Source organism: Caballeronia sp. LjRoot29 (assembly GCF_964252755.1).
In the GTDB taxonomy this organism is placed as follows: domain Bacteria; phylum Pseudomonadota; class Gammaproteobacteria; order Burkholderiales; family Burkholderiaceae; genus Caballeronia.
The window spans coordinates 56,630-112,282 of sequence record NZ_CAXUPU020000027.1 but is presented as its reverse complement, the minus strand read 5'-3'; the positions used below and the strand labels follow the sequence as shown (position 1 = coordinate 112,282).

General features: G+C 58.7%; 53 protein-coding genes and 2 pseudogenes (1 of these 55 running past the window's edge). 32 read left to right on the top strand and 23 right to left on the bottom strand.

Annotated elements, in window-relative coordinates; all coding sequences use genetic code 11:
- Window positions 1-160: 160 nt before the first annotated feature.
- Window positions 161-523: a helix-turn-helix domain-containing protein gene (locus tag ACSQ83_RS25485; RefSeq protein ID WP_436230042.1), complete on the bottom strand. Its 363-nt coding sequence runs from the start codon at window positions 521-523 to the stop codon at window positions 161-163.
- Window positions 524-660: 137 nt separating this feature from the next.
- Window positions 661-1,776 carry a hypothetical protein gene (locus ACSQ83_RS25480; RefSeq protein ID WP_436230041.1) on the bottom strand — a complete coding sequence of 372 codons (1,116 nt, stop codon included), beginning with the start codon at window positions 1,774-1,776 and terminating at the stop codon, window positions 661-663.
- A gap of 406 nt (window positions 1,777-2,182) precedes the next feature.
- On the opposite strand from ACSQ83_RS25480, the gene ACSQ83_RS25475 reads away from it, so the two are divergent.
- The 6 genes from ACSQ83_RS25475 (at window position 2,183) to ACSQ83_RS25450 (ending at window position 7,569) form a co-directional block, all read left to right on the top strand.
- The gene (locus ACSQ83_RS25475; RefSeq protein ID WP_436230040.1) at window positions 2,183-3,016 is read left to right on the top strand and encodes a type IV toxin-antitoxin system AbiEi family antitoxin domain-containing protein; all 834 of its coding nucleotides are present in this window, start codon (window positions 2,183-2,185) and stop codon (window positions 3,014-3,016) included.
- Window positions 3,013-3,747, top strand: coding sequence for a nucleotidyl transferase AbiEii/AbiGii toxin family protein (locus tag ACSQ83_RS25470; RefSeq protein WP_436230039.1), 735 nt, complete (start codon window positions 3,013-3,015; stop codon window positions 3,745-3,747). The genes ACSQ83_RS25475 and ACSQ83_RS25470 overlap by 4 nt, the downstream gene beginning before the upstream one ends.
- 142 nt (window positions 3,748-3,889) lie before the next feature.
- Window positions 3,890-4,384 carry a hypothetical protein gene (locus ACSQ83_RS25465; RefSeq protein WP_436230046.1) on the top strand — a complete coding sequence of 165 codons (495 nt, stop codon included), beginning with the start codon at window positions 3,890-3,892 and terminating at the stop codon, window positions 4,382-4,384.
- 106 nt (window positions 4,385-4,490) lie between these two features.
- Entirely contained in the window at window positions 4,491-5,351 is an 861-nt protein-coding gene (locus tag ACSQ83_RS25460; RefSeq protein WP_436230038.1) for a MurR/RpiR family transcriptional regulator, read from the top strand.
- Window positions 5,352-5,642: 291 nt separating this feature from the next.
- Window positions 5,643-6,989 (top strand): aspartate aminotransferase family protein, encoded by a 1,347-nt coding sequence (locus tag ACSQ83_RS25455; protein WP_436230037.1) that lies wholly within the window; start codon window positions 5,643-5,645, stop codon window positions 6,987-6,989.
- 25 nt (window positions 6,990-7,014) lie between these two features.
- Window positions 7,015-7,569: a carboxymuconolactone decarboxylase family protein gene (locus ACSQ83_RS25450; RefSeq protein WP_436230036.1), complete on the top strand. Its 555-nt coding sequence runs from the start codon at window positions 7,015-7,017 to the stop codon at window positions 7,567-7,569.
- A gap of 62 nt (window positions 7,570-7,631) precedes the next feature.
- Here ACSQ83_RS25450 and ACSQ83_RS25445 read toward each other — a convergent pair whose 3' ends face one another.
- On the bottom strand, window positions 7,632-8,525 hold the full coding sequence (locus ACSQ83_RS25445; RefSeq protein WP_436230035.1) for a glutamate/aspartate ABC transporter substrate-binding protein: 894 nt from the start codon (window positions 8,523-8,525) through the stop codon (window positions 7,632-7,634).
- A gap of 538 nt (window positions 8,526-9,063) precedes the next feature.
- Between ACSQ83_RS25445 and ACSQ83_RS25440 the strand changes: the two genes are divergently transcribed.
- Complete coding sequence (locus tag ACSQ83_RS25440; RefSeq protein ID WP_436230034.1) at window positions 9,064-9,963, top strand: NAD(P)-dependent oxidoreductase; 900 nt, start codon at window positions 9,064-9,066, stop codon at window positions 9,961-9,963.
- Window positions 9,964-9,978: 15 nt separating this feature from the next.
- Here ACSQ83_RS25440 and ACSQ83_RS25435 read toward each other — a convergent pair whose 3' ends face one another.
- From ACSQ83_RS25435 to ACSQ83_RS25425, 3 genes are all read right to left on the bottom strand, one after another.
- Complete coding sequence (locus ACSQ83_RS25435; protein WP_436230033.1) at window positions 9,979-10,770, bottom strand: SDR family NAD(P)-dependent oxidoreductase; 792 nt, start codon at window positions 10,768-10,770, stop codon at window positions 9,979-9,981.
- A gap of 26 nt (window positions 10,771-10,796) precedes the next feature.
- Window positions 10,797-12,512, bottom strand: coding sequence for a dihydroxyacetone kinase subunit DhaL (gene dhaL / locus ACSQ83_RS25430; protein ID WP_436230032.1), 1,716 nt, complete (start codon window positions 12,510-12,512; stop codon window positions 10,797-10,799).
- A gap of 100 nt (window positions 12,513-12,612) precedes the next feature.
- Window positions 12,613-13,506, bottom strand: coding sequence for a LysR family transcriptional regulator ArgP (locus ACSQ83_RS25425; protein ID WP_436230031.1), 894 nt, complete (start codon window positions 13,504-13,506; stop codon window positions 12,613-12,615).
- A gap of 173 nt (window positions 13,507-13,679) precedes the next feature.
- On the opposite strand from ACSQ83_RS25425, the gene ACSQ83_RS25420 reads away from it, so the two are divergent.
- Window positions 13,680-14,798, top strand: a complete 1,119-nt coding sequence (locus ACSQ83_RS25420) for an aminotransferase class I/II-fold pyridoxal phosphate-dependent enzyme (RefSeq protein ID WP_436230030.1) — start codon at window positions 13,680-13,682, stop codon at window positions 14,796-14,798.
- Between the two features lie 159 nt (window positions 14,799-14,957).
- Window positions 14,958-15,212, top strand: coding sequence for a DUF6440 family protein (locus ACSQ83_RS25415; protein WP_414947912.1), 255 nt, complete (start codon window positions 14,958-14,960; stop codon window positions 15,210-15,212).
- A 46-nt stretch (window positions 15,213-15,258) separates the two neighbouring features.
- Here the strand turns inward: ACSQ83_RS25415 and ACSQ83_RS25410 are convergent, their stop codons facing one another.
- Window positions 15,259-18,594 carry an autotransporter outer membrane beta-barrel domain-containing protein gene (locus tag ACSQ83_RS25410; protein ID WP_436230029.1) on the bottom strand — a complete coding sequence of 1,112 codons (3,336 nt, stop codon included), beginning with the start codon at window positions 18,592-18,594 and terminating at the stop codon, window positions 15,259-15,261.
- A gap of 353 nt (window positions 18,595-18,947) precedes the next feature.
- Here ACSQ83_RS25410 and ACSQ83_RS25405 point away from each other — a divergent pair, with 353 nt between their 5' ends.
- The gene (locus tag ACSQ83_RS25405) at window positions 18,948-19,151 is read left to right on the top strand and encodes a cold-shock protein (protein ID WP_031362205.1); all 204 of its coding nucleotides are present in this window, start codon (window positions 18,948-18,950) and stop codon (window positions 19,149-19,151) included.
- Between the two features lie 201 nt (window positions 19,152-19,352).
- On the opposite strand, the gene aqpZ is transcribed toward ACSQ83_RS25405, so the two are convergent.
- The 5 genes and pseudogenes from aqpZ to ACSQ83_RS25380 all read right to left on the bottom strand — a co-directional run.
- The gene (gene aqpZ, locus ACSQ83_RS25400) at window positions 19,353-20,024 is read right to left on the bottom strand and encodes an aquaporin Z (protein ID WP_436230028.1); all 672 of its coding nucleotides are present in this window, start codon (window positions 20,022-20,024) and stop codon (window positions 19,353-19,355) included.
- A gap of 381 nt (window positions 20,025-20,405) precedes the next feature.
- Window positions 20,406-20,813, bottom strand: a complete 408-nt coding sequence (locus ACSQ83_RS25395) for an RT0821/Lpp0805 family surface protein (RefSeq protein WP_436230027.1) — start codon at window positions 20,811-20,813, stop codon at window positions 20,406-20,408.
- A gap of 64 nt (window positions 20,814-20,877) precedes the next feature.
- Complete coding sequence (locus ACSQ83_RS25390; protein ID WP_436230026.1) at window positions 20,878-22,296, bottom strand: DUF2252 domain-containing protein; 1,419 nt, start codon at window positions 22,294-22,296, stop codon at window positions 20,878-20,880.
- A gap of 82 nt (window positions 22,297-22,378) precedes the next feature.
- On the bottom strand, window positions 22,379-22,933 hold the full coding sequence (locus ACSQ83_RS25385; protein WP_436230025.1) for a hypothetical protein: 555 nt from the start codon (window positions 22,931-22,933) through the stop codon (window positions 22,379-22,381).
- A gap of 130 nt (window positions 22,934-23,063) precedes the next feature.
- Window positions 23,064-23,432: pseudogene (locus ACSQ83_RS25380) on the bottom strand (helix-turn-helix domain-containing protein); the annotation flags it as partial.
- A gap of 742 nt (window positions 23,433-24,174) precedes the next feature.
- On the opposite strand from ACSQ83_RS25380, the gene ACSQ83_RS25375 reads away from it, so the two are divergent.
- From ACSQ83_RS25375 to ACSQ83_RS25350, 6 genes are read left to right on the top strand one after another with little or no spacing between them, the layout of a single operon-like run.
- The gene (locus tag ACSQ83_RS25375) at window positions 24,175-24,393 is read left to right on the top strand and encodes a hypothetical protein (RefSeq protein WP_436230024.1); all 219 of its coding nucleotides are present in this window, start codon (window positions 24,175-24,177) and stop codon (window positions 24,391-24,393) included.
- 49 nt (window positions 24,394-24,442) lie between these two features.
- Complete coding sequence (locus ACSQ83_RS25370) at window positions 24,443-25,000, top strand: hypothetical protein (protein WP_436230023.1); 558 nt, start codon at window positions 24,443-24,445, stop codon at window positions 24,998-25,000.
- 50 nt (window positions 25,001-25,050) lie between these two features.
- Entirely contained in the window at window positions 25,051-26,421 is a 1,371-nt protein-coding gene (locus ACSQ83_RS25365) for a DUF1254 domain-containing protein (RefSeq protein ID WP_436230022.1), read from the top strand.
- A gap of 59 nt (window positions 26,422-26,480) precedes the next feature.
- Window positions 26,481-26,933: a glycine zipper domain-containing protein gene (locus ACSQ83_RS25360; protein ID WP_436230021.1), complete on the top strand. Its 453-nt coding sequence runs from the start codon at window positions 26,481-26,483 to the stop codon at window positions 26,931-26,933.
- A gap of 38 nt (window positions 26,934-26,971) precedes the next feature.
- On the top strand, window positions 26,972-27,946 hold the full coding sequence (locus ACSQ83_RS25355) for a SphA family protein (protein WP_436230020.1): 975 nt from the start codon (window positions 26,972-26,974) through the stop codon (window positions 27,944-27,946).
- Window positions 27,947-27,988: 42 nt separating this feature from the next.
- The gene (locus ACSQ83_RS25350; RefSeq protein ID WP_436230019.1) at window positions 27,989-28,786 is read left to right on the top strand and encodes a DUF2092 domain-containing protein; all 798 of its coding nucleotides are present in this window, start codon (window positions 27,989-27,991) and stop codon (window positions 28,784-28,786) included.
- Window positions 28,787-28,788: 2 nt separating this feature from the next.
- Here the strand turns inward: ACSQ83_RS25350 and ACSQ83_RS25345 are convergent, their stop codons facing one another.
- Window positions 28,789-29,535, bottom strand: coding sequence for a hypothetical protein (locus tag ACSQ83_RS25345; protein WP_436230018.1), 747 nt, complete (start codon window positions 29,533-29,535; stop codon window positions 28,789-28,791).
- A gap of 310 nt (window positions 29,536-29,845) precedes the next feature.
- Between ACSQ83_RS25345 and ACSQ83_RS25340 the strand changes: the two genes are divergently transcribed.
- A complete protein-coding gene (locus ACSQ83_RS25340) occupies window positions 29,846-30,244 on the top strand; it encodes a hypothetical protein (RefSeq protein ID WP_436230017.1) in 399 nt (132 codons plus the stop codon).
- A gap of 151 nt (window positions 30,245-30,395) precedes the next feature.
- Here ACSQ83_RS25340 and ACSQ83_RS25335 read toward each other — a convergent pair whose 3' ends face one another.
- The 5 genes and pseudogenes from ACSQ83_RS25335 to ACSQ83_RS25315 form a co-directional block, all read right to left on the bottom strand.
- The gene (locus ACSQ83_RS25335) at window positions 30,396-31,892 is read right to left on the bottom strand and encodes a spermidine synthase (protein WP_436230016.1); all 1,497 of its coding nucleotides are present in this window, start codon (window positions 31,890-31,892) and stop codon (window positions 30,396-30,398) included.
- Window positions 31,893-31,917: 25 nt separating this feature from the next.
- Window positions 31,918-32,043, bottom strand: a pseudogene (locus ACSQ83_RS25330) (vWA domain-containing protein); the annotation flags it as partial.
- A gap of 307 nt (window positions 32,044-32,350) precedes the next feature.
- Window positions 32,351-33,391, bottom strand: a complete 1,041-nt coding sequence (locus ACSQ83_RS25325) for a vWA domain-containing protein (RefSeq protein WP_436230015.1) — start codon at window positions 33,389-33,391, stop codon at window positions 32,351-32,353.
- On the bottom strand, window positions 33,378-33,905 hold the full coding sequence (locus ACSQ83_RS25320) for a DUF4381 domain-containing protein (protein ID WP_436230014.1): 528 nt from the start codon (window positions 33,903-33,905) through the stop codon (window positions 33,378-33,380). Before ACSQ83_RS25320 ends, ACSQ83_RS25325 begins: the two co-directional genes overlap by 14 nt.
- Complete coding sequence (locus tag ACSQ83_RS25315; protein ID WP_436230013.1) at window positions 33,902-34,855, bottom strand: DUF58 domain-containing protein; 954 nt, start codon at window positions 34,853-34,855, stop codon at window positions 33,902-33,904. The genes ACSQ83_RS25320 and ACSQ83_RS25315 overlap by 4 nt, the downstream gene beginning before the upstream one ends.
- A 33-nt stretch (window positions 34,856-34,888) precedes the next feature.
- Here ACSQ83_RS25315 and ACSQ83_RS25310 point away from each other — a divergent pair, with 33 nt between their 5' ends.
- The 4 genes from ACSQ83_RS25310 (at window position 34,889) to ACSQ83_RS25295 (ending at window position 37,576) form a co-directional block, all read left to right on the top strand.
- Window positions 34,889-35,254 carry a copper-binding protein gene (locus ACSQ83_RS25310; RefSeq protein WP_436230012.1) on the top strand — a complete coding sequence of 122 codons (366 nt, stop codon included), beginning with the start codon at window positions 34,889-34,891 and terminating at the stop codon, window positions 35,252-35,254.
- A 174-nt stretch (window positions 35,255-35,428) separates the two neighbouring features.
- Entirely contained in the window at window positions 35,429-36,490 is a 1,062-nt protein-coding gene (locus tag ACSQ83_RS25305; protein ID WP_436230011.1) for a DMT family transporter, read from the top strand.
- Window positions 36,491-36,597: 107 nt separating this feature from the next.
- Complete coding sequence (locus ACSQ83_RS25300) at window positions 36,598-36,888, top strand: hypothetical protein (RefSeq protein WP_414954063.1); 291 nt, start codon at window positions 36,598-36,600, stop codon at window positions 36,886-36,888.
- Between the two features lie 313 nt (window positions 36,889-37,201).
- The gene (locus ACSQ83_RS25295) at window positions 37,202-37,576 is read left to right on the top strand and encodes a hypothetical protein (protein ID WP_436230010.1); all 375 of its coding nucleotides are present in this window, start codon (window positions 37,202-37,204) and stop codon (window positions 37,574-37,576) included.
- Window positions 37,577-37,920: 344 nt separating this feature from the next.
- Here the strand turns inward: ACSQ83_RS25295 and ACSQ83_RS25290 are convergent, their stop codons facing one another.
- Window positions 37,921-38,574, bottom strand: coding sequence for an H-NS histone family protein (locus ACSQ83_RS25290; RefSeq protein WP_436230009.1), 654 nt, complete (start codon window positions 38,572-38,574; stop codon window positions 37,921-37,923).
- Between the two features lie 749 nt (window positions 38,575-39,323).
- The gene (locus ACSQ83_RS25285) at window positions 39,324-39,818 is read right to left on the bottom strand and encodes a DUF2934 domain-containing protein (protein WP_436230008.1); all 495 of its coding nucleotides are present in this window, start codon (window positions 39,816-39,818) and stop codon (window positions 39,324-39,326) included.
- 143 nt (window positions 39,819-39,961) lie between these two features.
- Between ACSQ83_RS25285 and ACSQ83_RS25280 the strand changes: the two genes are divergently transcribed.
- The 3 genes from ACSQ83_RS25280 (at window position 39,962) to ACSQ83_RS25270 (ending at window position 43,935) form a co-directional block, all read left to right on the top strand.
- Complete coding sequence (locus tag ACSQ83_RS25280; RefSeq protein ID WP_436230007.1) at window positions 39,962-40,573, top strand: J domain-containing protein; 612 nt, start codon at window positions 39,962-39,964, stop codon at window positions 40,571-40,573.
- Window positions 40,574-40,864: 291 nt separating this feature from the next.
- Window positions 40,865-42,874 (top strand): VTT domain-containing protein, encoded by a 2,010-nt coding sequence (locus tag ACSQ83_RS25275; protein ID WP_436230006.1) that lies wholly within the window; start codon window positions 40,865-40,867, stop codon window positions 42,872-42,874.
- A gap of 59 nt (window positions 42,875-42,933) precedes the next feature.
- A complete protein-coding gene (locus ACSQ83_RS25270) occupies window positions 42,934-43,935 on the top strand; it encodes a VTT domain-containing protein (RefSeq protein ID WP_436230005.1) in 1,002 nt (333 codons plus the stop codon).
- Window positions 43,936-44,432: 497 nt separating this feature from the next.
- Here the strand turns inward: ACSQ83_RS25270 and ACSQ83_RS25265 are convergent, their stop codons facing one another.
- A complete protein-coding gene (locus tag ACSQ83_RS25265; protein ID WP_436230004.1) occupies window positions 44,433-45,224 on the bottom strand; it encodes an IclR family transcriptional regulator in 792 nt (263 codons plus the stop codon).
- 303 nt (window positions 45,225-45,527) lie between these two features.
- Here ACSQ83_RS25265 and ACSQ83_RS25260 point away from each other — a divergent pair, with 303 nt between their 5' ends.
- The 6 genes from ACSQ83_RS25260 to ACSQ83_RS25235 all read left to right on the top strand — a co-directional run bounded on the left by ACSQ83_RS25260 (window position 45,528) and on the right by ACSQ83_RS25235 (window position 52,293).
- A complete protein-coding gene (locus ACSQ83_RS25260) occupies window positions 45,528-46,592 on the top strand; it encodes an ABC transporter ATP-binding protein (protein ID WP_436230003.1) in 1,065 nt (354 codons plus the stop codon).
- Window positions 46,593-46,660: 68 nt separating this feature from the next.
- The gene (locus ACSQ83_RS25255; RefSeq protein ID WP_436230002.1) at window positions 46,661-47,995 is read left to right on the top strand and encodes an ABC transporter substrate-binding protein; all 1,335 of its coding nucleotides are present in this window, start codon (window positions 46,661-46,663) and stop codon (window positions 47,993-47,995) included.
- A gap of 99 nt (window positions 47,996-48,094) precedes the next feature.
- Window positions 48,095-48,949, top strand: a complete 855-nt coding sequence (locus ACSQ83_RS25250; RefSeq protein ID WP_366144590.1) for a carbohydrate ABC transporter permease — start codon at window positions 48,095-48,097, stop codon at window positions 48,947-48,949.
- Between the two features lie 13 nt (window positions 48,950-48,962).
- Entirely contained in the window at window positions 48,963-49,814 is an 852-nt protein-coding gene (locus tag ACSQ83_RS25245; protein ID WP_414954070.1) for a carbohydrate ABC transporter permease, read from the top strand.
- A 997-nt stretch (window positions 49,815-50,811) separates the two neighbouring features.
- Entirely contained in the window at window positions 50,812-51,930 is a 1,119-nt protein-coding gene (locus ACSQ83_RS25240; protein WP_436230001.1) for a mandelate racemase/muconate lactonizing enzyme family protein, read from the top strand.
- Between the two features lie 3 nt (window positions 51,931-51,933).
- Entirely contained in the window at window positions 51,934-52,293 is a 360-nt protein-coding gene (locus tag ACSQ83_RS25235; protein WP_436230000.1) for an L-rhamnose mutarotase, read from the top strand.
- A gap of 374 nt (window positions 52,294-52,667) precedes the next feature.
- Here the strand turns inward: ACSQ83_RS25235 and ACSQ83_RS25230 are convergent, their stop codons facing one another.
- Both ACSQ83_RS25230 and ACSQ83_RS25225 read right to left on the bottom strand, forming a co-directional pair.
- Window positions 52,668-52,943 (bottom strand): hypothetical protein, encoded by a 276-nt coding sequence (locus tag ACSQ83_RS25230; protein WP_414954051.1) that lies wholly within the window; start codon window positions 52,941-52,943, stop codon window positions 52,668-52,670.
- 181 nt (window positions 52,944-53,124) lie between these two features.
- Window positions 53,125-53,988, bottom strand: a complete 864-nt coding sequence (locus ACSQ83_RS25225) for a LysR substrate-binding domain-containing protein (protein ID WP_436229999.1) — start codon at window positions 53,986-53,988, stop codon at window positions 53,125-53,127.
- Between the two features lie 171 nt (window positions 53,989-54,159).
- Between ACSQ83_RS25225 and ACSQ83_RS25220 the strand changes: the two genes are divergently transcribed.
- A complete protein-coding gene (locus ACSQ83_RS25220; protein WP_436230045.1) occupies window positions 54,160-55,209 on the top strand; it encodes an ABC transporter ATP-binding protein in 1,050 nt (349 codons plus the stop codon).
- Window positions 55,206-55,653 carry the start of an ABC transporter ATP-binding protein gene (locus tag ACSQ83_RS25215; RefSeq protein WP_414954049.1) on the top strand. 650 nt of this gene lie beyond the right edge of the window, so 448 of the gene's 1,098 nt are visible here — the first part of the coding sequence; the start codon lies at window positions 55,206-55,208; the stop codon falls past the right edge of the window. The genes ACSQ83_RS25220 and ACSQ83_RS25215 overlap by 4 nt, the downstream gene beginning before the upstream one ends.

Below are 55,653 nucleotides of genomic sequence, written 5' to 3'. Positions count from 1 at the left end.
GGACCGTGCACCTCGCGAATTCTATTGCGTGCTTCAACGGCTTCGGTATAAGCCTACAAGTTGACGAGGTTGCGTCCGGTGGTCAATCGTCTACCTGGGTGGCAACCACTTCGGCATGATTTGGGTCATGAACCTGCCGATGCTGAACCGACGGGCATAGCTAGAAAGTCAGCATCAATTGCCGGTAGGAGTTATCGAGAGAGGTCGCGGGCTGCTTTGCCAGCATGACGCCCTCGATATTAGCCCCAAAGGTGTACATACCAACGCAGTGCATCCGACCGCACTCAGACGGCTGGCGCACCCACGATGTTTTAATCGTGTATCCCTCTTTGCGGATTTCAACAATTCGGGCGCGAGGGTCGACGATGTCGAGAAACCGCATCGCCTCCAGCGTAGTGACACTGCCGTGCACCTTCAACACTTCAAACAAGCGTGCGCGCTGATGCGCAGCGGTGTTTTCAGGCCAGCTCGAGATAATGCGGGTGAAGGACGCGAGCTCTTTGAGTCCGATGTGCTTGTACATTCGATGCGAGAGTAGTGGCGACAGAGCGTATTCTTCGCTACCTACCTCGAAACGTTGCTACGGAAATTCCGAGCAAATCGGACCGAAAATCGCCCGGCCAAAATTAGGCTAATTTTGAGGCCAATTTCGCCCGCCTTTTATTCCGGGGGGAAGTCGGGCACTACCCCGATGTCTCGGCAGAGCGTTTCCATGCAGTCAACAGCCAAGATTACGGCAGTCTCATCGGGAAGGCGCTTCGCGAGCGCCAGCATCGCTTTGAGAATCTCGTTAATCGTCTGCGGCTCTTGAGGCGATACGAGTATCTTCGGCGGGACACTCGTCCGCTTCAAAAGCAAGTGTGCGGCGTTCTCGCTCTCGGCAGTTTGACGGCGGATTTCCTTTGTCAGCCTGATGATGTCGCTTCGCTCTTTGTCCGTCAGGATTTTCCGAATAGTTCTGTCGTCGGTGTCCTCCCAAACGCGAGCAGCAACCGCGGCAATGAACTTGCCAGGGAACTCGCCGCACATTCCGTAAAGCGCACGAGCCAGATGCGAGACGAAGACGCGCCGTTCGCTAATGGCCGGACGCCCGGCCGAACGAGTCTCGACAGACGATGCCGTTGCTTGGAGATTTCTCAACGGACCGTGAAAGCTTGTCTTCACATCCGACGGCAGCCACGAAGCACTTTCGGCGTTCAACTCAGACTCAAACGCCTTCGCGCTTTTCATCAAACCCCGTACTTCCGAAGAGGTTGGAGCGACGTTGGACGGCTCGTCGTCGACGCAGGCAACATATGCCATTGCAATCTGAGTCACCGCGGTCACTCTTAAGACAGTCCCCTTGGCAAAAATTGACTGGCTGAAGAAGTTGCGAACGGCGGGATAGAGCAAGAAGCTCCTGTACCAGTCGGACTCGGCCCGCTCGGCCACGGTCAATTTCAAGAAATGTCGCGCCTCGCTACGGGTCGAGGCCAGATAATTGTTCTTTTCTAAGACCCTCATATACTTTTTCACCCGTTCGGCGCGTGCGATTTGCTTATTGTAACCGCCTGCCGTAGGGCGATTCTCGCCAAGAACGCAACATACGCAGGCAACACGAGACAGCGCGCCGTGTGAAACCCTGCGCAAATCGCGATTGGGCGGAACGTCGCCCCCACGCCATCGATGCGCTCGCGCCAAGCCACCGTTCACGAGCACGGTCTCGTCTTCTTCGCCAGGGAGCACTGCCACCTCGCGTTCTTGCCCTGTCAGGCCAACCCCGGTCTCAATCGACACGGCGAGCTGCAGTGCCCACTGCGAACTGTCACGGCTACCAGGACGCACTATTGCGCCGACACTGCCGCGGCGATGGCCCGGAAGGGCGTAATTGATGGGTGGGACGCGCGTGCAAGCAATGTGCCGAAGTAGGCAGCCGCCGGCAGCATCGGCTCCGTCAGACGGTAGGCAGGTCATCTCCTGATACGTCGATACCGGGCAGGAGAATCGGACCTCGGTATGGCGCTGACGCAGATGCGTCCTACACTCTCTCTCGTCGAAACTTTTTTCCTTGCAAAATATCTCGAAACATTAGTTAATGTAGACAAATATGTTTACTGGTCCAGTTTAAAGCCTTTCGCGACTATAGACTGGTTATCCTTTTTCTATATTAACTAAATAAAATACATACTTTTGGAAGAAAAAAGTGTCAGAAACCACCCCTTCGAAGACCGCTGAAGAAGCGCTGGCAGAACTACAGGGTCGCGCTAGGTATGTCTTTGACGTGGAAACGTTCGCGAGCATGACAGGGCGTAAGGACAATGCTCACGGAATTCGCATCACCTTGAAAAGACTCGAGACTCGGGGCGTTGTCACATCGGTTCACAAGCGGCCGATGGTTTATCTCATCGTCCCCGCGGAGTACCGTGCGTACGGCGCGCCGCCGCTCTCCTGGTGGTTGCACGATGCGATGCAGTTCCTCGAGCCGCAGTACTACGTCTGCCTACACTCCGCGGCGCGCTACTGGGGCTCGTCGCATTACGCCCTGCAGGCAGACCAGGTGATGGTGAGCGGCTACCGGACGCCCCTGAGGGCCGGCAAGCGTCAGGTCGTGTTCACCGCCCGCACAGACATCTCGGATGCACCCATTGTAAGAACGCGGGGCGAAAAAGGCGCATATCTCGTTTCGACCCGCGAAGCCACGCTCCTCGATTTGATGCGTCATCGCTCAAAGGTGGGCGGACTAGAGTCCATCGCGCGGGTGGCAAGAGATTTCGGGCCACATCTGACCCAATCCGAACTCGTGCGCGCGCTGGACGCCATGGGGCAGGTAGCCGTGGCCCAGCGAATCGGATTTCTCTTCGACGTACTCAAACTCGATGGGATGGCGGAGGTCGTCGAAAAGTGGCTGTCCCCGCGCGCACGAACCGCACGTTCGCTTGCTGAGCCATTGCCCGACACCCTGGCAAGCATGACTACCTCGAAGTGGGGAATTATCTATTCCACGCGGGATATTGACGAAATAAAGGAGGGTCAATGATTGAGGCACAGAAGCTTGCGACCTGGCAACCACACGCTAACTGGTCGCAACAGTGGATGGTCGAGCAGGACTACATCATCAGTCGCGCTGTGAAGCTCATTTTTGCCGACAAGTTTCTTTCCAGTCAGGTGGCCATGCGCGGGGGCACCATCCTGCACAAAGGCCACTTGGCGCCGGCGTCCCGCTACCCGGAAGACATTGACCTCGTCAAGGTCGGTCCGAGGCCGCCCGGCGACATAAAGAAAGCACTCAGGCGCGTGCTGAAGCCCCTATTTCCGGCCGGTCCGTCTGAAAACATCCTGACAACGATGGTGCTTGCTGTCCGGAATGTCACCCAAAGCTCCAAAATCATCCGCCAGACCTACGTGTTCGACCCGGTCGACCAGCAAAGCGCGCTCGGCAAGCTGAAGGTCGAGGTCAACGTGAATGAAGTCGACCCGTTTGCGTCCGTCGTCTCTGTCCCGATGAAAATTCCAGACGATAACGGCGGCGTAATCGTCATGGATGTGCCGTCTTACGACCTCAATGAGATGCTCGGCACGAAACTGCGCGCACTACTACAGCGTGAGCATGGCCGGGACCTCTATGACCTGTGGCGCGCATGGGAAGTCACGCAGGCTGGCGGCGCCGCTGTGAACCCTGTGATAGTTGGAAACGCGTTCAAGTTCTACATGGACCGGGAAGGGTCAACTATTCCACAAGGTTGGGTACCGTTACGCACGGGCCGGTGAAACCGCGGTTATCGCGTTGATGGCGGCTCACCACCGGCTTGCGTGGATTCACCCGTTTCTCGACGGCAATGGACGCACGGCGCGGCTGCATACGCATACCGGACTTTCCGCGTTAGGGCTGACGCAGGGACTATGGTCTCCAATGCGCGGCTTCGCTCGCGACCAGAGTGCTTACTACAAACATCTGATAGCTGCCGATCAACGTCGCAAAGGCGACTACGACGGACGAGGAGTGTTGAGCGAAAGCGGTCTGGTGGAATTTATCGCTTTCTGCATGAATCTCTGCCTTGATCAAATAGGTTTCATGGACGATATGCTCCAAATACCCGCCTTCGAGGCGAGGCTGGCCCAGATGCTGGCGGCTGAGGCGACCAAGAGCGACACGCGCTTCTTAAGAATTGAGGCGGCACAACCGCTCGCCTATCTGGCAACGATCAAGTCGATAGACAGGGCCCGGTTCAAAGCCATGATGGGCCTGCCAAGCCGAACTGCCGATCGCGTGCTGGCGGACCTCTTCAAACTAGGTATCGTTCGTTCGAGAACGCCCAAAGGTCCCATCGAACTCGCGTTGCCAATCACGTTGTTTCGATATCTCTTCCCGAGGCTATGGCCGGAGGCGGAAGTCGACACCGCCTGAGAAGCGAAGGTCAGCGGCATGAGCCGCCCTCCACCCGCCGACAACATCCTGTCCGCACCCCAACCTCGTTAAACTACAAATGTTGTCAACCTAACGAGGCTTGTTCGTGTCGTCCAATTTCGAAGATCTAGTTTCATCGATACGTGCGAAGTTTCCCGAGCTCAGCCCGCAATTCCAGGCCGGCGCGGGTTTCCTGCTTAACTTCCCCGATGAAGTCGCCGTGCTCTCAATGCGGAAGGTCGCCGAGCGAGCCAATGTCCAACCTGCGGCCCTTGTGCGGTTATCGCAGCAACTTGGCTTCCCTGGCTGGAACGAGCTCCGGGAGATATTCGTTGCCCGTATCCGCACCCGGCCGGAAGCGCTCACAACAAAAGCCCGCGCGCTCGTCAAAGGTGGCTCAGGCGAATCGTTAATCCAGGAACTCGCCATCGCGCAAAGCCACAATCTCGAAGTCACGTTCGCGCAGAACGGCACGAAGATCGTCGAGGTCGCGAAGATGCTGCGCAAAGCGCCGCATGTCCACGTGGCGGGATTCCGCTCGTGTTATCCGGTCGCGTTCGGCCTGGTCTATGGGTATCGGCTATTTCGGTCATCGGTGAGTTTGGTTAACGGCGAGGCCGGCACGCTCGAAATGCAACTTCGCGGCATGGCGAAAGGGCACGCAACCGTCGTGACAAGCTTCGCCCCGTATTCGGCCGAAGCTGTGCGCGTCGCGCAAGCGGCGAAGGAGCAGGGCTGCAAGCTTATCGCGATCACCGACAGCGCCGTGTCGCCGCTTGCCCTCAACGCCGACCACGTCCTCATCTTTTCACACGAAAGCCCATCGTTTTTTCCATCGCTCGTTGCTGCGTCGGCAATAGCGGAGTCGCTGGTCGCCCATCTGCTTGCGCTCGAAGGACGATCGGCCGTCGAACTGCTCGAAGAGGCCGAATCCGCGCTGCACGCGAAGGGCGCTTATTCGTCGTAAGCATCGGTGACGTGAGAGGCGGCTTAGCCCCTGCGACTGCATCGCCCGCAGGTTTCTTACGTCTAAACTTCCCTACTGCACAAATCCATCACGGAAAGCTCTCAGCGGTTACGTCAACCTGCGCCAGTTTCTCCAGCTACCCAAAAAAGTCCTCCGGCCGCATAATATCCACATTGACAACATATGTTGTAACGATAGAAAATAAGGCATCGCATGTTACTGAGCGCCCGCTCAGAACCTTATTCTCCAAGTGACGAGCGCACGAACATCGTCACAAACGTCGAGGTCGGAATGACAACGGTTTTTCATCGCACCCCGCAAGCCAAACTCCCTATTGCAGTTTCCGGCGATGGAATCGAGATCATCGACTCCGAAGGCAAACGCTACATCGACGCATCGGGCGGTGCGGCCGTATCGTGTCTGGGGCACGGCAACCAGCGCGTCATCGATGCCATCAAGCGGCAAGCCCAGCAACTTCCCTACGCGCACACCTCTTTCTTCACGACCGCGGTCGCGGAAGAATTGTCCGACCGCCTGATAGCGGACGCGCCCAAAGGCCTGGGCCACGTGTACTTCACGTCCGGCGGTTCCGAAGCCATCGAAGCCGCGCTCAAACTTGCTCGCCAATATTTCGTCGAAAAGGGGCAGGGGCAGCGGCGGCATTTCATCGCGCGTCGACAGAGTTATCACGGCAATACGCTCGGTGCGCTCGCTATCGGCGGAAATGCGTGGCGTCGTGAGCCATTCCTTCCGATCCTCATCGAAACGCACCATGTAAGCCCGTGCTACGCGTATCGCGAGCAACGCGCCGATGAAACCGAGGATGCCTTCGCGCAACGTCTCGCCGACGAACTCGAGTCGAAAATCGTGGACCTCGGCGGCGATACGGTCGCCGCTTTCGTCGCCGAAACGGTCGTGGGCGCAACCGCCGGCGCGGTGCCGCCGGTGCGCGAGTACTTCAAGAAGATACGCGCGGTCTGTAACAAGTACGGCGTTTTGCTGATCCTGGACGAAATCATGTGCGGGATGGGCCGCACGGGCCATCTGTACGCTTGCGCAGAGGACGGGGTAGTTCCAGACCTACTGACCATCGCGAAGGGCCTGGGGGCCGGTTATCAGGCGATCGGAGCGACGCTGGTCAGCGACGAGATCTATGACACCATCGTCAACGGCTCAGGTTTCTTCCAGCACGGGCACACGTACATCGGCCACGCGACCGCGTGTGCGGCAGCGCTCGAAGTCCAGCGCGTGATCGCGGACGACAAGTTGCTGAACAATGTGCAAGCACGCGGCGAGCAGCTTCGTGGTTTGCTCCGCGCGCATTATGCGAGTCATCCGTACATTGGCGATATCCGTGGCCGCGGCCTGTTTGTCGGCGTCGAGCTGGTGCAGGACCGCACGTCGAAGAATCCATTCGATGCCAGCAAAAAATTGCACGCGGTGATAAAAAGTGAAGCGATGAAGCGCGGCCTGATGGTCTATCCGATGGGCGGCACGGTCGATGGCGCAATCGGTGACCATGTGCTGCTGGCGCCGCCGTTCATCACGACGGCATCGCAAATCGATGAAATCGGTGCGCGCCTGACCGATGCCATCGACGGTGCATTGGCCGCAATCGGTGCGCCGGGCGCGCGCTAAGTGACAATCACACTCTGGACAACCCATGACCAATCGCCTGCCGAATTTCGATATCGCTCACGCCACGGACGAACAGAAAACCGTGCTTCAGAACATCCTGAGCGGTCCGCGCGGCAACTTGAACGGTCCGTTCCTCGGATGGATCCATAGCCCGGAATTGGCGGACCATGCACAACGGCTTGGCGCGTTTTGTCGATACAAAACGGGCTTGTCATTGCGTTTGTCGGAGTTGGCAATTCTCGTGACCGCCGCGCGATGGCAGTCGCAGGGCGAGTGGTTCATCCACTATCCGATCGCGCTCAATGCTGGTGTTCCGAAGGCGGTGGCCGATGCGGTTCATCGAGGCGAGCGCCCCACGTTCGATGACGCCGACGACGCGCTCATCTACGAATTTGCCACGGAGTTATACGAGACGAAGCGCGTGTCGGATAAAACGTTCGCAGCAGTCGTGGCGCGCTTCGAGCATGTGGTCGTCATCAATCTGATCGGATTGCTCGGTTACTACGCATTGGTCGCGATGACCCTGAACACGTTCGACATGCGGGCGGAAGGGCAGACCACATTACCGTTCCCTGAATAAAGCGCTTCAAATAAAAAAGCCACCTTCTTCGCAGAAGGTGGCTTTTTGACGTGTCACGGAATTCACTCAAAAGCCGTGTCGTTCGGATTGGCGTACAACTTTTGCAAAGCATCGCTCATCGGAAAATCGAAGTTGATGTTCTTCGGGGGCACCGGTTTCATGAACCACTTCGCGTACATGGTTTTAATCTCCGGTCCCTTCATGACTTCGCTCATGGTGTCATCCACGAGCTTCTTGAAATCCGGATCGTCCTTCCTCAACATAAATCCATACGCTTCAGAAGACTGCGGCGTTCCAACCAGCACATAGTCCGCTGGCTTGGCCGACAGCGAACGCGTTCCCGCCAGAAGCACATCGTCCATCATGTACGCAACGGCACGCCCGGTTTCCAGCGTCAGACGACCCTCGCCATAGTCCTTCGCGCTGATGATCTGCATGTTCATCTTTTTCTCCTCGTTCATCTTGCGGAGAATTCGCTCGGACGTGGTTCCCTGATTCGTCACCACGGTCTTGCCGGCAAGATCCGGGAAGTCCTTGATGCCCGAATCCTTGCGCGTCAAAAGGCGAGTCGTCGCAACAAAGAACGTGTCAGAAAACGCGACCTGAGCCTGGCGCGCTTTCAAGTTTGTCGTGACGCCGCATTCGAGATCGATCGTGCCGTTCTGCACTAACGCAATCCGGTTCTGCGACGTGACCGGGATGAACCGCACCTTGAGATCAGGCTTCTTGATCCTGGCCTTCACCGCATCGATGATCTTGTTGCAGATATCTTGCGAGAAACCGATGACCTCATTGTTGGCATCGACGTAAGAAAAAGGCACTGACGTTTCCCGATGCCCGATCACGATCGTATTGGCGGCCTGGATCTTGGCCAAGGCCGTTTGCGCATCCTGCGCAAAGACGCCCGTGGAGACAGCCGCCATCACGGCGGCTGCGAGCAATGTGGTCCGGTTCATGACATTCCTCAGTCGTTCATAGGGATCGATAGCGCTTCGCAGCATCGATAACCATATGTTGCCATAAAAAAATAAATTACAACATATGTTAACTACTGAAGTTCGACGTGTTGTCAGAAGATGGCGCGGCCGATCGATGCATCCGGATGAGCGCTCACAAAAAAGGCAGCATCAACTCGCTGTGCGCATCCATGTCTTAGGGTTGTTAATGGATTGATATGTATACGTAGTAATAGTTAACAAGCATCGGCTGTTTCTGTGGATAAGCGGTCAATCTCCCTTGGGATCAACGCTCTAGCGAAAAGGTAACTCGCGTACCAAATGGGGAGCGAGCGCTTGGCCGAAGGATAACTTCCTGCGCTTTATGCACGGCGCCCGAGTTATCAAGGTTTCGCCCACAGGGCTTCACTGACTTATGCAGAAGTTATCCAGAGCTTTGCGTGCGGCAAGCTGGAGCGGCCTCGCGACTGTTACCGCAGTTGCCGCGCCGTCGCGGATCGGCGACCATGCGGATAACGACTACCGAACGAGGTGACGCATGAAGGACGAGGTGATTGCATTTCTGGGGACTGGCCTGATGGGCGAGCCGATGGCGCGTAATCTTCTGGCCGCCGGATACGGCGTGCGCGCCTGGAATCGCTCGAAGGAGAAAGCTTCCGCGCTCGCAGAAAAAGGGGCCGTAATCTGCGATTCGCCCGCGGATGCCGCACGAGGCGCGAACGTGCTGATCTGCATGTTGAGCGATGGTCCGACTTGCGACGCGGTTGTCTTCCACGACAAGACCGTGCTGGCCGCATTGGCGCCCGGCGCAACCGTCATCGTGATGAGTTCGATCCCCGTGGAAACGTCCGTCGAACAGGCGCGATTAAGCGCCGAGCGTGGTTTTCGCTATCTCGATGCGCCGGTGTCGGGCGGCCAGCAAGGCGCAATCGATGGCACGCTTGCGATCATGGCGGGCGGCGAACCGGACACCTTCGATGCAGCGCGTGAACTGCTTGGCGCGATGGGCCGTCCGGTGCGCGTCGGCCCTGCCGGAACCGGGCAGCAGACCAAGCTCGCGAATCAGTTGATCGTGGCAAACACGATTGCTGCCGTGGCCGAGGCGTTGTTGTTTGCGGAGCGCGGAGGGGCGGACCCGGCAAAGGTGATTGAAGCGCTGGCGGGCGGATTCGCCGATTCGCCAATCTTGCGTAAGCACGGACAACGCATGATCGACGAATCGTTCGCACCCGGCGGCGCAGTGAAGTATCAGTTGAAAGACACGCGCACCGCGTTGGCGCGGGCGCGGTCCCTCGGGCTGGAGCTACCTGTAGCGCATATTGTGGACGCGTTGTTCGCGGCAATGGTCGATCACGGCGATGGCGATCTCGACCATAGCGCGCTCATCCGCGAGATCCGGCGCGAAAATAACTTGCCGGTCAGCCGGAAAGACCGTTGAGCGCATGCGCGCCCGTCACACTGTTTTCAGCATCCCGCCATCGACGAAATAAGTCGATCCCACGCTATAACTTGCCCGCTCCGAGCACAGGAAAACGATAAAACTTGCCAGCTCGGCGGGCGTAGCGAAGCGGCGAATGGGCGCGTGTTCATCGGCGACATGTTGCAGATGCGCTTCCCAGTCGCCGCCCGAATCGCGTGTCAGTTCCTTCGCCGTCTTGATCCAGTCCGGTGTCAGCACGAGCCCCGGATTGATCGTGTTGACGCGAATGTTGTCCTTGATCAGCTCGTTCGCCAGGTTCTTCGAGAGCATCATCAGCGCTGCTTTTGTCACGTTGTAGATGGGCTCGTAGCCGAGCGGCTGGGTCGCGCATATCGATGCATTGTTGAGGATCGCGCCACCACCGCGCGCTTTCATCAACGGCACGAGACCGCGCGCGAGGCGCACGGCCGCCATCACATGAAGGTCCCAATAGGATTGCCACTTCTCGTCGGGCGCGTCCATGATCGTCTCGTTGCTGCCCGTGCCGGCGTTGTTGAAGAGGATATCGGCGCCGCCGAAATTCGCGCTCGCGGCAGCGACGATCTTGTCGACGCCAGCGGTCGTGGCAACGTCGCAAGCAACCGGTATTGCCGATACACCGAACTCGCGCGCAATACGCGCCGCTGCCTCCGTCAACCGCTCTTCCCGTCGCGCCGCGAGCAGAAGGTTTGCCCCTTCCGCTGCGAACGCCTCGGCTACCGCAAGCCCGATGCCCACGCTCGCGCCCGTCAACACAACAACCTTACCGCGTAGATTCAGATCCATTTTTTATCGTCTCCGTTATTGATCGTTCAAGCCTGATTGTTCAGCGCGCTTCGGATCGATGCAAGCCAGAGTCCGACCGCGTGCGCGCCTGGATCGGCAAAACCCAGCGCACGGTCGCCAACGTAACTGGAGCGTCCGAGCCGCGGGGTCATCGACGCTGTTTGCGCCGCGCCTGATGTCGCTGCATCGACGGCTGCTTTTAGTGCTTCGTCCGTGCTGATACCGCCTGATTTCGCGAGTGCGTTTTGTAGTGCAACGGCGGCTGGATGCAGCGCATCGACCATCGTCCGGTCGCCGGGATGCGCGCCACCCAGCGCCGTCACGCCATCGACGGCCGCAGTAAATGCTTCTGACCATTCCTTCGCCGCGGACTTGCCGGACTGCTCGATAACCGCCGCTGCACGTAACAACATCACGGCGTAGAGCGGTCCCGATGTGCCGCCGACCACGCGTCTTATGGTGGCGGACAAGGTTCGCAGCACGGCGCCCGGTGTGGTCTCCGAGGGATAAGTATCGATCTCGCCAAGGATGCTCCGCGCCGCCCGTGACATGCTGATGCCGAGATCGCCATCGCCCACGCGCTGATCCATTTCAGTCAGGACGGGTTCCGCTTCAAGAAGACACGCGCATACCGCCTCGATAACCCGCCGCAACGACGAGTCGCGCGAGAGCCGTGCACCGCTCGCTGCAACCGGCGCGACAGGTGCCGGCTTGACAGATGCCTCTGCAACGCGACCGCTCAACGCGGGCCATGCAGTGGTTTGCGTGGCAGCATCGAGCCATGTGAGCCGTTGATCGTCCACGCGCAATAACGTGAGGGAAATGCCGGCCATTTCGAGCGCGCTCAGTAACGTGCCCGACCATGCACGATCGACGTGGATCTTATGTTCGCGAAGGTAGCGCAGCGCCGATCCCGCCACAATGCTCAGTTCGCTCGACGGCGTGCCGCCCAGATTGTTCACGAGCAACGCGACGCGTTCATCGGGCTTCAATGCCAGATCGTCGATGATCTTCGCGAGCAGGTGCCCGACAATCTGCTCCGCCGGTTCGAGCGCGCCGCGTTCGACGCCGGGCTCGCCGTGAATGCCGAGACCCCATTCGATTTCATCGTCGGCGAGTTGGAAGCCCGGCTTGCCTGCGGCCGGCACCGTGCATGGCGTAAGGGCCACGCCCATCGTGCCAAGCGATGCCGCCGTATCACGCGCAATCTGCGCTACTTGGCCAAGCGGCCGTCCCTCGGCAGCAGCGGCGCCCGCTATCTTGTGCACGAACACGGTCCCTGCGAGACCGCGCCGGCCAGCGTGTTCGCCGTGTGCCGAGAGCGCGACATCGTCGGCGACGATCACCATCTCCACCGCAATGCCCTCAGCTCGCGCGATCTCCGCAGCAAGCCCGAAATTGAAGCGGTCGCCCGTGTAATTCTTGACGATGAGAAGCACGCCCGCAGGGCCGGCAACGGCGCGGATGGCATCGAGGACGGCATCGGTCGAGGGCGACGTGAAGACCTCGCCGGCCACCGCCGCGCTGAGCATGCCAGGACCAACGTAACCGCCATGCGCCGGCTCGTGCCCCGAGCCGCCGCCCGAGATCAGCGCCACTTCGCCACGCGCTGCAGCGCCTTCCGCATCGGCACGCACGATGATCGTGCTGCCCTGCAGCAACGACAGGCCGGGATTGAGCGCGGCGAGTCCATCGAGCATGTCGGGCACGACCGTGGAGACGTCGTTGATGAGCTTCTTCATATCAGCCATCCTCCTTGGAAGCCGCTGGCTTTTCAGTGCGAGTCCAGCGCAGTTGTGCAGACATGATAGATGGCCCGAGCAGGTCGCGCTTTCGCGCTCTTCAATCGAGATACTCGGTCGCGCGCTGCTGAAGCATGGCCCTGAAGTCATCGAGCCAGCCGATAGACAGCCGCCAGCTCTGCCAATACAAATCGACATCGATATGCGCGCCCGGCATCACTTCAACCAGCTCGCCCGACGCAAGCGCCGGCCCGATCATCTGCGTCGGACACATGCCCCACGCCATCCCGGACAGGCACGCGCGCAGATAACCGGCAACGTGAGGAATCAGGTGTCGCGGCGGATCGAGATCCGCCCGCGTGATCCGCCGCATGAAGCGCTTTTGCATCTGATCTTTTTGGTTGAAGTCGACACGCGGCGCGTGGCGCAACGCATCGCGCGTGACCCCTGCCGCGAAGTGCCGGTCAAAGTACGCGGGCGAGCAAACGGGCAGGTAGGGCATGCGCCCCAGCTTTGTCGAGCGGCATCCCTGCACCGGCTCGGCCTGCGTGGTCACCGCCCCTTGCACACTGCCATCGCGAAGTTGTTGCGCGGTGTAATCCTGGTCATCGATCACCAGGTCCAGCAGCATTTCCCGTTCGGCGAAGAAGCCCGAAATGGCATCGATAAACCAGGTGCCCACGCTGTCGTCGTTGACCGCCATGCGAAACGTCGGCCACTTTCCGGGAAGCATGCCCGGCAACGCCGGCATTTGCCCGCCCAGTTCTGTTTCCAGACGCTGCACGCGTTCGATATGACGGCAAAGCAGCGCGCCCGGCGGTGTGGCAACGCACGGTTGACCCCGCTTCACCAGAACGCTTCCAACTCTTTCCTCCAGCAGCTTCACCCGCTGTGAAACGGCCGATGGCGTGACGTTCAGTTCCCGGGCGGCGCGCTCGAACGAACCGAGCCGGACAACCGCGCCGAGTGCGTCAAGTAAGGCGTAATCCAGCATTAGTAGAATTAATCTCGCATTAGGAGAGTTAGCTTTTGTTAATCGACGGCGGAGAGCAGACTACGCCTGTTGGTATTGCCCGTCCACCCGCTTTTCGGCCGCACCAAGGCTCTGGCTGCCGAACGTGCGCGCCTCGCTACCGCTACAAAGCCAGCTACTTCTCCCGGAAAATCATGACTCCATCGCCGTTTCAACTCGAGCGTTATTTTGCTGTTCACGAATTCACCGCACGCTATTTGCTGTGCAGTTCCGACCCGGAATCCATGTCTATAACGGACCTGCTTGCATTCGAGCCGGGATCGACAGAAGGTCTTGGCACTCTGCGCCTGGGCTATACCGAATACCCCGGCGCGCCTGAACTTCGTCGAGAAATTGCGACGCTGTACGAATCAATTAGTGCCGATAACCTGATCGTGCATACAGGCGCTCAGGAAGCCATTTTCTCGTTCGTCCATTCCATGCTCAAGGCAGGCGATCACATGATCGTCCACATGCCGGGTTATCAGTCGCATTATTCGATCGCTGAAGCGGCAGGGGTTTCGGTGTCGCCGTGGTTTGCACGCGAATCGGAAAATTGGGCGCTGGACCCCGACGAGCTGGAGAAGCTCGTCAGGCCGCAAACGAAGGCGCTGCTGATCTGCGCGCCGCACAATCCGACCGGGTATTTGCCTGAGCGCGAGCGGTTTGACGCTATCGTCGATTTCTGCCGGCAGCGTGGTCTCTGGTTATTCAGCGACGAGGTTTATCGAGGGCTGGAGCATGATCCCGCGGCACGTTTGCCCGCAGCGTGCGATGTCTACGAGAAAGCGATATCGCTCGGGGCTTTATCGAAGTCGCATGGTTTGGCGGGGCTGCGCGTTGGCTGGATCACCACGCGGGATCGCGACGTGCTCGCGGCCATGAGCACGTTCAAGGACTACCTGACCATCTGCAATAGCGCGCCGAGCGAGTATCTCGGGGCCATTGCGGTGCGCAACACCAGCGCGTTGATCGAACGCAATATGTCGATTGTCAGAAATAACCTGGCCATTCTAGATGCGTTCTTCGAACGTCATCACGAGATGCTGGAGTGGCGCCGGCCATCGGCCGGAACGGTCGCTTTCCCGCGCCTGAAGCACGGCGGAGCCGAGCGTTTTTGTGCAGAAGTCCTTGAGCACACCGGCGTGCTTCTGCTGCCCAGCACGCTGCTAGATCACGGCAATGAGCATTTCCGAATTGGCTTCGGACGAAAGAACATGGCCGAAGTCCTGAAAATACTTGAGAACTATTTGCGCGAGCGCGGTACGAAGTAGAACCACCGGGGGAGAACCGCCACGCCAGGAGTTTCTCCCTTCCTCGAGCCAGTGCCAAAGCGCATTGGCCCATTACCACGTTCCCTTTGTCGATTCACTCGTACACTAAGGTGCTATATCGCTAAGACTCACAGAACTGCACATCACGGAGTCCAGAATATGAAGTGGCTACTTGTATCGCTTGCAGCATTGGTTGCATACAGCGCACATGCCGAGAACGCTGAACCGAAGCAGGCCAGCGGGGCTTATGCATCGCCCCGGTTCACTCGCGATACCACGGAGGACATCAACATTCAGATGGAAACGGATCACGAAACAGGTTGCCGTTATCTGATTGCGGAAGGCCAGGGCATTACGCCGCTTTTAAAGAGCAACGGCACGCCCGACTGCAACGCGCCGAAACTCGGGCAGTAATAGGCATTAGCAAATAGGCACTAGCCATTGCGCAGCGTGGAAGTGCCTACCACTTCCATCGGACGCCCGCATTGCCGCCGATTGTCCGTTGATGTGAACCACCCAAGTTCGTGAGATAGCTCGCCGTGACGAACGCGCTGCCTGAACGCGTGACCTGCGCGACCAGCCCCAAGTTAAATTGCCCGGCCGTCTGCCCGATACCCCCAAGGATGACAGTTGTTCCGCCGAAGGTCGTGCTGTCGCCCTCGCCGAATGCGCGCAGTACGCTCACGCGCGCGTACGGTTGCCATGTCACTCCCGCGCTGCTGAAGGTTCGCTGCACCCGTACGCCCAAGCGACCGGTGTATGTGTTGCCATTGTTGAACGACACGGACGACACGCCATCGTTGAAGTCATTGAGGGACACGTTTTGCCAGATGACCTGCGCCTGGGGTTCGACGACAAAAGCCCCGCCCAGCGCAATAGGAAAACCACCTTCGGCGGAACCCGTCACCGCCGTGCCGTGCGTTCCGGCGCCTGTCCCTTGACTCGATAACGGGTCCACCGTGATCGACGATCCCATCAGCACCGCATCCGTGTACCAGCCCGACGGGCCGACATGCGTCCAATATCCGCCTAGGCTGTACGCGTTCACCGCCAGATGGCCGACATCGACGTTGGGAAAACCTAGCGCAAAGCCATTGACATCGCCGGTCGCGCGGACGACGCCGACGAACAAACCATAGTGGTTCCGATGACCCGACGCCGTCACGTCCGAATAGAGGTCGTGGCCGACTTGCGCGCCGAAGACGGAGCCATCGAATTCGGGATTCGCCGCGCCATCCTGGCTGCTGGCCGAATGGCCGCCCCAGACGCGTCCCCACGCGGCCGGCAGCGCGCCGGTCTCGGTGAGCAATGACTGGTCACCTTGCCGGTCGTGGAAGTTATCGATTTGCTGGATGCCGATCTGCCTTGCGACCATCGGAATGGCGGCGTACAAGGCCACTTCCGGGCGATACAAGGGAATCGGAGCGGAACCGGGCGGCGGCGGGGCAGGCAAGGGCGGAGAGCGGGGGGCAGCGATCGGGCCGGTCTCAGCCGTGGTGTCGGGCGGCGTGCCGGTGGGCGTCCCTGGCGACGTACAGGTCGGTGTCCCGGGCGACGTGCCCGTCGGGGAACCAGACGACGTTCCCGTCGGCGTTCCTGGCGTATTCGGACCCGATGGCGTGCCCGGTTGCGTCGGCGGAGCCGCGGGTGCCGCAGCCACGGTGTTGCGCAAATACCAGCTCTCGCTGGTCCCGGCTGTCACGCCGCCTTTCGCCAGATAGTACGAATAGGCGCCCGCCTTGATGGACGCTGGGAGCGAAAACGCGTTCAGCGCCGACGTCGCGCCATTGGCGGCCTGAACCACTTGTATGCCGTCGGCGGCCGTCGCGGCGCCCGTGCCGCCCATGTTCGTGATTAGCAGCGTGCTGGAACCGCTGGCATGGCCACCGTTGATCACGAGGCGATCCGACGCGGAATTATCGGGGCCAACGACCGTGTTGAGCGCAATCCGCGCGTTCTGCCCGACGTAATTGCCCGTGACGACCAGCTGATTGCCCACGCCCGCACCGGCAATCTGGGCGAGTCCGTTATTGGTGAGCTGGCCGTGGACGTTAAACGCCCCCGATGCCGACGATGCAAAGCCAGGCAGCGCATTGGCCGCAAAAATAGTCCCATTGTTCGTTACATTGCCGACCACGCTTCCATATCCGCCAAGGTTTGCGCCGGCGGCCACCGTAACGGGTCCGCCACCGCCGAGTGACGCGCTCGAATGCGATATATCACCGACAGCGAGCGTGCCTTCGCTGATCATCGTTCCACCGGTGAACGTAGTGGGCGCCTGAAGAAGCAGTTGGCCGGTGCCGAGCTTCGTCAGCGATCCTGCGCCTGAGATGTCCTGCGCTACGGTGGTATCGAAACCTTGTGTATCGATGACCCCACCCGCCGCGCCCAGCGCGATCGGACGCGTCGCCGCCAGATCGAGTGCGTTGTTCAAGCGCAACGTGCCGCCATCGAGCGTGAGGCCGCCTGTTGAGGCGCCGAGCGCGTTATCGGCGCCGATCGCGAGCGTCCCGGCATTGACCGTCGTCCCGCCGGAGTAACTATTACCGCCAGCGGCAGCCGGGGCGAGCGTCAGCGTGCCCGCGCCATCTTTTTCTACCGCGCCCGTACCCGACAAAGTGCCGGTGTAGCCGCCATCGGTGGCTTGCGCGAACTGGACGAGCCCGTTGTCGGTGACCGACGATGGCATGTTTTGCGCCGTCGCCCGGAGCGTGCCGGGGGCGTCGACCAGAGCGACGGTAGTGGGCGCGAACAGGCCAGTCAGGTTGAGTGTGCCGGTCTGCACTTCGGCCAGATTGAAATCGCCTGTGCCGCTGAAAGTCCAGGCATCGCCTGACATGCGCAAGGTCTGGAACCGGGTGAACGCGTTCGATGCCGTTCCCGTTCCCTGGAGAATGACCGTGCTCGCGCCCGGGCCGCCACCGCCATCGGCCGCGCCGATGATCTGCGAGCCCGTCTGGAGAATCAGCGTGTTGGCGCCGTTGCCCATGGAAATGGCTGTCGTGCCGCCCGTTTGCAAAAGCCCCGCATTAACGACCGTGCTGGCGCCATTCAGGGTTCTGACCGCCGCACCGCTTTGACTGAAAATCTGCCCGCCAGCGCGGTTTTCAATGGTCGCTGTAAAGCTGGATCCAGCGGTGTTCGAGAAGACCGCGTCCGAGTCCGTGCCGGTCGCGGTGACGGTGCCGGTGTTGACCAGCGAGTCGTTGTTGCCTTGCAGGTAGGCCGTGGGGCTGTTGGCCCCTGACGTCGATAAACTCCCGCTGTTGTTGATCGTGCCGCTGCCGCCAATGATGGACGCCGCGCGGGCGTTGCTTCCCGAGGTTGTAACGGAGCCGGTGTTGACCAAGGTGTTGTTTAATTGCCCAACGTTGGTCTGCCCCCAGGCCGCCGTCATCCCGTAGGCATTCGGCCCGGATGTGGCGATGCTGCCGTTATTGATCAGCGTATTGCCGCTGCCGTTGGCGCCCATTCCGTCGCTGAAGGCGCCAGTCGTGATGATTTTGCCAATCGATGTATTCGTGAGCTGATTTGTATCGCCTGTGCCGAGCAGCACGGCGCCGCGGTTGGTTCCGGACCCGCCGCCGCCCGAGAACGTCAACGCGCCGCTATTGGCGATGGTGCTCGCGCGCCCGACGCTAAACGCAACCGGCGAACTTGCGCGGGTCAGTCCTGCGGCGACTGTGGAGTCAATCCCGATAGTGACCGCGCTGGAGCCGGCACCGCAGCGACCGGGAGAATGCCGGTGCCGGTGCACACGCCGCCGGTCCCTGTCGACGGTGCTGTGGAGCTGCATGCCGCATGGCCAGTCCCTGAAAGCGCTTCCGATACCACAACGGCGCTGCAAATGCAGATATCCAGCACTTTTTTCATTGATTGGCGCTCTTAGGACCGTCGATGCCGCATAAAATAGACTTTTTTCTTTGTCTTACCAAATGTTTTATTTATTATCTGACTTCCGGATTGTGGGCGCGAAACATCTCCGGACTGCGTACGTGACGGTTTTTGGAGCTTTGTTTTGGAAACATCGGGCAGAATCCAATTGCAGACTGTCATTTTCGCGTGGTAAAAGGAGTCTGCAACGCTTGGCCGATTGACGGCCGGTGGCGCTACCAAACGGAATTACGTCTCTTTTAGGAAAATCAGCAAATGGCAACAGGTATTGTGAAGTGGTTTAATGATGCGAAGGGTTTTGGCTTCATCACGCCGGACGGCGGTGGCGATGACCTCTTTGCGCATTTCTCTGAGATCCGCTCGGAAGGCTTCAAGACACTCCAGGAAAATCAGAAAGTAAGCTACGAAGCGAAGCAAGGCCCGAAGGGTCTGCAAGCATCGAACATCCAGCCGCTGTAATTCGTTACAGCCCGGCTTGATTGCATGAACCGAATGGCCCGCTTAGGCGGGCCATTTGTTTTTTACGGCGCAAGCACAGGCCGTGGACGCCATGAGCGTCCCTTGACCTTGAGCCAGTCCCGCAGTCCCGTATCAAGGTGCGTCGATAGCCAAAGGTGCCGGTGCGACTGCCGTGACCTTCTCGGGGAAGAGCCGCGGATATCACGCGCCCGCAATGCATGCCCCAATAATGGGCGCAACCCAGAAAAGCCAGAGTTGTCCCAGCGCGGCGGCGCCGGCAAACAGCGCGGGTCCGGTCGAGCGTGCGGGATTGACCGACGTATTGGTCACCGGAATGGATATCAGGTGAATGAGCGTCAGGCAGAGTCCAATGGCCAGCGGCGCGAAACCATTGATGGCGCGTCCGTCGGTGGTGCCGAGAATGACCATCAGGAAGAAAAACGTCATCAAGACTTCGCAGATCAGCGCGGCCATCATCGAATAACCGCCGGGTGAACGCGCGCCGTATCCATTCGATGCAAATCCACTCGCGGCTGCATCGAATCCCGGGACGCCGGACGCAATTAGATACAACGCGAATGCGCCAATGGTCGCCCCAACGACTTGCGCAACAATATAAGGCGCAAGGTCGCGGACAGGAAAGCGCCCTGCAACGGCGAGGCCCACGCTGACAGCCGGATTCAAGTGGCAACCCGATATATGCCCGAGTGCGTAAGCCATCGTCAGGACGGTTAATCCGAACGCGAGTGCGACGCCTGCAAATCCAATTCCGGTACCGGGAAACTTGGCCGCGAGAACGGCACTGCCACAACCGCCAAGCACTAGCCAAAACGTGCCAAACATTTCCGCAGCAAGACGTTGTTGTAATCGCATGATGTGTCATCCAGGATGGTTAACGGTTTCAATACGAAGTAACCAGACCGCGCTAACTGACAATTACGCCTTGTGAAATGCTTGGCTTTTTTATAGTCGATTCTGTTTGCGATTCTGCTTTGAGTTATGTGTCTGGCCGGGCCATTGCAGCAAGACTCGCCCGCGCGCCTGCCACGCGTGCGTTGCGGCAGGTGCGGACGTCGTCCGTGTAAAAGTGCGTGGTGCAGTGCATTCACTGCAGCGCTTTTTTAGTGATTGTGCCCGGAATGAGGTCGTCAGGACACGAATTCAGTGTAGGTCAAAGTTTGTGAAAATCGATGTCATCAGCGTATTTTGCGCTACGCGCTTTGTCCTCGGAATACGGACCCCGCGCACCCTGTTTTATTGCTTGAGCAATTGCCATTTGCTGTCTGCGCCAGCGCCCTTGCAAGCAGTCGGCGCCCAGGTTTGCGTCTGGCCTTTTGCCTTGGCAACAATGGCGAGCGTCCTGCAACTCCGCTCGCCTTCCTTTCGCGTATTGAGCGGCGTAATGGTGCCTCCTACATGAACTGGATTTCCGGTGCCGTCGTTGTTCCAGTCAACCGATTCACCGTCCTGCTTCGAATCCAGCGCAGTGCGTGCGGCATGGTTAAGTTGCTGCAGATCGCGCTCTTTCATGTAACTGATCGGCGTGTCCATCAGGAAGCCGAGGTTGGCTGCGTAGGAGCCCTCTGCATAAATTAGAAACGCACTGCAAACCGCTAACTGAAGCCAGTGTTGACGGCCGAACGGGAATGATCGAGCGTGCATAAAGCCTCCTAAAAGTACGCGTTGCCGCCGGACTTGCCCGGGCGTCAAAAATGTTCGACGGCGTTCAAACTTGAAAATCCGCCGCCATGTCTTCCTCGGTCCGGGCGACTAGCCGACCGCTTCTCACGGCTTGCGTGAATACGTCGAAATCGCGTTCAACCTGATCCGCATAGTTTTTCGAATAGGCGACCATCGCTTCGGCGAATTGAGTTCCTTGTCCCAGATAAGCGCCAATTTCAATCGCCTTGCCGCTCGCTTTTGCATGAGCGCGCGCGAGTATCCAGCCGCACAGGCGCGCGTAACCTTCCAGCAAGTCGATATCGAATAATTCGATGTTCGCCGACAGTTTCATGTCCCGCAATTGCCGGAAATAGAAATGGCGTCCCGATGGCCCGGTCGCCCAGCCAAGGAAGATGTCGCTGGCGGCCTGCATTGCCCGCTGGCCGCGCACCACGCGCTCGCCGCCATGCTCCAGGCGTTCGGCATCGAAATGCAGATCGATTACCGAATGCCGTGCCTCCTTGATCTGCAGGAACATGGGTTTTCCCAGTTCATCCATCATCAGCAAAACCAGGCAGCGAGTTCCAACGCTGCCCACGCCCACTACCTTGAAGGCCAGGTCCTGTGCGGTGAAATGTTTAAGCAGCGCGCGGCGGTCGTGAGTCAGCGTTTTCACGTATTGCGGGAACATGCCTTTGATCAGCGCTTGCCAGTTTCCGAGCTTGATCCAGTCATCATCGGCTTCGAACAGCGTGTTGGCGCCGTGCACGTGGAACATCCCCGGCGGCATGTCGCGAAGAGTCCAGGCATCGGTCTCAGCGTTAAATTCCGCGACCTTTTCAAGCATGCTGTCGTGCGTGCGGCTAGCAGCCTTTTCCATGCCTTTACGCAGCGCCCGCCTGCGCTCCGGCGTCACGGCGGTCTCGAGCATCCGGTCGAACGTAATGCGCTCGTACCAAAGCTCCAGCGCGCTGAATTGCGCGTATTCCTGCATGCGTGTCTGGTACTGCGTCACCAGGGACTGGATGAGACTCTCGCCCGTCAGGCGGCTTAAGCGCATGTGGCGCGCGGCTACCATGAAGCTTGCTGCCAGTCGCTTGATATCCCATTCCCACGGGCCGAGCGCGACTTCATCGAAGTCGTTGAGGTCGAACACGAGCTGGCGTTCCGGTGTTGCGAACCCGCCAAAATTCATCAGGTGCGCGTCGCCGCATATAGGCGTGACGATGCCCGTATTCGATATCTTGCCAAGGTCGTCAGCCTGCAAAATCGCGCCGCCCCTGAAGAACGTAAAAGGCGACACCATCATTCGGCCATATCTGAGCGGGATCAGGCGTTCGACACGCCCCTTGCTGTTTTGCTCGAGCAGCTCGATTGGGTCGCGGTCGATCGTTCCAATCCGCGCATGCGCGGAACGGGCCATGTGCTCGCGGCACGCCTTGCCCGCGGCCATACGCGACGCTATTTTGTTTTCGGTCGCCATTGACTCTCCCTTATGCTGCGCGCCGGCCCCACCGTCTCTCTCGAGCGCGGGGCCGCGCCACGACTTTTTGCCCGCCAGCCGGTTACTTGATTGGAGCGCCGTTGCGTGTCACGAGTACGGCAGTCGCTTCAATAAATTCGGCGTGTACGCTGTCGCCAACTTTTATTCCCTTTAGCGAAACGTCTGGGCCCGCTTGCAACGTTTCTGTTTTATTCGGACCGCGAATCGTAATGGTCCGCTTCGCATGGTCGATCTTCTGAACCGTCGCGAGCACTTGCACTCGACGTGCGGTCGCCGTCGATCCGCCGGATGCCGGGATGGTCGCGGTCTCGTCCACACGCTCGCGAATTCCGTTCGACGCGACCTTCGTGGCGCGGATCAGTACCGCGCTCTCGTACTTGATGTGGACGGTGTCGCCGATCTGCAACTTGCTGACATCGCCTACTTCCGGATTCACGGCGATATTGACGACTCGCCCGCTTTGCCCCTGCAGCGAGACGCTATTCGACGCTGTATCGATGCCGACTACGCGTGCCTGGACTTCCGCGACGGCGGCGGCGCCCACTCCGCCCGGACCGGCGGCCGAGGCCGCATTCTGTGAAAACGCCGGAGCGGCGAACAGAGTGGAAACAACCATCGCCATCCTAAGCGTGTTGATGCGAAAAAGTCGCGAGGTGTGTTTTCGAATCATTAGGGAATCCTCTCGTTCGTTGCAATGTTGATCAATGCGCATGACCGGAAAAAACACCGGGGTGATGATGCCTCGGTTACCTTCGCGACTTGGACAGCAAGTGGCCCAGGCCAAGGTTGGTCGCTATTTGCCAGATGTACACGCGGGAATAACGAACGCCGTATTTCGATTCAATCAGCGCCCGCAGCCGCGCGTTGGTCCACGCCTCACTGTCGAAGCCGTGATCCCTGGCTGACCCCTGGAGCGCCGCGGAGATCCACTCAAGCGCTCGCTGATCCAGCACCGAAGAACGCCCACCCACGCCCAGTTGTTTCAGCGCGTCCAGGCCGCCGGCGTCGATCAGCGCCTTGTAGCGTTTCACCGTCGCGGTCGCCAGATGAAGCTGCTCGGCAACGTCGTCGACCGACGCTCCGTCGAGCAGCATCTGTCCCGCCGTCATGCGGCGTACGACGCTGGGAAGGTCTCGGGCTGAGAAAGCATCTGTGCACTCGTCCTTGTGTCATCAGGAATGCACGGCAGTCCGTCGCCGCTCGTTGCTCAACTCCAGCTCGCCAAGCGGCCAGATCTCCGTTTTGAAACGCTTTAGTGCTCCGTTTCGATTTGCAAAAGAAAATGGATGTACTGAAGCCAATCCGGCAGGCGGCTAACTATTAATTCAGTTAATTACACTGCTGCGCAAGCCGTTGAAATAGTTCTCTTCGAAGGTCGAGTTCATTACCAATATCCGTTTTTTTAGATTTGGGTTCAATTTTGAGCAAAATTTCTTACTTGAAGTTTCCCTGAATTTTGTATAACGGACGTTTCGACCGATGTGGACGCTCACGAACGTTTGCTAACGTTTTTTGAAACGAATTAGCCGATTGGGTTTGGGGTTTGGTCGGTTACAAAATAATATTGGCAAACATTAAAACGTTTGCTAGCATCCGAAACAAATGTAATGCTGCATCGTGCATAGCGTAAAGCATACCCGCACGGGACACACGTGCCCTGTTATGTCTCTGAGAGGACTAACGCATGGCTATTTCTCGTTCCACGCAGTTCACTTAGTTCACATCGACCTTCCGCCTATATCGCGGAAATCCGATTTATAGAAATAGGAAAAGCCTTTTGCCCGCTCGCCGGGAAAGGTTGCGCTCGCGCGCCTGAAAAGCGTTATTCAATTAACGTCGAAGGGATTTCTGCATTTTATGAAATTAACACCAGGGAAAATTATGCGTGGCCATAAGCGGCTTCCTGTCCAAATTTTGTTCGCCGGCTTGATTATGGCGGCTTGCGCGGATCTGGCGTTTGGGCAAAGCGCAGCGGATGAAGCCAATAAGAGCAATAATCCGCTGAATCTGGCTGCTTCATTCAATATTCAAAATTACTACGCCCAGCGTATTTGGTGCGAGTTCGCATACCAATGATGTATTGCTGCGCCCGGCTATTCCGATCGGCCCCAATGGACTGATAGGCGTGCCGCAGATCTTTCGCGCAACCTTGCCCGTTAGTACGCGTCCCGATCCCAGTGGCGGATACAACACAGGGTTAGGCGATATCAACCTTTTCGATATCTTCCTGCTCTCTCAAGAGGGCGTCCAGATTGGCGTAGGACCGTTGATTACCATGCCGACCGCAACGGACCCAAGCCTGGGGACGGGTAAATGGCAAGCCGGTCTTGCAGCGGTCGCGGTCAGTGCGACCACGGAACGCTTGCTCGGCGCGCTGGTCCAGTGGCAACACTCATTTGCCGGGCAGGATAGCCGCCCGGCTGTGCAGTCGCTGACGGCGCAGCCTTTCGGAATTTTCAACTTGCCCGGTGGATGGTATGTGCGCTCGACCGGTATCTGGACGTTCGATCTGCAGCAGGGAAACTATTACATCCCCGTTGGCCTGGGCGGCGGCAAGGCATGGAAAAGCGGCTCGACTATCTACAACGCGTATATAGAGCCGCAATATTCGGTCGCTCATTCAGGGCGAGGCGTTCCGCAATTCACCATTTTTGCCGGCCTGAACATGACTTTCGGTAAATAAGCGACGGTGCCTACATGAAACTTAGATATCTCGTTAAATTCGGAATACTAGTGATCGCACTCATGCTGAGAGGGATTCCCTCCGCGAGCGCGCAGCAGGAGCCGGACCGTGCAACGCCCAAGGAAACGGAGGCTATTGCGAAGGAAGCTTTCATCTATGCGTACCCCATGCTGTTCAACTACAAGACGCTTTATCAGCAGACGCAGGACCGGAATTCAAAAGCTTATATAGGCGGATTCGGGAAATTTCGCCACTACTCTCAAGTTTATGGGCCCGACAACAAGGAAATAGTCACGCCGAACAACGACACCCCGTATTCGTGGGCATGGCTGGATTTGCGCCGTGAGCCCTGGGTGCTGTCAGTTCCGAAGCTTCCTGAAGACCGCTACTACGTGTTTCAGTGGATCGACCTGTACACCTACAACTTTGCTTACGTCGGCTCGCGCGCGACTGGCAATGGCGCTGGTCATTACTTGCTGGCGGGCCCGGATTGGAAGGGGCCCACGCCACCGGGTATTGACCGGGTCTTCAAGTCGGAGACCGATCTGATTCTGACGCTTGGCCGTACAGCGCTGAATGGGCCCTCGGATGTCGGTCACGTCGTTCGCATACAGGAACAATACGGACTAACGCCGCTCTCCAGCTTTGAACACACCACGCCACCGCCCGCTGTCGCAAGCGTGAGCTTTCCCAAGTGGGACGAGACCACGGCGACATCGGTCGACTTCATTTCCTACTTGAATTTTCTATTGCAGTTCACGCTGCCGCCCAACCCGGCCGAGACGGAACTGATGCAGCGTTTTGCCAAAATCGGGATTGCACCGGGCAAGCCATTCGACGTCAGCAAGCTGGATCCGGCAACGCGTGACGCATTGGAACGCGGCGTGGACGATGGCAAGCGGGCGTTGGCCGCTGCCGAGAAATCGACAACGGGTTCTTTCGGCCTGTTCGGTTCGCGCGATGACCTCAAGAACGACTACACGACACGCGCGGTCGCGGCAGCAATGGGTATTTATGGCAATACGAAGGAAGAGGCGGTGTATGTCGGGTATCACGTCGATGCGGACAACAAGCAACTCACAGGCACGCAGCCGTACGTTTTGCACTTCGACAAGAAAGATCTGCCGCCCGCGAAATTTTTCTGGTCAATGACGCTGTATGACCTTCCGGGACGCCATCTTGTCGCAAATCCGATTGATCGCTATTCGATCGGCGACCGCACGAAACACCTGAAATATGGCGCCGATGGATCGCTTGATCTTTATGTCCAGCATGAGTCGCCGGGCAAGGGAAAAGAAGCGAACTGGCTGCCGGCGCCGACAGGTGCCTACACGCTGATCATGCGCATCTACGGACCGAATGCCACGGTGCTGGATGGATCGTGGCAACTCGTGAAGCCGAAGAAAGCCGGGGAAGGCTGACATCGAATCAATCTGAACTCGGCAGAAGGTAAGTTTTACTAATCGATATTGAGGCTGGTATGAAAGCAATTTTATTGACGGCAGCGCTTGCCGTGGCAAGCGCTGCTGCCTTCGCAGCCAAGCCCGCAGTGTATCCGGCGCATGGGCAGAGCCCCAGCAAGCAATCGCAGGATGACGGCGCGTGTTACGCCTGGGCGAAGCAGAACACGGGGATTGACCCAGCAGTGGCTGCAGGCACTCCGCCACCGCCTCAGGGACCTACCGGTGCGCGAGTGGGCGGCGCGGCTCGCGGCGCAGCGGCCGGCGCGCTCATTGGCGACGTGAACCACAACGACCCGGGGCACGGCGCGGCCGTGGGTGCGACAGCAGGGGCAGTGGCGGGTGGCGTACGTAGCCGCCGGCAACACGCGGCCCAGGCACAGAACGCACAAGCTAACCAGCAAGTCGAGATGAACACGTACTGGCGTGCCTACGGCGCGTGCATGCAAGGGCGCGGTTACACCGTCCAGTGAGACGGACGCCGCTAAATCCAATGAGCGAAGGAACCAGAATGGTCACGTACAACAAGCGGCCTGCCACGCACATGAACTGGCAGCGAGGGCGGATGGTTGTCGCGCTCGCCACTGTCGTGCTCGGCATTCCGACCGCCGCCCGCGCGACCGAAAGTGGTCTGGGCCGACCCATAACAGGCATGCAGATCGCTCCTTATGCGGGCGTCATACCGACCACCTCGGACTGGATCTTTTCCGTCTCCACGATCTACTACGAAGGATCGCTCGGGAAATCCAAGACGATACCTATCGCCGGGACAGTGTCCGCCGGCCTCAACTATCACATCTCATACACCATTATCAATGCAGTGAAGACGTGGGGCATCACTGCGGGCGGGTGGAATTTCGTGTCGTCGTTTGGCGTGCCGTTTCAATACACATCCATCTCGTCGTTCAACAGCCGGCTGCCGAACGACAGCGGCACGCAGTTCACCGACATCTTCTTCACGCCGGTCGTCGCCGGATATCACCTCACGAAAACCGATCACATTGCCTTGAGCGTTCAGATGTACGCGCCCACCGGGGCTTATAACGTGAACCGTCTCGCTAATCCCGGGCTGAACACGTGGACGTTCATTCCGACGGTCGCTTACACGAAGCTCCTGCCGGAGCACAACGTCGAGCTGTCGGCGAACTACGGCGTCGAGTTCTATACCGTCAACAACGAGACGCACTATCACAACGCTCCGGTCAGCGTGCTCGATCTGCTTGCGCTCAAGCGTTTCACGGGAGGATGGGGTGTTGGTGTGGTCGGCGGCTGGATTCAGCAGCTCGGCGACGACACCGGCGGTCTCGCCGATGTGACCGGTGGCACCAGCGGCCATTCCGTGGGGATCGGCCCGATGGCGACCTGGTCAGGAAAGCTAAGTAGTACACCGGTGTCTGCATCGTTGCGATGGGTCAATGAATTTGCAGTGCGTAACCGCCCGAAAGGAAATGCGGTCGAACTTTCAATCAGTGCCACTTTTCAATAGGGGGGCGACGTGCCAAGAAACTATCCTCGACCAATATGCAGTGTGCTTATTGCGGCGAGCATCAGCGCGGTCAATGCGTTCGGACAGACAAGCCCTGAGCCCGCGAGCGCTGCAACGGCCACACCGGCGTCCACGCCGGCAGCCGCCGCGCAGCCTGAGCGGCAGAAGCAGGCTATCGATGCGTTGTCGTCCATGGGGCGATATCTGCGTTCGTTGAGCCGCTTCGACGTGACCACGACATCTGCTACCGATGCCGTTCTCGACAGCGGCCAGACGGTTGCGTTTCTTCATGAGACGGATGTGAAGGTGGAGCGGCCGAATCGCATGCGAGCGGACATCACAGGGAACCGCGGTTCGAAGGGACTGATCTACGACGGCAGAACTTTCACCATCTTCAATACGGCGGAGGGCTACTACTCGAAGAACCCCGCGCCACCCACGATCGACCTGCTAGTGCGCGAGTTATCGACGACCTACAACATCGATACCCCGCTGGCGGACTTGTTCTACTGGGGCAACGGCAAGGTCGATGACGTCACCTTGACGTCAGCGCTTTTCATCGGGCTTGAGCGCGTGGATACGCGCTGGTGCAACCACTACGTGTATCAGCAGAAGGGCGCCGACTGGGAGCTCTGGATCCAAAGTGGAACACGCCAGTTGCCGTGCCGCATGGAGATTATCGATACAACCCAGGACGCACGTCCACGGCACGTCGTGACTTATCACTGGAAACTCAACCCCGATTTTCCAGCGTCGACCTTTACTTTCCGGCCCGCAGCGAATGCGAAAGCGATTGAGCTGAAGCCTGCTACGCATACGCCGTATGAGGAGAGCGAATGATGTCACGCGCCAAACAACTTGCAGTTGCCGGCATTGCCGGGGTCTTTCTCACGACGTCGCTGAGCGTTCAGGCGTTTGGTTTCCGCGGCGGCGCGCGCACGAGTGTTCACGCGCCACCCGGCGGCGGTTTTCATGGCGGCGGAGGTGGAGGATCCCATCCTGGTGGCCCGGGCGGCGCTCCGCAGATGGGCGCGCATACGGGCAGCGTGGGCCATACCAGTAACGGAGGCGGTGGCAGCAGTCATAGCGGCGGCGGCGGTGGTGGTGGCGGTCACAGCGGTGGCAGCAATGGCGGTGGTAGTCACAACGGCGGCGGCGATCATAACGGTGGCGGTGGCGGTGGCGGTGGCGGTGGAGGCAGTCACAACGGCGGCGGTGGCGATGACCACCACGATGACGGTCACCACAACGGCGGCGGCGACGACCACTATGACGACGGTCATCACGACGACGATCACCACGATGATGATCACCACCACGATGATGAGCACCACGACGATCACTATCACGACGATGGCTGGTATGCGAACCCGGTCGCCGTGGGCGTAGCGGTTGGCGTAACGACGGCGGTGGTAGTTGGCGCGACGGTCGCAGCGTTGCCGCCGAGCTGCTCGAGCATCGTGGTGAACGGTCTTGCCTACCAGCATTGCGGCCCGAACTGGTATCAGCCGCAATACGTTGGAACTCAGGTGCAGTACGTCGTTGTTTCGGCGCCCAGATGATAGGCATTGCTGGTCCAGCTGGTTCATTCAGTAGCAGTTACCGGCTGGGCCCGCCTCGTTCGAGGCAGGCATTGGAAAGAACGGGAAAGGTGATTCCTGATCGTTTGTAGTCCGATTCTTTCCATGGAGCACGCTGATGACGCACGCAATTCAGCGTGATGGCCTCTGACGGCACGTTGATTTTCTCCACTGGAACAGCGGGTGGAAACAAGATAACGCGATCGTCGACCAGCAGATACACGTCAAGTTTTACTTCAATCGCACGAGTCGCTCTGGACGCAATTCGTGTTCAGGCCGGCAGTGCATGGCAATGAATGTTGTTCAACCGGAGACTCGTATGGAACCGAATCCGCTGCCCCTTGTCATCCGAGCACTTGAACGGGCCGCGCTGCAAAGTGCGGTATTGCCGTACAAACGTTTCCATGTCCTGTTTGAGCGGACGGTCCCGCTGACCCGTCGATACGAGGTGCTCGACGCCGCTCTGCGGGAACTGAACGATGACGCCGATATCGACTACGGTGTGCTGCTTGCATGCGACAACGGCCTGCCCGGGCCGGATTTCTTTCGTCGCTATCAGAAGTATCGATGGGACAAGTACGTTGCTGCGATGGGCGACCCGCGGTTCAAAAGCGCGACCTTGAAAGGCAAGCGCGAACTGGTTGCTGCCGAGCGCGTGAAGGTCCATTTACATGCGTTGCGTGCGCGTCATCAGGAGCGAGATCGGGAGTGCGCGTGACGGGCATCTTGAAGCGAGCGAACATGAACGCGCTCGCTCGTAAGCCCGCTCGGGCAGTATCTGCACGCGGGCTTTCGCCTATTCAACTGACGCCGGGACGTAAGACTTATCCGGGAATCTCTCGATCACGGTGTGCTCCTTTGCCATCGTACTAACCGCCTGCGCCGACGAACCATCGGTAGTACGGGTTGCTTTCATCGTCGCGCATGACCCGGCGGATATTTCCTTGCCACGCGTCACGATCCCCGCGATACGCCGCTAGCCCGGCATCGTAGAAAGCCTGCAACGTGCCGCGTTCAGCTTGCATGGTTTCCACGAAGGCGTTATCCGCGCCCTGCAACTGAGGCTCGCTGCGCATTGCCAACAACTGCGTCAATACCTTGGGGAAGTCAGCACTGCGCACCCATGCAGCGTATTCGATTCCCGGGCGATCATCGGTGACAGGTTGTGCATCGGCGGCGTAGTACTCAAGGCCGGCGCGGTCCGTGATCCATGTGGCAAGCAACGCCGCTGGCGACGCAATACCCACCTCGCGCAGCGCTGCTGCAACGCCCGGATGTGCGAAGCGTTCGCGGATACGCGGCACGCTGAGTTCAATCGGTTCCATTGAACCGACCAGCATCATCTCGTACAGCTCGGTGGTCCACATGGTCGCGTAGGGAAAGACTTGTACGAAGCTCTTGATCAACGCACGCGTGTCTTCCTCGTTTTGCGTCGGCAGGGGCAACCATTGTGCGACGAGGCCACCCGGTTGCAGACGTGACGCCGCCAGCCGATAAAAATCTGACGAGTACAAGTTGACGATACCCGCGGCCGAAGGCGGCGGTTCCAGCGTGATCAGGTCATAGCGTTGCGAATTGCGCAGTAATTCGCGTCGGCCATCGTGCAGCCGGATCTCCATGCGAGGGTCCGTGCTCACGCCATAATTTTCCTTGAATTGCGGCACCGCCTGCACCACAGCCGGAAGTAATTCGGCCACCACCCGATGTTCGAGACCGGGATAAGGTAACAACGCGCCACCCGTGATGCTGGTCCCCAAGCCGATCACGAGCGCGGAGCGCGGGGTGCCGCGATGAATGATCAGCGGCAGCATGGCTTGCAAGCGCATGTATCGAAGCGACGTCATGGCATCACCGGAATTCGATACGCCCTGAATATAGAGGCGCTTAAAGCGATTCTCGCCCGACCGCTGGGCGACGACTGCGACCGTTCCCCCTTCGCTTTCCGCATAGAAGGTCAGGTCGCCGCCACGGGATTGAGTGAGCATCGTGGCAAGCCGGTCGGAAGGCGTGAACACTGCGGCGCATAGCGCGCACACGGCGAGCGCAAGGACGCCCCCGCGAGCAAAACAACGGGCACCCGAACCGCGAAAGACCGCGATCAGTCCGACGACACTTGCCGCGAGGGCTAGTGCAGCAAGTGCATGAACGATGCCCAACTTCGGTACCAGGACGAAGCCGGCGAGCATCGTGCCTGCTATGCCGCCTGCTGTGTTCGTCGCCATGACAATGCCGACGTCGCGTCCCACGTGCTTGCTGTTCACACCAAGACGTACCGCAAACGGGAACGCAGCACCCAGCAACAGGGTGGGGACAAAGACAATGCACAGACCCGCAAGCGCGAAGCGCGCGCACATCGCGGCGAACATGTTTCCCGTTGCGGCGAAGACCGCACTGGCTACGTGCGCTTGAAGCAAATACCACGAGCCCGGTTCGCGCGCCCTTGCGCGCCGCGGCCAGATCCAGCACTTTCTGTTTGGCGCGCTCGAGACGCGTAGGCGCGACGTCGGTTGCGTCCATCGAATGCGCAAGTTCCAGGACGATCACTAGCGGCGCCTTGTCCTGGTTAAACGGCGGGCGCTCCTGTTGCCAAGTCGGACCTGCAACAGCGATCGCCCCGATGGCAATCAGCAATGCCAGTGTATGAACCGGTTGAATGCGGCGCCGGGCGGTATTGCCGACTATGAGATGTTCGAGCAGCAGAGGGTCAATGATATTGCGCCAGCGAGCGCGAACGTCGTTGCGTCGAAACCAGAATACGGGCAACAGGATGGCTGGAACGAGCAACCACAACCATTGAGGCCGCAGGAAATGAAAGGCGGTCAGATCAATTTCCATGGCCCGCTACGTTCATGTCCATGGGCTTCGACGCTTGCTTTCGACCCGATGTACGCAGCACGGCAATCAGCAATGCAAGGCAGTGATACAGCGTCAGGATCGACAGCGCGGCGGCAAGCGGGATCCAGAAAAAATCACGTTGCGGCCGATAGATTTCGCGCTTCACTTTCTCGGGCGTCATCTTGTCGAGTGTCGTGTAGACATCGGCAAGCTCTTGCGGGTTGCCAAGCGCGTGGAATGAGCGGCCGCCGGTGATTTCGGAAATGTGTTGCAACGCGTCCAGGTCGACCATATCCTCACCCGTCGCATTCGGATCGCCAATACCCACCGTGTGGATCACCACTTTGTTGTTCTTCGCTATGTCGGCGGCACGGTCGGGTGGAATGGCGCTGGCGGTGTCGTTGCCATCGGTCAGAAGGATTAATACCTTCTCCTGAGCCGGCGAATTCTCCATCAGCTTCACCGTCAGTCCGATAGCGTCGCCTATCGCCGTACGTGGACCCGCCATGCCGATCTGCATCTGATTCAGCAGCAGCAACACGCTGTCGTGATCGAGTGTCAGCGGCGCTTGCGGGTACGCCGCTTCGCCAAACACCACCACGCCAATGCGGTCGCCTTTGCGCTTCGCCACGAAGTCCCTGACCACCTGCTTCACCGCGGTCAGCCGGTCCATGCGCTCACCGGTTTGCGGATTCACGAAGTCGCGCGTGCTCACCGATTGAGAGAGGTCGATCGCCAGCATGAGGTCGCGGGCGGGTTCATCGTGCATCACAGGCGGTTCGACGAACACGGGTTTCGCCGAGGCGGTGACGAGCAAGATCCACAGGACGGGCATCATCGCGCGTTGCAATACGTTGCGACGCAAACGCACGCCGCCCGGCGCAGGTTGCTCGCCCGCCGCTTGCGCCATCTCATGAAAAAATGGCATGCGGATCGCCGACGTGGTTGCGCGCCACGCAGGCGCTAGCCACCACACGATGGCCGGCAACGGCAACACCAGGAACATCCACGGGAGGTCAAATTTCCACATGATGACACTGGATCCAGTCGCGAGTGGCGCTCACCAAAGTCTCGGCTTCGAGCGGTGTTATCGAGGCGATCTGTTCAGCGGGCGCATAGCTCACGAGCGTGAGGAGCGCACCACTGCGGGCATCGAATCGTCCTCGGGTGCGCTTGAGAAATGCGAGCCATTCATCACCGGAAAGCGCGGCGACGCGTTCGCGCGGAGCGGCGGCAAGCGAAGTGCGTTTGATGAGCGGCGGGATAGCGGCGAGCGCGGCGGTTCGACGCTGCGCATCGCTCAACGCCACCTCGATTTGTGCCAACTCAGCCAACGCCGCTCGCCGGTAACGCCCGCGCTTGTAGCGACGCCAGGCCATCCATGCGATGCAAAGCACAGCCACGATCAGCACGACTGCAACCACAATCCATCCGATGGTTTGCGGCGCCCACGACACCGGCTCGGGCAACGGCAACTCTTGCAGCGGCTTGAGCGCCGACGGAGTATCGGCTGGCGTTAGCGCAGTTGTGAGCGAGGCATTCATAGTCCGCTGCCCATCGTCGGCCTGACGCGTTCACCGAACAGACGTCGAACCTGATCGACGGTAGGCTCACCGGTCGATAACGCCATCAGCGGCACGCCACTCGATCGCAACAGGTCCGCCACCTCCGCCGTGCGGCCTTTGAACATGCTCGCAAGCGGCGCGCGCACTTTCTCCTGCTCAATGCGCAGTTCCACCTGAAGATGCCCTTCGCTTACCACCAGCGCACGATGCTCGGGCATGTGCTGCCAGAGAGGATCGAAGACCATCGCGGCAATGACGTCGTTGTGTTTTGATAGCTGGCGCAACAGCTTGCGAGTGCGTTCGGTCGCGCCCGCAAAATCGCTCACGATACAAATAAGGTAGTCGTGTCCTGCGAGCTGCAGCACGCCTTGAAGCGCGGTATCGAGCTGACCGTAGTTCGTTCTGGACGCGCTCTCGGCATGTAACGCTCTGTTCATTTCCGCGATCGCGCTGAACAGCACCTTGATCCGGCTGCGGCTGCGTAGTGGCCTCACCCGGACGACGTGGTCGTCATCGAAGATCACGCCGCCCACGCGATCGCCCGCGGCAAATCCCATCCATACCGCGAGCGCCGCGGCCTCAGCTGCCACCACTGACTTGAACGCGCGACTCGATCCAAAGAACATGCTCATACGCTGATCGACGACGACAAGAAGCGGCCGGTCCCGTTCTTCGGTGTACGCACGAATTTGCGGCTTGCCAAGACGCAACGTAACCTTCCAGTCGATGTGACGAATATTGTCGCCGGGAAGGTAGCCGCGAATCTCTTCGAAGTTAAGGCCGCGGCCGCGCAAACGCGACGCATGGTTGCCCGACAAGATGCTCGATACCGGCGCGGGCGCGACGAAGCTCAACCCCCGCGCACGAAATTCGAGCTTCGCGAGATGGGCCGCGTCGACATACACGCGGCCAATAGCAGCTTCCGGCACGCACGTGTCATCTACTTACTCTGGAGAAGTGAAATGAAAAAACTGACTTATATCGCGTTGGCAGCAAGTGAGGAGCTTGGTGCATTTGCTTTTCAGCAGTCCGCATTCGCCGACGATATGGCTGGGATGAAGATGAGCGCCGGCGCAATGAGTCCTGCGGCGTCATCGTCGTCGAAATCCGCTTTGACCGATGCGGAAATCAGGAAGGTCGATCCGGCGTCCGGCATGGTGACGCTCAAACACGGTGCGCTGGAAAACGTGGGCATGCCGCCGATGACCATGGCGTTCAAAGCTCGCGACGCCGCGATGCTGAAACAGGCGCACGAAGGGGATAAAGTGAAAGTGCGCGTTGAAAACGTGGGCGGCACGATGACTATCGTGACAATGCAAAAGCAATAAGCCCGACAGGCAGCGCTTGGTTAAGCGCTGCCTGTCAATCGCAGCTAGCGGAGCCACACAAAAATATAATCATTTTGCTCGTGGACAACACCCCGGCGCCAGGAGGTTAAAGCGCGCGTACAAAGTCGCACAACTTTCTTTAGAATCATAGTTAAACGCAAGTCGGGAACATCCATGCCTGTACGCCACAACGCTGCGTTCACAGCGCTTCTCGCGGCCGCGCTCTTTGGGGCGACGACCCCGCTTGCCAAGACCCTTCTTGGCACACTTTCGCCGTTCATGGTCGCAGGTTTGTTTTATCTAGGCAGCGGCGTTGGTTTGGCTGTCGCTATCGCTTTCCAGCGCATCACACGGACCAAAAACGAGCGCGCTAACGAAAGCCGGATTCAGTTGGCAGAAGTACCCTGGTTGCTTGGCGCCATTGCCGCTGGTGGTATCGCTGGGCCGGTGCTGCTGATGTTCGGACTAAGCCTCACGCCAGCGGCGACGAGTTCGCTCTTGCTGAATCTTGAGGGCGTCTTCACGGCGGTGATCGCGTGGGTCGTATTCCGTGAGAATGTGAACAGGCAGATTTTTCTCGGCATGGTGGCAATAGTCGCGGGCGGCGTGGCGCTCTCATGGCACCCGGGCGCGGCCGGACTATCCGCCGGCGCGCTGCTGGTTGCCGCCGCTTGCGCGTGCTGGGCGATCGATAACAATCTGACGCGCAAGGTATCGACGAATGACGCCATGGTCATCGCCTGCTTGAAGGGGCTGATCGCCGGATCGGTCAATCTTTGCATCGCCCTTGTGCTCGGCGCGCACCTTCCCGGTTTGGCGAAAACGGCGGCAGCCATGTTCACCGGCTTGGCCGGATACGGCGTCAGCCTGGTCTTGTTCGTCGTCGCGTTGCGCAACCTCGGCACCGCACGCACGGGCGCGTATTTTTCAGTTGCGCCGCTGTTCGGCGTGACGCTTTCGCTGATCCTGTGGCCGGATATTCCTGACCCGCTGTTTTGGGTCGCCGCCGCGCTGATGGTGCTCGGCGTGTGGCTGCATATTCGCGAACGCCACGAGCACGCGCATACGCATGTGTCGATGGACCACAACCACCGGCATCGCCATGACGAGCATCACCGACACACACACGATTTCATATGGGACGGAAAGGAGCCGCACACGCACCCGCACCAACATGCGCCAATGACGCACACCCATGAACATTTCCCGGATATTCATCATCGCCACATTCATTAAGCCGCGGATTTCCTCGATCAGTCCCGCGTTGCATCCAGTGTCCAGTCGGCTCCGTATATAGCATTGACGTGAGGCAATCCTGCACTTGCGGCCTAAGGAGAAAAACCATGAACAAGGCAATGCGGAAAGCGATGTCGGCAGGCGTGTCGGTGGCGTTCTTGTGCGGCTCGGCGGCAGTATTCGCGCAGGGTGGCGGCAACGGGAACGGCGGCACGGGCGGCGGTAATGCGCACAGCGCGGCAACGGCTGGAATGACGCATTGGGGCGATCCGGTTGCCATGCCAACGAGTAACACGCCCGGCAATATGCAGAACCCCGGCATGGATAGCAGCGCTGGAATGAGCGCGATGCCGTCGAACGGCGCCAAGGGTGCTGGTGTTGCAAAGAACGTGCAGTGAGCAATGGCATGCGCAGCGTGCGCCGGACGCCGGGAATGGTGGTCAGTTGTCCTTGGCCTAGTTGCGCATCGACATCGCTATGGATTCGCTTGGTCTAGCCGCCGCGAAAGGCTTTGGCCGAATACGAAAGTTGAATCCGGCGCATGACCAAGACGCTAAGCATCATTAGCAATTGCAGCATTACTGGTGCGCGAATTTAGTCGACCCTATATGCCTTTGCCACGAGCATGGATTCTGTAATCCAGAGACACAATTGCGCTTGAACTAAGCAAGATTCTTCGGCTCCTACTTAAGAGGCGAGGGAGACGATCACATGCTTAAACCAGTTGCATTATTCGCGCTTGTTGCTTGTCTGGGCGGTTGTGTTGTCCCGCCGGGACCGGGCTACGGCTATGGATACGACGGATACGGATACGGCGACCCATACGCAACGGATTATTCGGGGCCTTATTACTCGGGTTATCCGGCTGTCTACGGCGGCGGAATCTACGTCGGTGGCGGCGGAGGCTGGTACGGTGGGCACTACTACAACCATGGATGGAACCATGGGTACGGCGGTGGCTTTCACAGTGGCGGCCATGGCGGCTGGGGCCACGGCGGTGGTTACGGCCACGGCGGCGGCGGTGGACAGTGGCAGGGCGGCGGTGGCGGCCATAGCGGCGGCGGGCACGGTGGCGGTCGCGGCTAGGACGGCTTCGTCTTAATTGCGCTGACTTAGCCTGACTAGGCGGCTTCTAAAGCAAGGCATCGATTTCGCCGGACGGTTTATCCATTATCAACTGTCCGGTGAAACTCTCCGCCGGTGCTAAGAGCTTGCGCTAAAGCACGGCTAGCAGAGCAAACGGCCAGGTGACTATACGCGCTGATTCCGGTAAAGCTTCTCTAACGTTCTCGTCCACCGGTCAAATTTCCCAGACCCTGTTTCGACCTCTTCGCAGTGTTGCGACCGAGAGAAACAGACGCGGATCATTTCCTCGATATCAAAACTCAGAGCGCCCTCAGTTATCGATAAAGGACGCTCTTTGCTTGTCTTTAAACCTCAGGCGTTACCGCAACCGCCGATGCGGAATCCTGGCTAGCCGCTGGCGTTGTCTTGCTAGCCGCGGTTGCAGATTTCTTGGCCGACACACGTTTCACAGCCGGTTTCCTGACTGCTGCTTTCTTCGCGGGAACATTCGCTACAGTCACGTTTTTGATCGACGCTTTTTTAGCAGCAGCTTTTTTTGCCGGCGCCTTTGCGCTTAGCGCTTTCGCTGTCGATTTTTTAGCCGTCGTTTTCTTTGCTGCCTTCTTGCTCGCAGGTTTTGTACTGCTAGCTGCAACGGCATGACTATCGTCGTGGCCATCGATCAGGAATTTCGTGCGGTCCTTGACGTCCTTGATCCAAAGCGGCGGACGGGCCCAGCCGCTCCACGTTTCACCCGTCTTGGGATTGCGATACTTGGCAGGCAGCTTTGGCTTAGCCGCTGCTTTTGCCTTGACGTCAGACTTGGTTGATTTTCCTGCAGGCCGGCCGCGTCGCTTCTTCGTGGATGAATGCGCTTCAATATCAGCCGTGGTCAGGCCATGCTTTTCCATTAGCTTGCGGATGTCGTCGAGCACGGATTGCGCGCGCTTTGCGATCATTGCTTCCGCTTGAGCCTGCAGCTTTTTCAGCTTGGCTTGAATCTGTTCCAGAGTAGGCATTATGGTTTCCTTAAGAGTGTTTGCCCGCACTATGCCATGCGTTCTCTGATTTCGGAAGCGGCCAGTAGCGCCCTGTATTAAAGGTACGCACCTCCTAATACAGTTTGTTTCAATCTATGACAAAAAGACTCAGCTTTAGGCAGCGCACGTTGAACGACAAGCGTTAGATTCGGCTTGCTTGTGGACTATTAAAAGGGACGAAGCGCAGATCTTCGCCACTCGCGCTGCGTTATTCAGCCGCACGATTTTTGCATCGTTTGGATCTGGAAGTAAATGCGCAGGATATCGATGCAGTTTTGCGAAACGCTGGGGACGACGCCGACTCGAAGAGAGGTGTAGAGGTGCGGGTGAGCGGCCCCGATCTGTTCGACCGGCAAGCCGCTGATGCTGCTGTGTCATGCACTAGGATCGTGAAGACGCCCGCTAGCGATCTTTAATACCGGTGAGGCGGCGGCCGGTGCCGTGGCGGCGGGCGATGATGATGGTGTCTCGGCGGCGGCAACGGACGGCAGCGCCGCACATAATGACCATGAACCCAGACGCGCCTGCATTCCTGCCGGGGCCGAGCCTCGGCTACCGTGGGAATGGCGGCGCCCGCTGCAGCGGTCAACAAGATGACCGCGAGAAATCTTCGCATAGGTGCTCCACAAAATCTGAACAGAATAGAGACTCCCCGATGCAATCATCCGGCGATAAAAACTAGCGCGCGATTTTCACCCTGAGGCGAGTTTCCTCAAGAGCTAAACGAACTACTTCTTCGAGGTCTTGGAAACCTTTGCTGCAGCTTTGACGACTGTTTTCTTAGCAGGTTTCTCTCCGGCCTCAGCGAGTACCTTAGGCTTGGCAGCGGACTTAGCCGCGGCCTTTTGCTTTTTCGGCGCTATGTCGTTGTCGGCAGCTTTGGGTTTGGCAGCCGTCTTGCGCGCGACTTTGCCTTCAGTTTTTGCGTCAGCCTTGGCGGTGGTTTTCCCTTCAGCTTTAGGCTTGACCTTCGGTGCTTCGACGTTGTCGTCGCCCGTAAGCGTTGCTTTTGATTTCGTCTTGACCGGCTTCTTTACGGCTGCCGCGGCAACTGCGTCCGCTTCGTGTTCTTCCTGGGGCGGTATCAAGGAAGCGAGCTCCTGTTCCAGCAAGGCGCGTGCTTTTTCCCAATACTCCGTGGAGCGTCCTTCTGGACGACCGTCTGCTTCCCATAGATGGTATGCCTGCAAACGAAGCTTTTCTTCCAAGGATTTGTTGTGCATTCCATTAGCCATTTTGCGTATTTGAGGGTTCATGTTACAGGAGCGTCGCTCCGCTTGTGAACGCGCGGCTAGTTCTTGTCGCGCTATAAAAATGTCTTTTTTCCCATGCTAGGATGTCTCGCGGATAAGCTTGAGGTATTGCGATGACAACCTTGTATGACACCTTGTCCGTCCTGGAAAATGCGACGGCCGAAGAAATAAAACGTGCTTATCGGAAAGCGGTTATGCGTTGGCATCCAGATCGCAATGTCGGTCAGGAGCAGGTCGCACGAGCCGCATTTCTCGACATTCGAAATGCTTACGCCATTCTCTCCGATCCCGCGCAAAGACAAGTCTACGACTCCGTATTTGCTGAGGAAATGAAGCGGCAGGAAGCTCAGCGACTGCGTGAGGAACAGGAGCAGGCAGAACGCGAAGCCGAGTTGCGTGCCGCGCAGGAAGCGGAATATGCCAGCCGCGTAGGGTTGGCCATGCGCTTCGCGACGCAGGGTTATAACCGCGACGTCGTCCGCGGCGTGTTGCTGGCCCACCATTGCGACGACGAACTTGCGTGCCGCATCGCCGATAGCGTCCTTGCACTACACGCATCGAGGCAGTCCGAGGTTGCATCGATGGAACCCGAAGCGGCCGCTTCTCCCAAGCAAGACGCGCACGATACGTCCAACGCACAGCAAGAAAAGGGCCCGGCGCCTGCGGACCGCGTCCGGTCGTTTTCCGATCTCTGGATGCCCTTCTGGAACGTGCTGCGCTCGTGACCGCGCGCCATGGCAGGTCGCAGTCTTGCTACTCTCTCTGAATCCGAGCCCTCGCGGCTGTCAGACTTTGTCTCGAGTTCAAGCGACATGCGCCGGCATATGTCTGGCGCTGGTCGCCGCAATAACAGCGTTGCAGGAACATACTGGCCGTTCAAACCAGCACCAAGCAGGCAATAAGCGAGATTCAACGAGCTAAAAAGGGCAATAAACCCAACAAAAGCCACGCCGCTTCAAGCCTCGCGAGAACAGAATTAAAATCTGCTGAAAGGACAGAGCGGTCCGGAGACATCGATGGAGCATTCCTATTTCAAATTGCTGCATCTGCTGTCGGGGCATCCCGGATGGGCGCTCACAGTCGTATTACTTGCCGCGTTTTTTGAATCCATCGCTTTTATCGGTACATTCGTTCCCGGCAGCACCGCCATGTTCGTGGCTGGCGCGCTGGTCGGTACCGGTACGCTTAATCTCGGCTGGGTGTTCGTCTGCGCCCTCGTGGGCGCCGTAGCCGGCGATGCCGCAAGCTACTGGTTCGGCTGCAGCCACAAGGACACCATCGCGAAGTTGTGGCCCTTCCGCTCGCACCCCGGCATGCTGACGGCGGGCAAGCGCTACTTCGAAGCGCACGGCGCAAAAAGCGTGATCTTTGCGCGTTTCATCGCGCCGCTGCGCGCGGTTGTTCCCGTCGTCGCCGGGATGATGGGCATGCAGCCCTTGCGCTTCCTCGTCATCAACATCGTCTCGGCGCTCGTCTGGGCGCCCGTGCATATTCTTCCTGGCGTAGTCTTCGGCGCATCGATCGAACTGGCGGGCGCCGTGTCCTTCCGGCTCGTTGCGGTGATTGCCATCCTGGTTGCCGTGACCTGGCTGACGTTCAAGCTGACGAGCCTCCTCGTGTCCCACGCGCGGGCGTGGACGGATTCCTCGCGCCGAAGCCTGCTGCTTTGGGCGCGTCATCATCCTGGCCCAGCTGGACGAGTAGTGCTCGGTATCCTGGACCCCAAGCATCAGGCCGCCGCGCTTATCGCCGTGATCTCTGTGTTGCTGCTGGCATCGGCTACCGTGTTCTTTTCGACGCTGCACGGCGTCTCGCACGGCGATCCGCTGGTTCAAGTCGATGTATCGGTTTATCGCTTCCTGCAATCGTTCCGATCCTCATGGGGCGACTCGGTCCTGGCTGTGCTCGGCACGCTGGGCAGCGTGCAGACACTCGCCACGGTGACGTTGCTGGTCGTCGTATGGATGATGTTTGAACGCCGTTGGCGCACCGTCGCGTACTGGCTGACCGCGGTCGCGTTTTCCCAGCTGTTGATCCTCGCAATCCAGATCACGATCCAGCGTCCGCTACCGGGCGCGGTAGCGTCCAGCTTGCGCGCGTTCCCGAGCAATCACGTCGCGGCCAGCGTGGTGATCTACGGCTTTCTCTCGTTCTTGCTGGCGCGCCGCGTGGGGCCGGTGGCGAGGGTATTCGTCGCGATGGCGACCATCGCCATCTTGGTGTCGGTCGCGTTCTCGGGGCTGTATTTCGGCCACTTCACTTTCTCCGATGCTATCGGCGGCGCGGCACTTGCCGCCACCTGGGTCTTTCTCGTGGCGCTCACCGCCGTGTGGCGATACCCCGCGAAACCGGTACCTCGCGTCATGATGCCGCTCACCGTCCTGGTGGTGATTTGCGCGAGCGTCGTGTCGCAGTTCAAGACGAGTCTTGACGCGATGGCGGTCGAGCCCACGCGACCGCTTGTGTTGATCTCGCCAATGCAATGGATGGACACTGTGTGGCGGACCTTTTCTTGCTATCGGTCGAGCATGGACGGTGACCGCCTTGAACCCATCACCATTCAGTGGACCGCGACGGCAGTGGAGATCAGGACTCAATTAGAGAGCCGAGGGTGGACGGAAGGATCGCATTTATCGGCGCATAGCATCTTGTCGCTCGTTTCCCCGGATGTGGCGGCTACGGCGCTTCCGGTGTTGCCAAGGTTGAACAATGGCGAACCATCGGCGTTCGTATTTACGCGCGCTCACATGAGTGCGGACGAGCGCGACGTCTTGCGATTCTGGCCGACGCAATATGCAGTGACGCGTCGCGGCGGACAGCCGCCCACTCCGATCTGGCTCGGCTCGCTCGTTCACGAGCGGTTGCTGCGGCCGTCGTGGCCGTTCAACGTGTTGCGTCCGGACAAGCGGCTCGAGCCGATGATCGAAACCCACGGCGACGCATCGCCTTGGCGCGGCCTGGAAGTAGCGAACAGCGCGGGCTGCGGGGGTATTCCGGTGACGCTCGTGGTATCTGGGGAGCAATGAGTCGGCTAGTCTGCAAACGAGCGGTGAAACGCACTATGAATTGAAGCAACGGCTACGCAATGCCGAACGCTTCAGGAGGCGAGTACTTGATACAGATTCCACCCTCGGCAATCGAGAACTGGGGAAGTGCCGCAGTCTTCGGCAACGTGCTGCTCACGCGGCTGGGCGTGCCGCTGCCGGCAATCCCCGTGCTTGTCTTCGCGGGCTCCGCGATCGCCGGCGGGAACCTCGTTTTTTCTCACGTGCTGTGCGCCGCGGTGGTCGCTGCGTTGATCGGCGATGGCGTGTGGTTTTCCGCAGGACGTATCTACGGTCGCCGGTTGACCGATATGTTCGGGCGCCTGTCGCTATCACTTGATGCAAGCATGCGCACCACACGCGCATTATTCGAAAGGTTTGGCGTGGCGATCGTGGCAGTGTCGAAGTTCGTTCCAGGGCTTGCGCTCATCACGCCGCCGCTGATGGGCACCACGCTTATCGCGCCGGCCGCATTCGTTGCGTGGGACGCGCTCGGTACGGTGGCTTGGGCTTCGTTCTGGTTGCTCGGCGGCGCGCTGTTCGAGCGGCAACTTGGGTTGCTGCTGAGCGTGCTTCGGCCACACGGAGCATCGATACTCGACGTGCTGTTCGCCGCCGCCGTTCTCTACATGACGTATCGATACCTGCTGCGCTGGCGTTTCAGGAAGTGGCTGAGCCGCAGGATCGTATCGCCCGAACGGCTCGACCGGATGATGCGTTCCAGCACGCCGCCCTTGATTCTCGATGCGCGTCCAATGTCGGTTCGGCGTGACGAGTCGTATCGAATCCCGGGGGCGGTGCTGCTTGATATTGAATCGCTGGAGTCCACGGACGCGAGTCTGTCGGCGAGCAACATTGTGGTGTACGGCAAGTATTCAAACGATGCGGCCGTGAGGAAGGTTCGCAAGCAGTTGCTCGGCAAGCACGTTGTGAATGTTCGTATCTTATATGGCGGCCTGGACGAGTGGGTGCGCCATGGTTATGCGGTGGAACCGCTACCACCGGAGCTAAATGTATTCACTGCATCAATGGCACGTTTATAGTGCGACACTCGATTGCCTTGATTCGTACCTCACTTCCTCGATCACCCATACGCACATTTGTATGCCTGCTTTAGTAGGGATGCGCCCCGCGCAATCTCGTGGCTAAATGAGCCTAACGATTCGAGCGAAAAAGTCCTAAGCTAACCGAAACAAATAAAGCAACGGACGGTGTCGAACACAAACGTTTGCGCGGCGTATACGAGAATTCAAAAAGACCCAGACGGGGGACAAGCTGACATTGAAGTTCAGCGAGAGGCTACCGGCGACAACGCAACGGGGATGGAATAAAAACGGCGTTCAACCGGTAAGTAAAAAAGCAGTCAGTGAAAACGAAGCGAATTAAATAGTTAACGAGGGGAGAGGTAGCGTGCCGGCGGCTGGGCGTGGCGAGACGCCCGGTCGCCGGACTCGCTGCATGTTTTAGTTCCGGTTCAGCCAAGACACTTGAGCCGGGATGCTTGTTTATCAATCAGCTTATCAATTCAATTCAATTCAATTCAATTCCCGCCCGGACCTGGTTCCCAGTAAACATTTAACCCCATCAACTCGGTCAGGGTCTGCGCCGCCGTTTTCATCCTTTCTCCCACCTCGTTCATCGCAGGCACAGGTGCCTGATCGATGCGTTCTATGAACGGTGTGGTCAGCGAAGCAATGGCATGTCCGTTTCGTCCAAACACGGGATAAGCAAGATTCTTGACGCCCTTGACCTGACGGCTAGGCATGCGCGCGTGTCCGCGTTCCTTGATCCGTGCGAGATCCGCGGCAAGCTGTTTTGCATCGACCGGAAGTTCGCCATCAACGGGGACGTGAAGCTTCAGCATCCGCTTGCGTTCCAGCTCTTCCTGGAATGCCATCAGCACTTGTCCCGACGCGGTGTCGGTCATGCCGATCAACGTGCCCACCTTCAACGAAAAGCCCCAACGCTCCGGACTTTCCACGCCCGCCACGATCAGCACGCGGCCGTCTTGATACACGCATAGGTGGAACGATTGCCTGACATCGTTGGCCAGTTGCGTCATCAACGGCAGCGCGGTGGTCACCAGCGAGCGCACCGGTTGATGTCGATGCGCAAGCTGGAACAACAACAACGACAACACATAACGGTCGCCTATTGCGAGCAGATATCCGCGCGTCTCCAGCGTAACGACCATGCGAAAGATCTCTGCTGTCGTACGACCAAGCGTCTTCCCCAGGTCAGCGAGTGACAAGCCCTCTGGATGACTCGCCAGCAGTTCGATGATGTCCAGCCCCTTCTCGAGCGCCGGCGCTGAGTATCGCGTGTTGTCCAAAATTTCTCCTTGCCCAAAGCCACATGTCCACTCTCAACCGGTCTCAGCGTAGTGAGATCCGGCTGTTGCATGGCGTGATTGTAGACTCGCCAACCCCTTGCGTTCGACGCGATCGTCGATGAAAAACGCGTGAATGTGGACATCGGGAAAACACCGATAAAAATTCATGTATGAAATGACGTTTTATCTTTAAAATGATTTGCATCGGTGGAAAAGTGGTCCGCAGGACGTGCGAGACACGCGATCCGCAACGCGGAGTGATTCGCCGCAACACGCAGCATGGGACCAGAGAAGGGAACGTAGATGGCTGAAGTGGCATTCAAACAGGTGCAGAAATCGTTCGGCGCCGTACAGGTGTTGAAGCAGATCGACCTGACTGTTGCGGACGGCGAGTTCCTTGTGCTCGTGGGTCCCAGCGGCTGCGGCAAGTCGACATTGCTGCGCGCGCTGGCGGGACTGGAAGGCGTGACGCACGGACGCATCCTGATCGATGGCCGCGTGGTCAACGACCTGCCGCCGAAAGACCGGGACATCGCGATGGTGTTCCAGAACTATGCGTTGTATCCGCATATGAGCGTGCTCGAGAACCTCACGTTCGCGCTAAAGCTGCGCGATTTGAAGCCTGAGGAAATCACGGCCCGCGCAAATCAGGCGGCAACTATTCTTGGCCTTCAGGATTTGCTCGGCCGATATCCGCGCCACTTGTCCGGCGGCCAGCGTCAACGCGTCGCAATGGGACGTGCAATCGTACGTGATCCTAAGGTGTTCCTCTTCGACGAACCGCTGTCGAACCTCGACGCGAAGCTACGCGTTCAAATGCGCGCGGAGATCAAGGCGCTGCATCAGCGCTTGCGCGCAACGACGGTCTACGTGACGCACGACCAGATTGAAGCGATGACGATGGCGGACCGCATCGTCGTGTTGAATGCCGGGGCGATCGAGCAGATTGGCGCACCGCTCGAACTCTACGATGACCCCGACAACCTGTTTGTCGCGAGTTTTATCGGCTCGCCTTCCATGAATCTTTTTACGGGCCGCTACGAGTCGCTAAACGATGGCGCGCGGGTACGCATTGGCGATTTCTCGATCCAAGTGCCCGTGGTCAACGCTCGCGATGGCCAGGATGTAACGGTGGGCGTGCGGCCCGAGCATCTGGTGGTGGCGGAGACGGGCGGCATTCCATTCAACGTGGATGTAGTCGAACCAACCGGCGCATCCACTGAGTTATTCGGCACGGTCGCGGGACAGCGCTGTTGCGTGATCGTGAACGGACGTTTGTCGTTGCGCCCGGACCAGGGCATCCGGCTTGATGCCGATCTGTATAACACCCGCGTCTTCGACACCGGCACCGGCCGCCGGTTGCGCTAAAAAGCTAGAGAAAACCACACGCAAGCCGTACCGCTCGACGTCACGGCACATAACAAAGGAGATGAATCATGGTTAGGGATTCGATGAAAACCGGCCTCAAGATCGCTGTGTCGGTACTGGCTTTAGCGGGTCTGGTCGCCACCACCGCTGCGCGCGCCGACAACGAATACAAAGGCTATACGCTGCGCGTCAAGCTGATCGGCGGGATGCAATATGAAGCACTCTACACGCGCATTCCGCTGTGGGAAAAAGAGACCGGCGCGAAGGTTGAGATTGTCTCGCGCAAGAGTCACTTCGAACTGGATCGTGAGTTGAAGCAGGACATTGCTTCGCAGCATATCGACTATTGCGTGTCGTCGAATCATACGAATTTCTCGGCGCAATATCCTATCTTCCGTGACCTCAAGGGTCTGTTCCCCGCAAGTTATCTTGCGGCGTTCGCGCCTGCGTTGCTGAAGCAGTCCGAGGTAAAGGGACAGTTGGTGCAGATCCCACGATCAACGGATATTGAAGCCCTGTATTACAACAAGGTCGCTTACGCCGATCCGGCGAATCGCGATGCATACAAGAAGAAGTTTGGCACCGACCTGACGCCACCGAAAAACTTCGCGGAGTTCACGCAACAGGCGACGTTCTTTACGAAGGCGCCGAACTTCTACGGCACGCAATTCCCGGGCAAGGATGAAGCGCTGACGGGCACGTTCTACTCGCTGTTGGTGGCGAACGGCGGTCAGTTACTCGATGCCAAGATGCAGCCGAAGTTCAATTCGCCAGTGGGCGTGAAGACGCTCGACTGGTTTGTGAACCTGTACAAAGCAGGCGTGGTGCCGAAGGGTGTTCCAAGCTACGTCTGGGACGATCTCGGCAATAACTTCGCGTCGGGTAAGGTCGCGCTCGATCTCGATTGGCCAGGTTTTGCATCGTTCTATAACGACCCGAAAACGTCGAAGCTGGCCGGTAATGTGGGGGTGGTACGTGCGCCGCTGGGCGCGGCCAACAAGCGGCCGGGCTGGTCGGGTTCGCATAGCTTCTCGATCACGAAAGTATGTGCGCGTCCGGAAGTGGCCGCGAGTTTCATCCAGTTCCTGACGAGCAAGGATTCGCAAATGGTTGAAGCGCGCCTTGGCTCGATTCCCTCGCGTATCGATGCACAGCAGGCTATCGTCCAGGAGTTCAAGACGAAGGACGATCACTTCATGGCGGACGCGGTAGCAACCTTCAGCCAGGCCGCGAAGGAAGACTCGTTCACCCCGCCGCGCGTCGCGCAATGGAATGAGATTTCCAATGCGTTGTGGCCGGAATTGCAGAAGGCGATCATCGGCGACGAGACCTCGCAGCAAGCGCTCGACAACGCGGCGAAGAAGGTCGCGGACATCATGCAAGACGCGGCGGATAACCAGTAACCAGCGATCAACATGCAATCCAATACGCCTTACTCGATCGGCGGCGAGCCTGTTCTTGCCACACGCGCCAAGCGCATCCCGCTGCCGGTCAAACTGCTGATGCCGGCGTTCCTGGCGGTCGGGATCGTGGTGATCCTGCCGCTGTTGTTCTCGTTTTATACGAGCTTCACGGCGTATCGCCTGACCGATCCCGACACGCTTTCGCACTGGATCGGCTGGCGCAACTACGAGCGCGCATTTGCGAATGGCGACTTCTGGGCCGCGTTCGGCCGCACGATTTTGTTCCTCACCATTGCGCTGAACCTCGAACTGTTGCTGGGCCTTGGCGTGGCGCTGTTGCTCAATCAGGTGACGAAAGGCCAGCGCGCGTTACGCACGGTGATGATGTTCCCCATGATGTTTTCGCCCGTGCTCGTCGGCTTCCAGTTCAAGTTCATGCTCAACGACAGCACGGGCATTGTGAACAACCTGATGCAGACGCTGTTCGGTGCGAAGTCGGCGTTTCCGTTTCTTGTCGATGCGAAATCCGCGCTTGCATCGCTGATTGCGGCCGAGGTATGGAACTCGACGCCCATCTTCGCGGTGATCCTGCTGGCGGGTTTGATGGCGTTGCCGAAGGATCCGATAGAAGCATCGAAGGTGGATGGCTGTACTTCCTGGCAGACGTTCCGCTATGTGACGCTGCCGTACCTGATGCCGTTCATTTATATCTCCATGACGATCCGTTCGCTCGATGTTGGCCGCGCCTACGACATCGTGCGCATCATGACGAACGGCGGTCCGGGCGGACGTACGGAATTGCTTTGGACGATGGTCGGACGCATTGCCTACGACGACTCGCGCATGGGTTACGCCAACGCGATTGCGTATGTCTCGGTGCTGGTGTCGATTCTCTTCACGCTCTATTTCTTCCGCAAATTAAGCGGCGCGCGCAAACACATGGGGCCAGCCTGAGATCATGAGCGATATGGCAATCAAGGGCGCATTCGTGCGCAAGTCGGCGATGTGGTTTGGCGTGTTCATCGTGATGGCAATCATCTGCTTGCCGGGTCTGTGGGTCGTTCTTAATGCGTTTCGATCGAACGTGGCGATTTTGTCGAATCAATCGCCGCTTGTTGGTGCGAGTTACACGCTCGATAACTTCAAGAGCATGTTTGGTTATGGGCAAATGGCGTCGTTGCCGATCAGTCAGTATTTTTTGAACTCGCTGATTATTTCTTGTGTGAGCACGGTTGCCGCGTTGGCTGTTGGTGTGCTTGGCGGTTATGCGTTCGCGCGCTTCGAGTTCAGGCACAAGAAGGTCATGTTCGTGGCGCTGATGTTGACGCGTGCAATTCCTGGCATTGCTTTGTCGTTGCCTATCTTTATGTTGTGGGCGTGGACTGGGCTGCTTGATACGCGCATTGGCGTGATCCTCGTTTATCTCGCAATGAATGTGCCGTTCACTGTGTGGCTTATCGATGGGTTTTTTCGCGAGGTGCCTATCGAGTTGTCGCAAGCGGCGCAGATTGATGGGTGTAATCGCTGGCAAGCGTTTTGGCGTATTGAATTGCCGTTGGCAAAAAGTGGGATTGCGTCGGCAGGGATCTTTGCGTTTCTTACTAGCTGGAATGAGTTCGCGCTTGCGACGCAGTTGTGCAGGAGCCCCGATACAAAGACATTGCCGGTGGGGTTGATGGATTTTACTGCGCAGTTTTCAGTCGACTGGGCCGGGATGTGCGCGATGGCCGTGATTATTATTATTCCCGCGATCGTGCTGACGTTTATTGTGCAGAAGCATTTGATCGCAGGGTTGACGTTGGGTGGGGTGAAGGGATGAATGAGGGGTTTTCGTTCGCACTCTGTTCAAGGTTTTTGGGCGGTTGGGTCGTAGGTCGTAGGTTAGTGGTTTGGGGTCAATGCCGGGTTGCTGCTTTCCAGGTCTTCGCGCGTTTAGTGTTGGATGTTCTCTTTATCACTATTAGCCACTGCGCGTGGCAGCGCGTCATTTCTTGGTCCTTAGCGACAAAGAAACGAAGCAAAGAAAACGCTTTCACCGCTCTACCCTAAGTGTCCACAGCGTGCAGTTTCTATTCATGGGTGCCCCAAAAGCACGGTGCTCGCAAGAGCTTAGGATGTGTGAAACCCTCCTTCTCGCGAATCCTGACATTAACACGCTTCGCCCCGTACGCTCTGGGGCAAGCACCATTGCCATGCAACCCGCACGGCCTCACGCGTTTCGGTGGTCTCGTTTGGAGGAGCGTTGGCGGTATGGTTCAGCATGCATACTAATTTGGTGATCGGTTCTCCGCGGGTAGCGCGGGGTGCTCTTCGGGCAGGTTCACTCACTGGTGGCGAAGCGTGGGGTATCCGTGTTCGGAGAAAGAGGGGTTCACACATCCGTGGCTCTGGCGAGCACCGTGCTTTTGGGGTACCAATGAATGAAAACTGCACGCTGTGGACACTTAGGGTAGTGCTGTTAAAAGCGCTTTCTTTGCTTCGTTTCTTTGTCGCTAAGGACCAGGAAATGACGCGCCGCCACGCGCAGTGGCTAATAGTGCAAAAGAAATCAGCTAACACTAAACGCGCGACGACCTGGAAAGCAGCAACCCGGCATTGACTCCGACCGCTAACGCAGAACCCGTGCAACCCGGCATTGACTCCGACCGCTAACGCAGAACCCGTGCAACCCGGCATTGACTCCGACCGCTAACGCAGAACCCGTGCAACCCGGCATTGACTCCGACCGCTAACCCCAAAACCTAACAGTCCAACCGCCCCCTCGACCACCGTACAACCAAAAAAAATTCCGCAACAGCATCAAAAAAGGAACCCCAATGACCACAATCGAGACCGTCGACATCCGCCAAGTCGATCTCCAACCCAAAGTCAAACGCACTGACGCGATCCAATCCTTCGTAGTGCAGGAGACCATCCTGGTCACGCTCAAATGCAGCGACGGTAGCGCGGGCACTGGCTACACCTACACCATCGGCACCGGCGGTTCGTCCATCGTCGCATTGCTCCACGATCACCTGGCGCCGCTGCTGATCGGCCGTGACCCCGCCGAGTACGAGGCCATTTGGCGCGACCTGTTTTTCCACACGCACGCAACCGCCGTCGGCGCAATAACGAGCCTCGCGCTCGCTGCAATCGATACCGCCCTATGGGACCGCAACACGCGCGTAGCGAATCTGCCGTTGTGGATAGCGGCCGGCGGATCGAAACCGCGCACACGCACGTATTCCACCGAAGGCGGCTGGTTGCATCTATCGGAGGCAGAACTCGTCGATCAAACCTTGCAAGCGCGCAATGCCGGTTTTCACGGCGCAAAGATCAAGGTCGGCCGCCCGCATCTGGCCGAAGACACGCGTCGACTCACCGCTGTTCGCAACGCCATGGGCGATGACTTCGAGATCATGGCCGACGCGAATCAGGGCTTCACGTTATCCGAAGCCATCCGCCGCGCGCATGCGTTCGAACCGTTGCAACTCGCGTGGCTCGAAGAGCCGATGCCCGCTGAAAATATCGCGGCGCATAAGCGGCTTTGCGCAGCGACGCCGGTGCCCATCGCGGTGGGAGAGTCGATGTATCACCCGGCGCAATTCGCCGAGTATTTGAAGGCAGATGCCTGCTCGATCGTGCAAGCCGATGTCGCGCGCGTAGGCGGAATCACGCCATGGTTGAAAGTGGCGCATCTGGCTGAAACCATGAATGTGTCCATCTGTCCGCACTTTTTGATGGAACTGCACGTGAGTTTGTGCGCGGCCGTCCCGAACGCAACATGGCTCGAATACATTCCGCAACTGGACGCATTGACCGGCAAGCAGGTTCAGATCGAACAGGGTTACGCAGTTGCGCCGATGGAACCGGGGATCGGTATCGACTGGGATTGGGATGCGATTAATGCGACGCAGCGCACGCATGTTTCTATCAACGCCCGCGCGGCAGCTTAAGCCATGAGCACGAATGTGATGCGCCATTGCCTGTCGCTCGATCTCCGCGATGACCCTGCGCTCATCGCTCAATACGATCGTTATCACGAGGCGGTGTGGCCTGAAGTGCTGGATGCGCTGCGAGCGTCAGGCATCATCGACATGACGATCTGGCGGCGCGAAACGCGCCTGGTGATGCTGATTGAAACGGAGCCTGATTTCAGCTTCGATAAACTCGTCGCTGGAGTTGACGCTCATCCGCGCGTGACGGAGTGGAATGCGTTGATGGCAAGTTTTCAGCGTCCGCTGCCGGGTGCGACGAGCGCCGAGTGGCAACCGATGAAACTTGCATTCAACATGCGGACGCAAATGAAGGGCGGATGAAAAGGTCTGCCGCGTGATGCAGGTCAGACAATTCGAACGATCAAGGAAAACAGCCATACCGCAATACCGACACCGCCGACCAGGCATACCGCTACCGTGCACAAACGCCAAAGGGTCTTCATCGGTCGTACCTAAAAAAGAAGGCCGCAAAGCGGCCTGAAGAGGGGTACTACAGGGGGATCAATGAGATGCATCGTAAAGACCCAGACTTAAGAGAAGATTAAGCCGCGCTGAGCGCATCCTGATCGAGACTTGATCGTCTCCCTCTTGCAGATCGAAAAAAGCTGAAGCCCGGAAAAACTTGCGTTCTTCCGGGCTTCAGCTTTTGCACGTCAACCCCTCGTGAGGGTTTTCCGTACAGCTTTGCTATCAAATCAGTTATGCGAGTACAGCGACTTTTCCTGGCTCAGGTTAACGCGGCTGCCTGATTGCGATTGCGTGTCTTGCACGCCACCGTAAGACGTTGCATTCGCGTTAGCTTGCGCTTGTTCAGCTGCAACCGTTTGTGCGCTTTGGCCGCGTTGCGATGCCGGTGCGCCAACGCTCGGGTTGTACGACGGTGCCGGGCCGTAGCCGCTGCTCGCAAATGCGGGGGCAGCCAAGGCTGCGGAAGTGGCGACCAACAATGCGGCGATAAGATTCTTGTTCATGATGTGCTCCGATTTGCATGAGTTTTAAGGGGCGCAGTGGCTTAGTTTTTCTGCTCACTGCGTCGATGAAATGCAGTGTATACCCTTACTATCAATTTATTGTATCGATAGTATGCAATAGACTTTTCGCAATTTGCCAATAATGAGATGGGGATCTGCGGGCCGCCGAGCGCGCATAAATCTAGTCGTGGAGTGTCTCGATAATCGCCGCCGTGATGGCGCTGCGCCCGTAGGAAGCCCTCTCGACCATCCCCACCGTGCGCAGAATGGGCGGCTGCGCGATCGAAATCAGACGCAACGACGGGTCCGTCTGCCATCCGGCCCTATGCAGTTGCGGCAGCACGGTTACGCCAACGTTCTTCCTCACCAGCGCCAAAATCGTTTCGATGGAATTCAGCTCCAGATATTCGATCACCTCCAGTCCGAGCGTGGTCAGTGCCTGATCGACGACCACGCCGGTGCGCACGCGGCGGTCGAAACGCAAGAATCCATGCGATGCCAGAATCCGGCGCGGGTCGGTATCGGTGATCTCGCGGCTTACGATCAACATCAACGGCTCCGTGTAGAGCGGCGTCCACTTCAAGGTGTCCGGCAAGGTCTGGTCGGGACGCGCCACGACGGCCGCAATGTCCACCTCGCCTTGCTCCACCATGACCGTGAGCTCGTCCGAACGCGCGGACAACAACCTCACGTCGAGCCCCGGGTGGGCAGTTTTCAGCTGCGCAACCCCCAGCGACAGCGCCTGAATCACAGACACAACGGCTCCAATCGCGACCGGCCCCTGCATGGATCCAGCAGGCGTAGCTTCCAGCTCATCAAGCAGATCCAATATCTGCTCGACCTTCGGACGGATCTCGTGCCCCTGCCGGTTCAGCGTGATCTGCCGCGCGCTGCGGTCAAACAGTTGCCGCCCCAGCGCTTGCTCCAGCCCACGCATCTGCAAGCTGACCGCGGCTTGCGTCAGCGCGACCTTATCGGCGGCAGCGGCAAACGAGCCCGTCCGCGCAACCGCGCGGAATGTCTTCAGCATTCGGATTGTCGCCATGGCTTATTCGAGTGAAACTCATTCAAGTAAAAATTAAGTATCGAAAAGAAAGTTTAATATTTCCTGATGCATTTAGGCCGACATAATTACTTCATCGAAAATGTTGGCCGCATGTAATGTGTAATGCCCCGCAGCGGAGTATTGAATTTGTCGACGTTAAGCAAGCTGCCACTGAACCAGCCCGATTACCAGCCTGATCTCCCCGCTCAGGTCAATCCGGCTGCCCGGCATCCCGCACTCGAAGTCAGCGGTTTCTCGCTGAAATTCTCGCGCGCCGCACATGTTCCGAATCTCGTCGAGGACGTCTCGTTCTCCGTGAACGCGGGCGAGACGCTGTGCATCGTCGGGGAATCGGGGTGCGGAAAAAGCGTGACATCGCTGGCGATGATGGGTTTGCTGCCCAGTCCGCCGGCGAATATTGTCGCGGGGAAAGCGATGTTCGACGGCCGCGATCTCTTCAAGCTGAGCGAACGCGAACTCGCTGATATCCGCGGCAACCGGATGTCGATGATCTTCCAGGAGCCGATGACCTCGCTGAATCCCGCGTTCACCGTCGGGCATCAAATAGCGGAATGCGTGCAGCGGCATCGCGGTTTGAGCGGCGCGGCGGCGCGCAAGGAAGCGCTGGACATGCTGCGCCTCGTGCGCATTCCCGCGCCGGAAACGCGGCTTGACGCGTATCCGCACGAGCTGTCCGGCGGCATGCGCCAGCGCGTGATGATCGCGATGGCGCTGGCGAATCGCCCGCAGCTGGTGATCGCCGATGAACCCACGACCGCACTCGATGTCACCATCCAGGCGCAGGTTTTATTGCTGGTGCGCAGCCTGCAGGCCGAAACCGGCACGGCGATGGTGTTGATCACGCACGACCTCGGCGTAGTGGCTGAAGTCGCCGATTACGTCGCGGTGATGTATGCGGGACGGATCGTGGAATATGGCTCGGTAGATGAAATCTTCGACGACCCGCAGCACCCGTACACCATCGGCTTGATGGGCGCGATTCCATCGGTGGGAAAACGCGAAGGCGCGCTCGCGACCATTCGCGGTTCCGTGCCGTCGCCGGAACACATGCCTAAAGGTTGCAGGTTTGCGCCGCGTTGTCCGTTCGTGGAGCAACGGTGCATTGATGCGGTGCCTCCCGATAAACAGCTGGATGGAACGCATCGAGTCGCGTGCTGGGTCGCGCCGGTCGAGCACGCGCTTAGCGGGGCCGTGGCATGAACTTCAACGCTCCCATTATTGAAGCCAGGGACCTGACCAAGCACTTCGGCGGGACCCACAATTTGTTCACGCGTACGCCGACGGTCTACGCAGTGAACGGCGTTTCGTTTTCCGTGCAGAAGGGCGAGACGTTTGCGATCGTCGGGGAATCGGGTTGCGGCAAGTCGACGCTCGGACGCCTGTTGCTGCGTCTTATCGATAGCACCGAAGGCCGGGTGATCTACGAAGGTAAGGACATCACGCATCTGGGCACCGAGCCCATGCGCCGTCTGCGTCGCGAGATGCAGATCATCTTCCAGGATCCGTTCGCGTCGTTGAATCCGGGCATGACGGTCGGGCAGATCATTGGTGAACCGATCGCGCTACATGGTCTCGCGAAAGGCGCGGAACTTCGGCAACGCGTGTCGGACTTGCTGCATACGGTTGGATTGCAACCCGGTTACG

Bases quoted from the DNA above. Each gene is read 5' to 3' on its own strand.
- ACSQ83_RS25390 (WP_436230026.1), bottom strand. From the start codon at position 22,296: ATGGCGACCGAAAACAAAATAGCGTCGCGTATGGCCGCGGGCAAGGCG.
- aqpZ (WP_436230028.1), bottom strand. From the start codon at position 20,024: ATGCGATTACAACAACGTCTTGCTGCGGAAATGTTTGGCACGTTTTGG.
- ACSQ83_RS25375 (WP_436230024.1), top strand. From the start codon at position 24,175: ATGAAATTAACACCAGGGAAAATTATGCGTGGCCATAAGCGGCTTCCT.
- ACSQ83_RS25455 (WP_436230037.1), top strand. From the start codon at position 5,643: ATGACAACGGTTTTTCATCGCACCCCGCAAGCCAAACTCCCTATTGCA.
- ACSQ83_RS25450 (WP_436230036.1), top strand. From the start codon at position 7,015: ATGACCAATCGCCTGCCGAATTTCGATATCGCTCACGCCACGGACGAA.
- ACSQ83_RS25360 (WP_436230021.1), top strand. From the start codon at position 26,481: ATGAAAGCAATTTTATTGACGGCAGCGCTTGCCGTGGCAAGCGCTGCT.
- ACSQ83_RS25355 (WP_436230020.1), top strand. From the start codon at position 26,972: ATGGTCACGTACAACAAGCGGCCTGCCACGCACATGAACTGGCAGCGA.
- ACSQ83_RS25285 (WP_436230008.1), bottom strand. From the start codon at position 39,818: ATGCACAACAAATCCTTGGAAGAAAAGCTTCGTTTGCAGGCATACCAT.
- ACSQ83_RS25305 (WP_436230011.1), top strand. From the start codon at position 35,429: ATGCCTGTACGCCACAACGCTGCGTTCACAGCGCTTCTCGCGGCCGCG.
- ACSQ83_RS25415 (WP_414947912.1), top strand. From the start codon at position 14,958: ATGAAGTGGCTACTTGTATCGCTTGCAGCATTGGTTGCATACAGCGCA.
- ACSQ83_RS25325 (WP_436230015.1), bottom strand. From the start codon at position 33,391: ATGTGGAAATTTGACCTCCCGTGGATGTTCCTGGTGTTGCCGTTGCCG.
- ACSQ83_RS25245 (WP_414954070.1), top strand. From the start codon at position 48,963: ATGGCAATCAAGGGCGCATTCGTGCGCAAGTCGGCGATGTGGTTTGGC.
- ACSQ83_RS25465 (WP_436230046.1), top strand. From the start codon at position 3,890: ATGCGCGGCTTCGCTCGCGACCAGAGTGCTTACTACAAACATCTGATA.
- ACSQ83_RS25250 (WP_366144590.1), top strand. From the start codon at position 48,095: ATGCCGGCGTTCCTGGCGGTCGGGATCGTGGTGATCCTGCCGCTGTTG.
- ACSQ83_RS25235 (WP_436230000.1), top strand. From the start codon at position 51,934: ATGAGCACGAATGTGATGCGCCATTGCCTGTCGCTCGATCTCCGCGAT.
- ACSQ83_RS25300 (WP_414954063.1), top strand. From the start codon at position 36,598: ATGAACAAGGCAATGCGGAAAGCGATGTCGGCAGGCGTGTCGGTGGCG.
- ACSQ83_RS25435 (WP_436230033.1), bottom strand. From the start codon at position 10,770: ATGGATCTGAATCTACGCGGTAAGGTTGTTGTGTTGACGGGCGCGAGC.
- ACSQ83_RS25225 (WP_436229999.1), bottom strand. From the start codon at position 53,988: ATGGCGACAATCCGAATGCTGAAGACATTCCGCGCGGTTGCGCGGACG.
- ACSQ83_RS25270 (WP_436230005.1), top strand. From the start codon at position 42,934: ATGCCGAACGCTTCAGGAGGCGAGTACTTGATACAGATTCCACCCTCG.
- ACSQ83_RS25440 (WP_436230034.1), top strand. From the start codon at position 9,064: ATGAAGGACGAGGTGATTGCATTTCTGGGGACTGGCCTGATGGGCGAG.
- ACSQ83_RS25290 (WP_436230009.1), bottom strand. From the start codon at position 38,574: ATGCCTACTCTGGAACAGATTCAAGCCAAGCTGAAAAAGCTGCAGGCT.
- ACSQ83_RS25405 (WP_031362205.1), top strand. From the start codon at position 18,948: ATGGCAACAGGTATTGTGAAGTGGTTTAATGATGCGAAGGGTTTTGGC.
- ACSQ83_RS25255 (WP_436230002.1), top strand. From the start codon at position 46,661: ATGGTTAGGGATTCGATGAAAACCGGCCTCAAGATCGCTGTGTCGGTA.
- ACSQ83_RS25335 (WP_436230016.1), bottom strand. From the start codon at position 31,892: ATGTTCGCCGCGATGTGCGCGCGCTTCGCGCTTGCGGGTCTGTGCATT.
- ACSQ83_RS25260 (WP_436230003.1), top strand. From the start codon at position 45,528: ATGGCTGAAGTGGCATTCAAACAGGTGCAGAAATCGTTCGGCGCCGTA.
- ACSQ83_RS25485 (WP_436230042.1), bottom strand. From the start codon at position 523: ATGTACAAGCACATCGGACTCAAAGAGCTCGCGTCCTTCACCCGCATT.
- ACSQ83_RS25340 (WP_436230017.1), top strand. From the start codon at position 29,846: ATGGAACCGAATCCGCTGCCCCTTGTCATCCGAGCACTTGAACGGGCC.
- ACSQ83_RS25230 (WP_414954051.1), bottom strand. From the start codon at position 52,943: ATGAACAAGAATCTTATCGCCGCATTGTTGGTCGCCACTTCCGCAGCC.
- ACSQ83_RS25280 (WP_436230007.1), top strand. From the start codon at position 39,962: ATGACAACCTTGTATGACACCTTGTCCGTCCTGGAAAATGCGACGGCC.
- ACSQ83_RS25410 (WP_436230029.1), bottom strand. From the start codon at position 18,594: ATGCAGCTCCACAGCACCGTCGACAGGGACCGGCGGCGTGTGCACCGG.
- ACSQ83_RS25420 (WP_436230030.1), top strand. From the start codon at position 13,680: ATGACTCCATCGCCGTTTCAACTCGAGCGTTATTTTGCTGTTCACGAA.
- ACSQ83_RS25395 (WP_436230027.1), bottom strand. From the start codon at position 20,813: ATGCACGCTCGATCATTCCCGTTCGGCCGTCAACACTGGCTTCAGTTA.
- ACSQ83_RS25240 (WP_436230001.1), top strand. From the start codon at position 50,812: ATGACCACAATCGAGACCGTCGACATCCGCCAAGTCGATCTCCAACCC.
- ACSQ83_RS25320 (WP_436230014.1), bottom strand. From the start codon at position 33,905: ATGAATGCCTCGCTCACAACTGCGCTAACGCCAGCCGATACTCCGTCG.
- ACSQ83_RS25385 (WP_436230025.1), bottom strand. From the start codon at position 22,933: ATGGTTGTTTCCACTCTGTTCGCCGCTCCGGCGTTTTCACAGAATGCG.
- ACSQ83_RS25425 (WP_436230031.1), bottom strand. From the start codon at position 13,506: ATGCTGGATTACGCCTTACTTGACGCACTCGGCGCGGTTGTCCGGCTC.
- ACSQ83_RS25445 (WP_436230035.1), bottom strand. From the start codon at position 8,525: ATGAACCGGACCACATTGCTCGCAGCCGCCGTGATGGCGGCTGTCTCC.
- ACSQ83_RS25345 (WP_436230018.1), bottom strand. From the start codon at position 29,535: ATGAACCAGCTGGACCAGCAATGCCTATCATCTGGGCGCCGAAACAAC.
- ACSQ83_RS25295 (WP_436230010.1), top strand. From the start codon at position 37,202: ATGCTTAAACCAGTTGCATTATTCGCGCTTGTTGCTTGTCTGGGCGGT.
- ACSQ83_RS25470 (WP_436230039.1), top strand. From the start codon at position 3,013: ATGATTGAGGCACAGAAGCTTGCGACCTGGCAACCACACGCTAACTGG.
- ACSQ83_RS25275 (WP_436230006.1), top strand. From the start codon at position 40,865: ATGGAGCATTCCTATTTCAAATTGCTGCATCTGCTGTCGGGGCATCCC.
- ACSQ83_RS25310 (WP_436230012.1), top strand. From the start codon at position 34,889: ATGAAAAAACTGACTTATATCGCGTTGGCAGCAAGTGAGGAGCTTGGT.
- dhaL (WP_436230032.1), bottom strand. From the start codon at position 12,512: ATGAAGAAGCTCATCAACGACGTCTCCACGGTCGTGCCCGACATGCTC.